This is a genomic window from Ruegeria sp. BB5, from assembly GCF_056539405.1.
In genome coordinates, this window is record NZ_JBQFUX010000009.1 from 115,343 (window position 1) to 173,013 (window position 57,671).

Annotated in this window: 52 protein-coding genes and 1 pseudogene (2 of these 53 running past the window's edge); 26 read left to right on the plus strand and 27 right to left on the minus strand. The window is 54.2% G+C overall.

Features of this window, described 5'->3' with window-relative positions; genetic code table 11:
- A protein-coding gene (locus tag ACR0DL_RS17765; RefSeq protein WP_480648347.1) for a LysR substrate-binding domain-containing protein crosses the window boundary here: on the minus strand, positions 1 to 676 show its 5' portion. 233 nt of this gene lie to the left of the window's left edge; the window shows 676 of its 909 coding nt (coding positions 1–676); it begins with the start codon at positions 674 to 676; its stop codon lies off the left edge, out of view.
- Positions 677 to 771: 95 nt separating this feature from the next.
- On the opposite strand from ACR0DL_RS17765, the gene ACR0DL_RS17770 reads away from it, so the two are divergent.
- Positions 772 to 2,292 (plus strand): trimethylamine methyltransferase family protein, encoded by a 1,521-nt coding sequence (locus ACR0DL_RS17770; RefSeq protein WP_480648345.1) that lies wholly within the window; start codon positions 772 to 774, stop codon positions 2,290 to 2,292.
- Positions 2,293 to 2,337: 45 nt separating this feature from the next.
- A complete protein-coding gene (locus ACR0DL_RS17775; RefSeq protein ID WP_480690549.1) occupies positions 2,338 to 4,806 on the plus strand; it encodes a GcvT family protein in 2,469 nt (822 codons plus the stop codon).
- 76 nt (positions 4,807 to 4,882) lie between these two features.
- Here the strand turns inward: ACR0DL_RS17775 and ACR0DL_RS17780 are convergent, their stop codons facing one another.
- Entirely contained in the window at positions 4,883 to 5,131 is a 249-nt protein-coding gene (locus tag ACR0DL_RS17780; protein ID WP_480690551.1) for a hypothetical protein, read from the minus strand.
- A 291-nt stretch (positions 5,132 to 5,422) separates the two neighbouring features.
- Here ACR0DL_RS17780 and ACR0DL_RS17785 point away from each other — a divergent pair, with 291 nt between their 5' ends.
- Positions 5,423 to 7,480, plus strand: coding sequence for an adenylate/guanylate cyclase domain-containing protein (locus tag ACR0DL_RS17785; RefSeq protein WP_480690553.1), 2,058 nt, complete (start codon positions 5,423 to 5,425; stop codon positions 7,478 to 7,480).
- Positions 7,481 to 7,651: 171 nt separating this feature from the next.
- On the plus strand, positions 7,652 to 9,535 hold the full coding sequence (locus tag ACR0DL_RS17790; protein ID WP_437436691.1) for an SLC13 family permease: 1,884 nt from the start codon (positions 7,652 to 7,654) through the stop codon (positions 9,533 to 9,535).
- Positions 9,536 to 9,734: 199 nt separating this feature from the next.
- Here the strand turns inward: ACR0DL_RS17790 and ACR0DL_RS17795 are convergent, their stop codons facing one another.
- Together ACR0DL_RS17795 and ACR0DL_RS17800 are read right to left on the minus strand one after the other, a co-directional pair.
- Positions 9,735 to 10,283 carry an isochorismatase family protein gene (locus ACR0DL_RS17795; protein ID WP_480690555.1) on the minus strand — a complete coding sequence of 183 codons (549 nt, stop codon included), beginning with the start codon at positions 10,281 to 10,283 and terminating at the stop codon, positions 9,735 to 9,737.
- Positions 10,284 to 10,295: 12 nt separating this feature from the next.
- Positions 10,296 to 11,156, minus strand: a complete 861-nt coding sequence (locus tag ACR0DL_RS17800; RefSeq protein WP_170351231.1) for a HalD/BesD family halogenase — start codon at positions 11,154 to 11,156, stop codon at positions 10,296 to 10,298.
- 129 nt (positions 11,157 to 11,285) lie between these two features.
- Between ACR0DL_RS17800 and ACR0DL_RS17805 the strand changes: the two genes are divergently transcribed.
- The 8 genes from ACR0DL_RS17805 (at position 11,286) to ACR0DL_RS17840 (ending at position 21,148) form a co-directional block, all read left to right on the plus strand.
- The gene (locus tag ACR0DL_RS17805; protein ID WP_480690557.1) at positions 11,286 to 12,155 is read left to right on the plus strand and encodes a LysR family transcriptional regulator; all 870 of its coding nucleotides are present in this window, start codon (positions 11,286 to 11,288) and stop codon (positions 12,153 to 12,155) included.
- A gap of 497 nt (positions 12,156 to 12,652) precedes the next feature.
- Entirely contained in the window at positions 12,653 to 14,230 is a 1,578-nt protein-coding gene (gene pdxR, locus ACR0DL_RS17810; RefSeq protein WP_170414779.1) for a MocR-like pyridoxine biosynthesis transcription factor PdxR, read from the plus strand.
- A gap of 179 nt (positions 14,231 to 14,409) precedes the next feature.
- Complete coding sequence (locus tag ACR0DL_RS17815; RefSeq protein WP_480690559.1) at positions 14,410 to 15,912, plus strand: CoA-acylating methylmalonate-semialdehyde dehydrogenase; 1,503 nt, start codon at positions 14,410 to 14,412, stop codon at positions 15,910 to 15,912.
- A 643-nt stretch (positions 15,913 to 16,555) separates the two neighbouring features.
- Positions 16,556 to 16,984 (plus strand): TRAP transporter small permease subunit, encoded by a 429-nt coding sequence (locus ACR0DL_RS17820; protein WP_170379671.1) that lies wholly within the window; start codon positions 16,556 to 16,558, stop codon positions 16,982 to 16,984.
- Positions 16,985 to 17,060: 76 nt separating this feature from the next.
- Positions 17,061 to 18,110, plus strand: a complete 1,050-nt coding sequence (locus tag ACR0DL_RS17825; protein ID WP_170351236.1) for a TRAP transporter substrate-binding protein — start codon at positions 17,061 to 17,063, stop codon at positions 18,108 to 18,110.
- A gap of 154 nt (positions 18,111 to 18,264) precedes the next feature.
- A complete protein-coding gene (locus ACR0DL_RS17830; protein ID WP_170351237.1) occupies positions 18,265 to 19,572 on the plus strand; it encodes a TRAP transporter large permease in 1,308 nt (435 codons plus the stop codon).
- A 10-nt stretch (positions 19,573 to 19,582) separates the two neighbouring features.
- The gene (locus ACR0DL_RS17835; protein WP_170351238.1) at positions 19,583 to 19,987 is read left to right on the plus strand and encodes a universal stress protein; all 405 of its coding nucleotides are present in this window, start codon (positions 19,583 to 19,585) and stop codon (positions 19,985 to 19,987) included.
- An 894-nt stretch (positions 19,988 to 20,881) separates the two neighbouring features.
- On the plus strand, positions 20,882 to 21,148 hold the full coding sequence (locus ACR0DL_RS17840; protein ID WP_480690561.1) for a hypothetical protein: 267 nt from the start codon (positions 20,882 to 20,884) through the stop codon (positions 21,146 to 21,148).
- A gap of 303 nt (positions 21,149 to 21,451) precedes the next feature.
- Here the strand turns inward: ACR0DL_RS17840 and ACR0DL_RS17845 are convergent, their stop codons facing one another.
- Positions 21,452 to 22,480, minus strand: coding sequence for a LacI family DNA-binding transcriptional regulator (locus tag ACR0DL_RS17845; protein ID WP_170379679.1), 1,029 nt, complete (start codon positions 22,478 to 22,480; stop codon positions 21,452 to 21,454).
- A 113-nt stretch (positions 22,481 to 22,593) separates the two neighbouring features.
- Here ACR0DL_RS17845 and ACR0DL_RS17850 point away from each other — a divergent pair, with 113 nt between their 5' ends.
- From ACR0DL_RS17850 to ACR0DL_RS17880, 7 genes are all read left to right on the plus strand, one after another.
- The gene (locus ACR0DL_RS17850; RefSeq protein WP_170379681.1) at positions 22,594 to 24,105 is read left to right on the plus strand and encodes a tripartite tricarboxylate transporter permease; all 1,512 of its coding nucleotides are present in this window, start codon (positions 22,594 to 22,596) and stop codon (positions 24,103 to 24,105) included.
- Positions 24,102 to 24,557 (plus strand): tripartite tricarboxylate transporter TctB family protein, encoded by a 456-nt coding sequence (locus ACR0DL_RS17855; RefSeq protein WP_170351242.1) that lies wholly within the window; start codon positions 24,102 to 24,104, stop codon positions 24,555 to 24,557. The genes ACR0DL_RS17850 and ACR0DL_RS17855 overlap by 4 nt, the downstream gene beginning before the upstream one ends.
- Before the next feature lie 44 nt (positions 24,558 to 24,601).
- The gene (locus tag ACR0DL_RS17860; protein ID WP_480690563.1) at positions 24,602 to 25,561 is read left to right on the plus strand and encodes a Bug family tripartite tricarboxylate transporter substrate binding protein; all 960 of its coding nucleotides are present in this window, start codon (positions 24,602 to 24,604) and stop codon (positions 25,559 to 25,561) included.
- A gap of 58 nt (positions 25,562 to 25,619) precedes the next feature.
- Positions 25,620 to 27,041 (plus strand): acylating sulfoacetaldehyde dehydrogenase, encoded by a 1,422-nt coding sequence (gene sauS, locus ACR0DL_RS17865; RefSeq protein ID WP_170362686.1) that lies wholly within the window; start codon positions 25,620 to 25,622, stop codon positions 27,039 to 27,041.
- Positions 27,038 to 28,549, plus strand: a complete 1,512-nt coding sequence (locus ACR0DL_RS17870) for an AMP-binding protein (RefSeq protein WP_480690566.1) — start codon at positions 27,038 to 27,040, stop codon at positions 28,547 to 28,549. The genes sauS and ACR0DL_RS17870 overlap by 4 nt, the downstream gene beginning before the upstream one ends.
- 1,077 nt (positions 28,550 to 29,626) lie before the next feature.
- Positions 29,627 to 30,304 (plus strand): M48 family metalloprotease, encoded by a 678-nt coding sequence (locus tag ACR0DL_RS17875; RefSeq protein WP_480690605.1) that lies wholly within the window; start codon positions 29,627 to 29,629, stop codon positions 30,302 to 30,304.
- Positions 30,305 to 30,580: 276 nt separating this feature from the next.
- The gene (locus ACR0DL_RS17880; protein ID WP_480690607.1) at positions 30,581 to 31,291 is read left to right on the plus strand and encodes a glutathione S-transferase N-terminal domain-containing protein; all 711 of its coding nucleotides are present in this window, start codon (positions 30,581 to 30,583) and stop codon (positions 31,289 to 31,291) included.
- Here the strand turns inward: ACR0DL_RS17880 and ACR0DL_RS17885 are convergent.
- From ACR0DL_RS17885 to ACR0DL_RS17895, 3 genes are all read right to left on the minus strand, one after another.
- On the minus strand, positions 31,288 to 32,865 hold the full coding sequence (locus ACR0DL_RS17885) for a GMC oxidoreductase (protein ID WP_480690568.1): 1,578 nt from the start codon (positions 32,863 to 32,865) through the stop codon (positions 31,288 to 31,290). The two genes, ACR0DL_RS17880 and ACR0DL_RS17885, sit on opposite strands and share 4 nt — an antisense overlap.
- A gap of 42 nt (positions 32,866 to 32,907) precedes the next feature.
- Positions 32,908 to 33,459: a gluconate 2-dehydrogenase subunit 3 family protein gene (locus ACR0DL_RS17890; protein ID WP_480690570.1), complete on the minus strand. Its 552-nt coding sequence runs from the start codon at positions 33,457 to 33,459 to the stop codon at positions 32,908 to 32,910.
- 92 nt (positions 33,460 to 33,551) lie between these two features.
- A complete protein-coding gene (locus ACR0DL_RS17895; protein ID WP_480690572.1) occupies positions 33,552 to 34,073 on the minus strand; it encodes an antibiotic biosynthesis monooxygenase in 522 nt (173 codons plus the stop codon).
- Here ACR0DL_RS17895 and ACR0DL_RS17900 point away from each other — a divergent pair.
- Positions 34,050 to 34,478, plus strand: a complete 429-nt coding sequence (locus ACR0DL_RS17900; protein ID WP_480690574.1) for a PaaI family thioesterase — start codon at positions 34,050 to 34,052, stop codon at positions 34,476 to 34,478. The genes ACR0DL_RS17895 and ACR0DL_RS17900 overlap by 24 nt on opposite strands.
- Positions 34,479 to 34,783: 305 nt before the next feature.
- Here ACR0DL_RS17900 and ACR0DL_RS17905 read toward each other — a convergent pair whose 3' ends face one another.
- Complete coding sequence (locus ACR0DL_RS17905; RefSeq protein WP_480690576.1) at positions 34,784 to 35,572, minus strand: class I SAM-dependent methyltransferase; 789 nt, start codon at positions 35,570 to 35,572, stop codon at positions 34,784 to 34,786.
- Between the two features lie 141 nt (positions 35,573 to 35,713).
- On the opposite strand from ACR0DL_RS17905, the gene ACR0DL_RS17910 reads away from it, so the two are divergent.
- Positions 35,714 to 36,604 (plus strand): DMT family transporter, encoded by an 891-nt coding sequence (locus ACR0DL_RS17910; protein WP_170351253.1) that lies wholly within the window; start codon positions 35,714 to 35,716, stop codon positions 36,602 to 36,604.
- 29 nt (positions 36,605 to 36,633) lie between these two features.
- On the opposite strand, the gene ACR0DL_RS17915 is transcribed toward ACR0DL_RS17910, so the two are convergent.
- The 6 genes from ACR0DL_RS17915 to ACR0DL_RS17940 all read right to left on the minus strand — a co-directional run bounded on the left by ACR0DL_RS17915 (position 36,634) and on the right by ACR0DL_RS17940 (position 42,572).
- A complete protein-coding gene (locus tag ACR0DL_RS17915; RefSeq protein WP_480690578.1) occupies positions 36,634 to 37,803 on the minus strand; it encodes a cupin domain-containing protein in 1,170 nt (389 codons plus the stop codon).
- Positions 37,804 to 38,207: 404 nt separating this feature from the next.
- Entirely contained in the window at positions 38,208 to 38,861 is a 654-nt protein-coding gene (fsa, locus tag ACR0DL_RS17920; protein WP_480690580.1) for a fructose-6-phosphate aldolase, read from the minus strand.
- A 97-nt stretch (positions 38,862 to 38,958) separates the two neighbouring features.
- Positions 38,959 to 39,447: a nucleoside/nucleotide kinase family protein gene (locus ACR0DL_RS17925; RefSeq protein WP_480639096.1), complete on the minus strand. Its 489-nt coding sequence runs from the start codon at positions 39,445 to 39,447 to the stop codon at positions 38,959 to 38,961.
- Positions 39,448 to 39,626: 179 nt separating this feature from the next.
- Positions 39,627 to 40,409 (minus strand): ATP-binding cassette domain-containing protein, encoded by a 783-nt coding sequence (locus ACR0DL_RS17930; RefSeq protein ID WP_170351257.1) that lies wholly within the window; start codon positions 40,407 to 40,409, stop codon positions 39,627 to 39,629.
- Positions 40,409 to 41,479, minus strand: a complete 1,071-nt coding sequence (locus tag ACR0DL_RS17935; protein WP_170351258.1) for an ABC transporter permease — start codon at positions 41,477 to 41,479, stop codon at positions 40,409 to 40,411. The genes ACR0DL_RS17930 and ACR0DL_RS17935 overlap by 1 nt, the downstream gene beginning before the upstream one ends.
- 118 nt (positions 41,480 to 41,597) lie before the next feature.
- The gene (locus tag ACR0DL_RS17940; protein WP_254428641.1) at positions 41,598 to 42,572 is read right to left on the minus strand and encodes a sugar ABC transporter substrate-binding protein; all 975 of its coding nucleotides are present in this window, start codon (positions 42,570 to 42,572) and stop codon (positions 41,598 to 41,600) included.
- 252 nt (positions 42,573 to 42,824) lie between these two features.
- On the opposite strand from ACR0DL_RS17940, the pseudogene ACR0DL_RS17945 reads away from it, so the two are divergent.
- Positions 42,825 to 42,986, plus strand: a pseudogene (locus tag ACR0DL_RS17945) (winged helix-turn-helix domain-containing protein); the annotation flags it as partial.
- Positions 42,987 to 43,046: 60 nt separating this feature from the next.
- Complete coding sequence (locus ACR0DL_RS17950; protein ID WP_480567371.1) at positions 43,047 to 44,003, plus strand: ROK family protein; 957 nt, start codon at positions 43,047 to 43,049, stop codon at positions 44,001 to 44,003.
- A gap of 316 nt (positions 44,004 to 44,319) precedes the next feature.
- Here ACR0DL_RS17950 and ACR0DL_RS17955 read toward each other — a convergent pair whose 3' ends face one another.
- The 6 genes from ACR0DL_RS17955 to ACR0DL_RS17980 form a co-directional block, all read right to left on the minus strand.
- Positions 44,320 to 45,465 carry an ABC transporter permease gene (locus tag ACR0DL_RS17955; protein ID WP_170351261.1) on the minus strand — a complete coding sequence of 382 codons (1,146 nt, stop codon included), beginning with the start codon at positions 45,463 to 45,465 and terminating at the stop codon, positions 44,320 to 44,322.
- Positions 45,462 to 46,388, minus strand: a complete 927-nt coding sequence (locus ACR0DL_RS17960; protein ID WP_170351262.1) for an ABC transporter ATP-binding protein — start codon at positions 46,386 to 46,388, stop codon at positions 45,462 to 45,464. The genes ACR0DL_RS17955 and ACR0DL_RS17960 overlap by 4 nt, the downstream gene beginning before the upstream one ends.
- Positions 46,385 to 47,347 (minus strand): HlyD family secretion protein, encoded by a 963-nt coding sequence (locus ACR0DL_RS17965; RefSeq protein ID WP_302477203.1) that lies wholly within the window; start codon positions 47,345 to 47,347, stop codon positions 46,385 to 46,387. Before ACR0DL_RS17965 ends, ACR0DL_RS17960 begins: the two co-directional genes overlap by 4 nt.
- Before the next feature lie 348 nt (positions 47,348 to 47,695).
- A complete protein-coding gene (locus tag ACR0DL_RS17970) occupies positions 47,696 to 48,166 on the minus strand; it encodes an NAD(P)H-dependent flavin oxidoreductase (protein WP_480690609.1) in 471 nt (156 codons plus the stop codon).
- Between the two features lie 202 nt (positions 48,167 to 48,368).
- Positions 48,369 to 48,995 (minus strand): dioxygenase family protein, encoded by a 627-nt coding sequence (locus ACR0DL_RS17975; protein WP_480690582.1) that lies wholly within the window; start codon positions 48,993 to 48,995, stop codon positions 48,369 to 48,371.
- Between the two features lie 49 nt (positions 48,996 to 49,044).
- A complete protein-coding gene (locus ACR0DL_RS17980; protein WP_480690584.1) occupies positions 49,045 to 49,878 on the minus strand; it encodes a nuclear transport factor 2 family protein in 834 nt (277 codons plus the stop codon).
- Positions 49,879 to 50,094: 216 nt separating this feature from the next.
- Here ACR0DL_RS17980 and ACR0DL_RS17985 point away from each other — a divergent pair, with 216 nt between their 5' ends.
- Positions 50,095 to 50,988 (plus strand): LysR family transcriptional regulator, encoded by an 894-nt coding sequence (locus ACR0DL_RS17985; RefSeq protein WP_480690611.1) that lies wholly within the window; start codon positions 50,095 to 50,097, stop codon positions 50,986 to 50,988.
- Between the two features lie 185 nt (positions 50,989 to 51,173).
- Here the strand turns inward: ACR0DL_RS17985 and ACR0DL_RS17990 are convergent, their stop codons facing one another.
- Together ACR0DL_RS17990 and ACR0DL_RS17995 are read right to left on the minus strand one after the other, a co-directional pair.
- Complete coding sequence (locus ACR0DL_RS17990; RefSeq protein WP_480690586.1) at positions 51,174 to 52,049, minus strand: aminotransferase class IV; 876 nt, start codon at positions 52,047 to 52,049, stop codon at positions 51,174 to 51,176.
- 11 nt (positions 52,050 to 52,060) lie between these two features.
- A complete protein-coding gene (locus ACR0DL_RS17995) occupies positions 52,061 to 53,536 on the minus strand; it encodes an N-acyl-D-amino-acid deacylase family protein (protein ID WP_480690588.1) in 1,476 nt (491 codons plus the stop codon).
- 482 nt (positions 53,537 to 54,018) lie between these two features.
- Here ACR0DL_RS17995 and ACR0DL_RS18000 point away from each other — a divergent pair, with 482 nt between their 5' ends.
- Entirely contained in the window at positions 54,019 to 54,288 is a 270-nt protein-coding gene (locus tag ACR0DL_RS18000; protein WP_480690590.1) for a methyltransferase family protein, read from the plus strand.
- Between the two features lie 135 nt (positions 54,289 to 54,423).
- Here ACR0DL_RS18000 and ACR0DL_RS18005 read toward each other — a convergent pair whose 3' ends face one another.
- The 3 genes from ACR0DL_RS18005 to ACR0DL_RS18015 form a co-directional block, all read right to left on the minus strand.
- Positions 54,424 to 55,332, minus strand: a complete 909-nt coding sequence (locus ACR0DL_RS18005; RefSeq protein ID WP_170351266.1) for a sigma-70 family RNA polymerase sigma factor — start codon at positions 55,330 to 55,332, stop codon at positions 54,424 to 54,426.
- Positions 55,329 to 55,790: a carboxymuconolactone decarboxylase family protein gene (locus ACR0DL_RS18010; RefSeq protein ID WP_170351267.1), complete on the minus strand. Its 462-nt coding sequence runs from the start codon at positions 55,788 to 55,790 to the stop codon at positions 55,329 to 55,331. Before ACR0DL_RS18010 ends, ACR0DL_RS18005 begins: the two co-directional genes overlap by 4 nt.
- Before the next feature lie 297 nt (positions 55,791 to 56,087).
- Positions 56,088 to 56,873 carry a helix-turn-helix domain-containing protein gene (locus ACR0DL_RS18015; RefSeq protein WP_480690592.1) on the minus strand — a complete coding sequence of 262 codons (786 nt, stop codon included), beginning with the start codon at positions 56,871 to 56,873 and terminating at the stop codon, positions 56,088 to 56,090.
- Positions 56,874 to 56,978: 105 nt separating this feature from the next.
- On the opposite strand from ACR0DL_RS18015, the gene ACR0DL_RS18020 reads away from it, so the two are divergent.
- Positions 56,979 to 57,386, plus strand: a complete 408-nt coding sequence (locus tag ACR0DL_RS18020; RefSeq protein WP_170362711.1) for a hypothetical protein — start codon at positions 56,979 to 56,981, stop codon at positions 57,384 to 57,386.
- Positions 57,387 to 57,464: 78 nt separating this feature from the next.
- On the opposite strand, the gene ACR0DL_RS18025 is transcribed toward ACR0DL_RS18020, so the two are convergent.
- Positions 57,465 to 57,671, minus strand: partial view of a nuclear transport factor 2 family protein gene (locus tag ACR0DL_RS18025; protein ID WP_480690594.1) — the 3' portion only. 171 nt of this gene lie beyond the right edge of the window; the window shows 207 of its 378 coding nt (coding positions 172–378); the start codon falls outside the window, past its right edge — the gene reads right to left on this strand; it ends in the stop codon at positions 57,465 to 57,467.

Here is a 57,671-nt window from a genome sequence, read left to right on the forward strand (position 1 = left end):
GCAGACCGGTACGAGGGGTGACCTCGGCGATGCCAAAGGTGCGAAACCACTGTTCCCATGTGGGGCGTTCACGGACCGGCTCCTCTAGGTGAATAAGCCGTTGATTCAGAAGGCCGGGCACATTCTTGAGCGTGACGGCGGCGGCCATGACGCGAGGTGAAGCGACGGGATAGATCACCTCATCCGATATCAAATGCGCGTCGCAATCGGGCCAATTGCCATCGCCCAACCGCACGGCAAGGCTGATAGTTTCCACATTCAGGTCCGGCTCGCGATCGCTGGATTGCAGGCGCAGCTCAATATCGGGATGATTTTGCTGAAACGATGCTATTCGAGGCATAAGCCAGTAGTTGTTGAATGCCGAGGAAGCGCTGAGTGTCACGTGATCATTGCTGGCAAATTGCCGGATCGAAGCTGCAGAATGCGACAGCAGCTCGAACGCGCGGGTGACATCTGAAAACAGACGGTTTCCTGCATTGGTCAAAGTGATCCTGCGATGGCTGCGCCGAAACAATACGACGCCAAGTGAGGTTTCCAATTGCTTGATCGAGGCACTGACGGCGGGTTGCTGCACATTCAACTCCTCTGCCGCTTTGGTGAACGATCCCGTGCGTGCGGCAGCTTCGAAGACGACCAGATGGCGAGGAGAGGAGAGGAGGGACCAGGGTTTTTGCATAACTTCAGATTATGCTAAACATCAATATTTTCAACCGTCACAGAGATGTGGTTGAGCGCTATGGTTCTTGAAGAAACATGGCGATGAGGGTTTCAATGGCACGGCGCGCTCGGACATCCAGAAAACGGCAGGACACACATATCGCTGTGCCCGCCTCACCCTTTATTCAGCGCCAGGCCCCGTTTTACGATCTGCTTGACGAGGAGCAGGTCGTTCGTCTGGAACGTCAGGTGGATTGGTTTTTGCAGGACGTCGGCATCGCCTTTCGTGACGACCCCGAGGCGCTTGCGCTATGGAAGTGCGAAGGGGCACAGGTCGACGGTGATATCGTGCGCGCCCCTGCAGATTGGATTCGCGCCCTTTGTGCCAAGGCACCGCGTGAGTTTACTCAGTTGGCCCGCAATCGGGATCGATCGGTTGTCATCGGCGGTCGAAATCAGGTTTTCGCTCCGGTCTATGGCGCCCCTTTTGTGCGTGATCTGAAAGGTGGGCGGCGTTATGGCGATCTGAACTCCTTTGAAGACCTGGTGCGCCTTACCTACCTGCACCCAAACTTGCATCACGGGGGTTTTGTGACCTGCGAGCCGTGTGATGTTCCAGTCAGCAAGCGGCATCTGGATATGTTGCTGGCCCACATGACGCTAAGCGACAAACCGCATCTGGGCGCAATTACCGAGATGAGCCGCGCTCAGGACAGTGTCGACATGGCCGAGATCGTATTTGGCGCGGATGTGATGGCGGAAAACTGTGTCATCATGGGCAACGTGAACACCAATTCACCGCTGCTGGTGGATCGGGTGGTGACGGAATCCGCGCGGGTCTACAGCAGCCGGGGGCAAGGTATGATGGTGGTGCCGTTCATCCTGTCCGGGGCGATGGGGCCGGTGTCGACCGCCGCCTCGGTGGCCCAGGCATTGGCCGAGGCGATGATGGTCTGTGCATATATTCAGCTTATCCGTCCCGGTGCGCCTTTTGTACTGGGGAACTTCCTGTCTTCGATGTCGCTGAAATCCGGCGCGCCGACTTTTGGCATGCCCGAGCCGGTGATCTCGAATTATGCGATCGGGCAACTCGCGCGACGCGTGGGCCTGCCTCTGCGCTGTGGCGGATCGCTGACAGCGTCCAAGATCGAAGATGCGCAAGCCGCGTATGAAAGCGCGGATACGATGCATTCGACCATGTTGGCCGGGGCGAATTTCGTGCTGCAATCGGCGGGCTGGCTGGAAGGTGGACTGTGCGCCGGCTTCGAAAAGCTGATCATGGATGCGGACCGGCTTGGGTCTTATCAAAAGGTTCTGGACCTGGGGCTGGACACATCAGACGAAGCGCTGGCCAGTGACGCCTATGAGGAGGTTGGTCCCGGCGGTCATTTCCTGGGCTGCGGTCACACCATTCGTAATTATCAGGATGCGTTTTATGAACCCGCGCTCAGCCACAGTGAAAACGTCGAAAGCTGGGAGGATGAAGGTGCCAAGGACATGCGCACGCGGGCTTATGAACGCTGGAACCAGATGCTGAAAGATTATGAGGCACCTCCCATCGACGTGGCGTTGAAAGAAGAATTGGAGGCATTCGTTGCCAAACGCAAAGAAAGCTTGCCCGACGCCTGGTACTAAGTCCCCCGACCTTTCACCTATGCCGGTCAACCAAGGAAAACACGTATGCCCGAGATTCAAAAAGATGAGACAGCCACCGGCAAACCGCTGCCGTCCCACGCCAAGGTCGTTGTCATTGGTGGCGGTGTCGTTGGCTGCTCGATCCTGTTTCATCTGGCCAAATTCGGTTGGAAGGACGTGGTGCTTCTGGAACGAGATGAGCTGACCTCGGGTTCAAGCTGGCACGCGGCGGGGCAGATTCACACGATCAGCTCAGACCCGAATATCAGCCGTCTGCAAAGCTATACCATTGATCTGTATAAAGAGATCGAGGAGACCTCGGGCCATTCGGTTGGATTGCATATCACTGGAGGGTTCTACGCGGCCTCGACCAAGGAGTGGTACGACTATCTGAAACGCGAGCGGTCCAAGGCGCGCTATATGGGCCTGCATCAGGAGTTCATTTCTCCGTCCGAGTTGGCCGAACGGCACCCGCTGGTCGATCCGAAACATTACTATGCAGCGCTGTGGGATGATCAAGACGGCGATCTGGACCCGTCGGGAGCGACCTATGCATTTGCCAAATCTGCGCGCGTTTATGGTGCGCAGTATTTCACCCATTGCGGTGTCACCTCGATGTCGCAGCGACCCGACGGCTCGTGGGATTTGACCACGCCCAAAGGTCAGATCAATGCCGAACACGTGGTGAATTGTGGAGGGCTGTGGGCGCGCGAGGTCGGGCATATGTCTGGCATTCACCTGCCGGTTCAGCCAATGGAACACCATTATCTGATCACCGAAAAAATCCCTCAGATTGCTGAGCGGATGGAGATCATGGGGGAGGCAGGGCGTCTGCCCGCCGGGATCGACTATGAGGCCAACATCTATTTCCGGCAGGAACGGCAGGGGATGCTGCTGGGCACGTATGAACCGAAATCGACCCCTTGGAAGGTGAACGGCACGCCGTGGGATTTTGGGCATGAGCTGCTGCAACCTGACCTTGACCGCATTGCCGATCGGCTGGAGATGTCGTTTGAACGCATTCCTACCATTGGTGAGGCTGGGATCAAGGACATGATCAATGGTCCCTTCACCTTTGGTCCTGATGGCAACCCGATGATCGGCCCGGTGCCGGGGATGAAGAACTATTGGGTCGCAGTGGGCGTCATGGCGGGCTTTTGCCAGGGTGGCGGCGTCGGCCTGACCATGGCTGAATGGATGATCGACGGAGAGCCTTCGATCGACGTCTGGGCCATGGATGTGGCGCGGTTTGGCGAGTTCGCAACGCCAGACTGGGGCACGATCAAATCCTCGGAAAACTACGAACGCCGTTTCGTGATGACGTTTCCGAACGAAACGCTACCCAAGGGACGGATGCAGAAAACCACCGCGCTTTATGATCGTTTGGTCGCAAAAGGCGCGCGGATGGGGCAGGGCTTTGGGTTGGAAAACGCGCTGTGGTTCGCCGATGGTCCTGAGGACGCGCATGAAGACCCGACTTTTGAGCGCAATCGCAGTCACGACTATGTCGCGCGTGAGGTGAAAGCGGTGCAAGAGGCTGTTGGTGGGATCGAGATTGCCAATTTCACCAAACATGAATTCAAAGGCGCGGGTGCGCGGGCCTTTCTGGATTACGTGCTGGCCGGGTATGTGCCCAAACCGGGGCGCCTGACGCTGACACCGATGTTGACGCCCAAGGGTAAGCTATATGGAGATTTGACCGTGGCCTGCTTGGCCGACGATCACTTTATCCTGTTTGGTTCAGGCGCCATGCAAGAGGCGCATCGCCGCTGGTTCGAAAAGGACCTGCCGGATGATGTGAGCTATGCCAACGTGTCGGACGATTGGCACGGAATCGCATTGTCTGGCCCCAAATCCCGCGAGTTGTTGGCGCGGCTGACGCGAGAGGATGTCTCGGCCGAGGCCTTCAAGTTCCGCGATCTTCGCCAGACCTTTGTGGCCGGTGTACCGGTGATCCTGAATCGCATCTCGTTCAGCGGCGAACTGGGCTATGAGATTTATTGCAAGCCGCAATACCTGTTGCGCTTGGCCGAAGCGATTGAAGAGGCCGGGGCCGATCTGGGCTATCGCTGGTATGGGGCCCGCGCGTTGATGTCGATGCGGCTGGAGAAAGGGTGGGGTGTCTGGACGCTTGAATTCCGTCCGGATTTCAATGCAGTCGAAAGCGGAATGGAAGCCTTCATCAATTGGAACAAAGAGTTTGTCGGCAAGACGGCGACCGAGGCGGCCCGCGCCGAAGGCGTCAAACAGAAGCTAGTGACCATGACAATCGACGTCGACGGAATTGATGTGTCGAATGATGAGGCGATCGTGAAAGACGGCATTGCCGTCGGTTATGTCTCGTCCGGTGGCTATGCGCATCGGGTCGGGGAGTCGATGGCCATGGGGTATGTTGCCGCGGACCATGCCGCGCCGGGAACGATCCTACAGGTGGAAATCCTTGGCGCGTTCTATGACGCCACGGTTCTGGGTGCACCAATTTACGATGCCAATGGAGCCAATATGCGCACCTGAGTAGTTGGTTGAAAAGCCATCCGCGCACAGGTTGCAAGACCGTCATCATTTTGTTGGCTTGTAACCTGGCCTGCCATCAGCGTTCGTCAAAAGCGTTGTTCACGGTCTGATGCACCGGCTTCAGCATATAGGCGAGCAGAGTATTCTCGCCTGTGGTCATCTCTGCCACCACGGTCATTCCGGCCTGAAGAGGACGTTCATACGCGCCGCTGCCAATAGATTTTTCGGCCAACTGTATCGAAGCCCGGAAATAGGTTTCGCCTGTCATCTTATCGACAAGCGACACCGAATCCAGCCCGCCTGAGCAGATTACGATCGTTTTCATATTTTGAACCCTTGTTTTGTTGCCCGGGTAGGCTGCGACCGGGATGCACCCTGTTACACACGGGGGCTAGGCGTGCCAACCCTCCATTCCCGCAATCACGCGCTTGTGGTAAATGACCCGTGGGTCGTACGGCGTGACCAGATATTCACTTGCTGTGTTCAACACCGGGTAAACTAATCGGCATGATCCTTGAAACTATCTGGAAACAAGAAATTGCACCCTCTAATCTTCCACTGACATTTGGCCGATCAACCCCAGATTTAAGCCACCAACAGCCGTTTTGGACCACAAGTGCGAGTCAGCGTAGGAATTGCCGTATCAATACTTGTCGCGCTTTCAATCGGCGCGTCGACTTTTGTGGTGCATTCGCTGTGGTGGACGACCGCGAGGGAAAACAGTCGGATGTTGGCGGCCGAGATCAACAGTCAAATCGCCAACACGGTGCGGATTGAAGTTGGATTGACCCTAAGATCCGCCGAAGCGGCTTGGGCCGCGGTCCGGACAATCTTTGTCCAGAATGTGATTCAGACACAGCAAGCCGACAAGCGAGAGTTTGTGTTTCTGTCGCAATTGCAGGCGCAGCCCAACATATCGTGGATTACCTTCGGCTGGCCTGACGGGGACTTTTTCGCCGCCCACCGTTTAGGCGACAGTGGGCTGGAGATGATCGAAATCAACGACGAGATCCGGGATCGGAGCCTGCGCAAGGACCGTTACATCTTTATTCCGGGGGACATCCAATTCGAAGACCGCTCGTTTTCGCCAACCCAATATGATCCGCGCGATCACGCCTGGTACGGTAATTTCATTGATCGCGATACGCCGGACTGGATCGAGGTGCGCGACCTGCCGGGTAGCAACAAAACGGTCTATGCCTTTGCCGGGGCAATCGACGTGAACCGCAGACGCCAAGGCGTGTTGACGGTGGCCATTGAAACGGATCGCCTGTCGCGCTTTCTGGGATCATTGCGGCCGGGTGAGTTTGGCGCGGCCTATATTCTGAGCGCGGATGGCAAGGTGATCGCCGTACCGGACCCGGATGCAGATGAGGTCACCCCGGCGCGGATGGGTGAAGGTGAGCTGTACGAAGTTGCCAAGATGTCTGGGGAAACCCTTTTGGCGACCTCTGGTCCGAATGTCGCCGGCAGTTTGACGACCCGTGTGGTGTATGACGACGTGCCCTATGCCGTGGCACTGACCCCGCTTGGATTTTACGGGTGGCGCGTGGCCACGGTCATCCCCGAAGCCGCCTTCCTGTCAGGTATCGACCGGACGCTTGTCAATCTGATTTATGCGCTGCTTGGGGTGGTTGTTGTAGCGACCGGTCTTGCCATTTGGTTAATGCGCAAGGTTGTGGCAAACCCTTTGTCGCGCGTTGCCGAAGACCTCAGCCGAATTGAACGTTTCGATGTCGAGCAGGTCTCGCGGCGTCCCTCGCGCCTGAAAGAGCTAAATAACCTGTCCGCAGCGACGGCCAACATGGCGGCGGGTCTGTCGGCGTTTCGAAAGTATGTGCCGACCGATCTTGTGCGAATGCTGGTGGCGGCAGGTATCAAGACGCAGCCCGGAGGGGAAACAAAAACGATATCTGTGCTGTTTTGTGATGTGTCGGGTTTCACCGGCCTGACCGAAAAGCATGGCCCGAAGATTGTCGAGTTGATGGCACCATTCTTCAGCGCTGCGTCATCGACCATTGAACGGCATCATGGAACAATCGATAAGTTCATCGGGGATGCGGTGATGGCGTTCTGGGGTGCCCCGCGAGAAAATCTCAACCACGCTGAAGATGCCTGTCGTGCTGCGCTGGAACTCGTGGACGTGGTCGAAAGTGCTGGCCTGCGAAGTGACTCTGACGATTCCCTGCGCGTCAGGGTCGGTCTGAACAGTGGTGAAGCTCTGGTTGGGAATATCGGATCGGAACAGCGGCTGAACTACACTGCAATTGGGGACGTCGTAAACGTAGCAAGCCGCCTAGAAGTGGCCAACAAGGCCTATGGCAGCGCGATCCTCATTGGACCCGAAACACGGCGAGAAGCAGGTGATGCGATCATCGTCCGGGAACTGGATACGCTTGAAATTGCCGGCCGGTCCGGAGAACTGGTCGTTTTCGAACTGCTTGCCATGGCTGACAGTGTCGCTGAGACCCCACCGTGGATCGAGGCATATGAAACAGGTCTTGCCCATTACCGGGCCAGGCGCATGTCCGAGGCGGTCGCGTCCTTTGAGACCGCAGATAATTTGCGCGGGGGCGATCCTGCGTCCGTTTTTATGATCAAGCGAGCAAAAGCGTTGCTGGCGGACCCTCCGCCAGGCGATTGGACGGGCGTTGCATTCATGGATGATAAGTAGTGTTTCCTTAGGATGTTTGAGGCGTGAGGCGCTCGTCACTCTGTTTTCTGGCGTCATCGCCTTGAAATTTTGTTTCGTTTTGCCGGTAAATACTGAAACATCATGACAGCGCGAGCTTGATAGTTTAGTTGTTCAATTTAAAGCAAAATTGACAATGTCTCGGTGAATATAGTGGAACACGTAACCTTCACGTTCGAGATGGGAGTGGTGTGCGCTTTGTTGGCCTTCACCGTTTTCCTTTTCGTATCGGAAATTGTCAGAATAGACCTTTCTGCGATACTGGTTTTGGTTCTGGTCGGCCTTCTTAGCTACGCTCCGGGGCTTGAGAACCTTGCCAATGTTTCGCAACTGTTCGACGGATTTGCGTCCAACGCGGTGATATCCATCATCGCGGTTATGATCGTGGGGGCGGGTCTGGATAAAACCGGCATTATGAACAAAGTTGCGGCGGTCATATTGAAATATGGCGGCACCGCCGAGAACCGGGTGCTGCCAATTGTTTCGGGCACGGTCGGCGTTATTTCATCCTTTATGCAGAACGTCGGCGCGGCCGCATTGTTCTTGCCCGTGGTCAGCCGAATTTCCTCTAGGTCCGGAATTCCGCTGTCCCGCTTGCTGATGCCCATGGGGTTTTGCGCCATTTTGGGCGGCACGATGACAATGGTGGGCTCATCACCGCTGATTTTGCTTAACGATCTCGTCATCACTGCAAACAAGGGTCTGCCCGCTGATCAGCAGATTGAACCATTTGGTCTTTTTTCGGTTACACCAATCGGAGCGGTCCTGATCTTAACTGGGATCGCGTATTTTCTGCTGCTTGGGCGGTGGGTATTACCGGGCGATACCGGATCTGACAGTACCGGCACAGGGCAGGGTACGCAGGAATATTTGCAACGGGTGTACGGGCTGCAGGCAGATGTTTTCGAGGTGATCGTGCCCGAAGATAGCCCGCTGGTGGGGCGCATTCTGGCTGATATCAACCACGAAGAACACCTATACATAATCTCTACGTTTTATCGTGGCAAAACGTCGATGGTTCAGGTCCTGACCGCCGAGATTGCAGCACCTTGCAGATTGGCCATCATCGGAAACCGCTGGGATGTAGAACAATTTGCACTGAAATTTGGTCTAACGGTTCTGCCGGATTTGGATATCTTCGTTGAAGAATTTGCGCCGACCAATGCCGGCATAGCTGAAGTCGTTGTGACGCCCGATAGCAAACTGATCGGAAAATGCCCGCGCGAGCTTTTGTTTCGCAAGACCTATGGCATGTCGTTGCTTGCAATTCACCGCGGTGAAGAAACGCTTAGCCATGTTGAAACCGACACGCACGAATCCACTCAGATCGGGCTCGAGGAATTTCACGCAGGGGACATGCTTGTTGCACATACCCGATGGGACAACCTGATGCGCATTAAGCGTGATCCTGATTTTGTCGTCGTGACAACGGATTTTCCGCAGGATGAATTGCGGCCGCAGAAGGTCGGTTGGGCCTTGGCCTTTTTCGCAATTTCCCTGTCGCTGATTTTGTTCACCGACGTTCGTTTGTCGCTGTGCCTGCTGACCGGAGCTGCGGGAATGATGCTCACACGTGTACTGAGTGTGGATGAGGCCTATCGCGCAGTCGGATGGAACACCGTATTCCTGCTGGCCTGTCTCATACCGCTTGGGCAGGCGGTGCAAAACACCGGGACGGCGGCATGGATTGCCCAGCAAATCATGATCATTCTAAACGGTTGGCCGATTTGGGCGCTGCAGGCTGGTGTCGCGATATTGGCCACAGCCTTTTCTTTGGTCATGTCGAATGTCGGGGCCACTGTCTTGCTTGTGCCGCTTGCCATTTCGATTGCGGTGGCGGCAGGAGGCAACCCAGCTGTCTTTGCACTGACCGTAGCAATCTCGACCTCGAACAGCTTTATTATTCCAACCCATCAGGTCAACGCGCTGATTATGGGCCCTGCAGGTTACAAGGTTATGGATTTTGTGCGCTCGGGTGGGGTTATGACAATTCTGTTCCTGGTTGTTTCCTTGTTGATGCTTAACGTCATCTACTGAACTGCCTGGGCGCGCAGCCCGATCAGAGGTGCTTGTTTCTGAAAAAGGCGCTAGTTGACTAGGTAACTTGTCGGCGGACGTTTCGGTTCAGTCTGCTATTTCTTTCACGACGGAAAAAACGAAAAAAGTGTTGAGAAATCATGCTTTTGAATTCTGACTTATCATTAATCAACGCAGCGCTTCTTTTTGATCGCCAGTGTTATTGGGCCAGAATGTCGTTTGTGGATTTCACATCCGCGATTTCACCGTCAAGCGTTGCCATGCTAACCGAATGAACTTGAGCGGCATTGTGGGATTTTCCGTCCGGGCCGGTAAGCCCATAAGTCCAAACAGCATCGGCTGCATAGATTGGCTGAAAGCCAAGATCAGCTGCACTGCGCGTGGTCGATTCTACACAATGATTGGCGGTCGCACCGCACAGGATAACACGCTCGACGCCAGCGTCTTGCAGAATTGCCTGCAAAGGTGTTCCCACAAAACCGCTGCTGCCAGTCTTGACGACGATAGGCTCATTGGTCGCCGGGGCCGCGAATGGTTGAACTGCACACCCCGGGGCGTCGGGGTGAAACGGGTCCTCGGGATCCGTACCATGGTGGTGAATATGGACGACCGTGCTGCCGTCGCGGCGGAATTTTTCCAGCAGCTGGGTAATATTGCTTTCTGCCTCGGGACAAGACCGTTCCGTGCCCAAAGCATCCTCGTGCGCCAGGGCCATTTGAACATCAATCACCAAAAGTGCGGTTTTCATTCATTTCCGTCCTTAGCCCGTGGTTTCAGCCTTGCGGCTGGCCAGTATGTTTTCCACCCGCTTGCCGTAAATGCGAATGTTGATCTCATCCCCGATTTCGCGGTCGGGCTGTTCGTCATAAGTCATCGTGGCCGTAATTCGGGGGCGGTCTCCTTCAACCTTGGTCACGCCATGTAACGAGTACCCGCCACGGAACAACGTCAGCGTTCCCGCCCCGCGCGCGAAGGTCTGGGCATGAGACAAGTCCCCATCCAACAAGCGGTCCACCGCCTCTCGGTCTTCATCCGAGTCTGTCCGGGAATTTGGAATAAAGGTGAACTCGCCACCTTTTTCGGCAGCCTGCAATAACAGCGTGACAGTGCATTCGGTCGTATCATAGTGCCAGGCATGTCCGCTTCCGGGTTGCAGGGCGACGACGTTGAGCGCCTGAAACTCATCCGCGCATCGATACAGTTGGTCTTTCATCTGCACCCGCCGCACAAACTCGGTCAAAATTTCTGACTGGTACAGCTGCTTGAGGCCGGACTCTGCCGGTATTTGATCATCTGCAAGCTGCACGGCGCTATGGATGAATTCTTTTCGGCGTGGATCATCGTCAGGCAGCGAAGGGTCAATCGCCCCCTGATAGATGTTTCGCTTCACGTGCAAAATCTCCGCCGTCGGAAGCAGGGCGTTTGCCTCTGAATTCACCTGTTTCAAAGCCTTGGAATGCAGAAAGCCATCCAGATTGCACCAGCCGTTGGTGTCGATGCTGAGCTGACATTGGGCTAATAATTCTGCACCCGGGCCATTGTCCAGATCGGCAATCGGGTAGCGGTCGAGGTCTACAAAATCCAGAGCGACATCCCGTTTGGATTGGCTGGTGTCAGTCATGATGATCTCCTTCAGGAAAACTCAACCGGTCAGTGCGCTGTCGCACACCCCGATACTATGCAGAGCAGTCTTGATCAGATAAAACGAAACAAAACGGGCCCATGAACAAAAAATTTTTATGGAAAGCTGATGCGCCACAATCTGAACCTCAACTGGTTGCGGAGTTTCGAAGCCGCAGCGCGATTGCTGAGCTTCACATCTGCGAGTCAAGAAATCGGCCTGACACAGACTGCCGTAAGCCAGCATATCAAAGCCCTTGAGGCGCAGCTCGGCGATAAGCTGTTCGTGCGCCGCCCCAAAAGTCTGCAATTGACCGATGTGGGCAAAGCTTACTTACTGCCTGTCCGCGAAGCACTGGGCACGATTGAGATGTCGACGACCGGCCTATTTGGTCCCCGCGGGGCAGCAACGATCACTATACGTGCCTCGATGGCCTTCATCATGTGGTTGTCTCCAAGGTTGGATGGCTTTCTGCGCGACCATCCCGACACCAGCGTCAAACTTTTAACCTCGATCTGGAAGGATTCCTCGGAACAACACCCGGTCGATGTTGATATCGTCTTAGCGTCCAAAGACTATGCAGGCCCTAATTTGGAGCCGCTTTCGGACGAGGCGATTGTCCCGATTGTCAGTGCCGTGTCCCATGAAATGACAAAAGGGCCCAAGGACTTACTGCAGCACCCCTCAATTCATATCTTGGGTTTTGACGATCATTGGGCGCGCTACCTTTCCGCCTTTTCGCTGGAATCAACGCACCCTGGCGCGCGGCTGGTGACCGACACCTCAACCGCCGCGATCGAAATGGTTGGTGCTGGTTTGGGGTGTGCCGTGGTCATTGAACGTTTTGTGGCACGGGCGATGGCGGCCGGACAGAACATTCGTATCGCTGGCGAAGCGGTAGCATTGGAGCAATCTCATTACCTCATTAGAACAGATCACCGCGCTGCTGTTCGCCCACAAATCGAAGCGTTCAATTCTTGGCTTCGGCAGCAGTTCTGAGTTCAGCACCCTGATGTTGCCAGATGAGGTGAACTAAGCCACAGCTGACGAAGAATGAGGCCCCGCACCTTTTTTCTTAAGAAACATGGGGAAAACCCCCATGTTAACCCGCGAATCTTCACGTGAACGAATCTTGCGTAGTCAGTGATAGGGTGAGACCATCGCAGTACAGTCCGAGCAAACATGCGATAAAAGGGGTGTTTATGGAACCAGGCAATCTCAGGCTATTGCCAGTCTACAACGGGAATACACTGGCCGACCTGTTTCAGGCTTGTTCAAGCCCTTCTTTATTGTCGGCGATTTGCGGTTTGTGGGGCAATTCTGACTTCAAGCTGGGCAATCACATCATTGATCAGCCTGAACAGAGCTCGATTGACCTTTCACAATGCTTTGGCAAGGCGCTACCCTTTGTCGGATGTCGGTTTTGAGAATGGGAAGCCCAGAGGCTTTCTATATTCCGGGATACGTACACAATTCGCGTAGCCCCCAAAACTCGGATGCAGGATCACAATAATCATGCGTCTTGTGTTTTATCAAATGGCCAGTTCACGATGAGCAAAAATCTCTCTTGCAAAAATCAACCAGAGGCATCCGATGCACAGCGTTCGGCGTCAAATCTGGTCAATGTGATGAACATCGACCGCGATGACGCATTAGGTATACGCGATCAGATACGCGCAGAGTTGGCTTATTTGATTTCAAGCGGCGTACTGCAAAATGGAGCGAAATTGCCCTCCTGCAGAGCACTTGCGCGCGATCTCAAGGTGTCTGTGAACTCGGTGTTGGGTGCATATTCCAGGCTTGTTGACGAAGGTACGATCATTTCGAAGCCAAAATCTGGCTACTATGTCTCTCTCAATCTGAACCGGACGCAGGCCAAGGCAGATCAAGAGATCAACGCGAATTTCCCGAACATCGTCGAAAGAATAACCAGAAGGCGTTTGCCATCCAAAGCAGGCTGTATCACGCGGCCTGCGGATTGGCCGGACTATCAGTTCCCGTTCGTGTGCAACCAGGCGGCCTCGAACAGGTTTCCTTTGGCTGAATGGCGTGAATGTTCCCGACTGGCGTTGAACATGCGCGACCTCAGCAATTGGACAGGTGACAACCAGTATCGTGATTCCGACACCTTTGTTGAACAAATCTGTAGCCGGTTGTTGCCGCATAGAGGCATCGTCGCCAAGCCTGAAAACGTGCTGATTACCATGGGTGCGCAGCAGGCCATCTATATAGTGGCGGCTTTGCTGCGTGGCTTTGGCCGCGTCGTTGCAATTGAGGATCCAGGATATGCCGACGCGCGTAACATATTCGAGCAGACCTTTGATGAGGTCCGGTTCATCCCCGTCGACAGTGAGGGTCTTGTTGTCGATGAAAGACTGGCCGGATGCGATCTGGTCTATGTGACGCCAAACCGTCAGATGCCAACAGTTCTGTCTATGTCGCAGACCCGAAAACGTCAGCTACTGGACATGGCAAAGAAGGAAGATTTCCTGATTATCGAAGACGATTATGAAGGTGACATGGACTTTGATGAGAACAGTCTGCTTCCTTTGTATAGTGGGCATTCTCAGGGGCGGGTGATCTATACTGGCAGCCTTTCAAAAAGCTTGGCTCCGGGTCTGCGGCTGGGCTATCTGGTCGCCCAGGAATCTCTGGTGCAAGAAGCGCGCGCCCTACGCGGAATGATGATCCGCCATCCACCGCACGTCATTCAACACACCGCATCTCTGTTCCTGCGTTTTGGTCATCATGAGACGCACCGGGCAAAGATGCACCGGATTTTCAACGAACGCTGGCACGTCGCATCGCAGGTCATCCAAGAGCTGTTTCCCGATTTCGAGTTGCAATACGAATATGGCAGCACGAACTTTTTCTTCCGCAGCACCCAAGGGCACAGCGCCTATCAAATCGCGGAAGCTGCACGTCAAAGGGGCGTGATTATCGAGCCGTCAAGCGTCTGTTTTTCTGATGAAAAGAAGGGTGAAATAACCTTCAGGCTTGGCATTTCCGCTGTTCCTGCAGGCAATATCGAACAGGGTCTTCGCACCTTGCGCAGCGCCATTGATGCGCTCTAGCTGTGCCCACACTTAAACTCATCTGTGTCTATCCAACAGGCCAACAAACTTACCTTTATTGATGGGCAAGGCCAATCGGGCTGGTCTGATCGAGTCACTTGCCCACGCGAAAGCAAGTTATTTTTTTGTTGATTTACCGCGCCCATAGGTCCGTCAGGTCGAATGTAGCGAGGTGAGAGATGAATATTCTGGGGCACTTTGTATCCAACGAATTCTGGCCAGGTGCGAGCAACAGGATTTCTGAAATTGTAAACCCGGCCACCGGGGCGGTGACCGGAAAGGCAACGCTGGCCTCTGTCGAAGACGTAGACACCATCGTTAGAACAGCGGCTGAGGCGGCGCCGGGCTGGGCGGCAACACCGCCTGCCAAACGCGCGATGGTTATGTTCGAGTTTCGCGATCTTCTCAGAAAACACACCAATGAACTGGCTGAACTGCTGTCGTCAGAACATGGAAAAACTCTGCCGGACGCAAAAGGCGAGATTGCGCGCGGTATCGAGGTTGTCGAATTCGCGTGTGGGATTCCTCAGCTTCTTAAAGGCGAGTATTCAGAGGCCGTTGCAGCAAACGTAGATTGTTTTTCTGTCAGACAGCCTTTGGGCGTTGTTACAGGTGTAACACCCTTCAATTTTCCCGCCATGGTCCCGCTTTGGATGTATCCGGTGGCCATTGCCTGTGGAAACACCTTCGTGCTGAAGCCTTCCGAAAAAGACCCCTCGGTCGTGATGCGCATCGCGGAATTACTGGCGCAGGCCGGGTTGCCACCGGGCGTTTTCAACGTCGTGAATGGGGATAAAGTGGCCGTGGATGCGCTTTTGGATGATCCATTGGTTGAAGCGGTCAGCTTTGTCGGCTCAACGGCAATTGGGCGTTACATATACTCGCGTGGCTCGGCGAACGGGAAACGCGTGCAGGCGTTGTGCGGCGCAAAAAATCATCTGGTCGTTATGCCGGATGCGGATTTGGAACAGGTTTCGGACGCGCTCATTGGGTCGGCCTATGGCTCTGCGGGTGAGCGATGTATGGCCATTTCCGTTGCCGTACCCGTTGGTGAAGACACAGCAGATCGGCTGATCGACGTACTGGCACCCAGGGTGCGGGCTTTGAAAGTTGCGCCATTTACCGACCCGTCCTCAGAACTTGGTCCCGTGATCAGCAAGCAAAGCTACGACCGCATCTATTCCTATATTGAACAGGGCCTTGAAAAGGGTGCCGAGCTTGTTGTCGACGGGCGCGAAATCTCGTTACAGGGGTACGAAGACGGCTATTTCATCGGCGGGTGCCTGTTTGACCGAGTGACGCCTGATATGCCCATCTACAAGGATGAAATCTTTGGTCCGGTCCTTTCCGTGGTGCGAGCTGCCAGTTACGAAGACGCAGTTGGTCTGATAAACGATCATGAATATGGAAACGGGACGGCGATCTTCACCCGCGACGGTGACGCTGCGCGTGATTTCTGGGCGCGCGTGCGCATAGGTATGGTCGGAGTAAATGTGCCAATCCCGGTTCCGGTCGCTTATCACTCTTTCGGAGGGTGGAAGCGGTCCTTGTTCGGCGACCATCACATCCACGGCATGGAAGGGGTGCGATTCTATACCCGACTCAAAACCATGACAACCAGATGGCCATCCGGAATTCGCACGGGGGCTGAATTCAATATCAACGGTGGAAAAGTTGTCTGAGCCTAGGCTGGGAGTGAGCAGCCATTCTTAAAATTCTCGCATTGAGACATTGAGGCGCCACATCATATCCCGGCGAGGTTCTATTATTTGAAGTTGATCCCAAAGGCCTCGTGAAAACACTAACACGTGCCTACGCAAAATCTGTGTAGCATCCTAGTGCTTTTCTGAATCTCATCTTTGTAATGCATCAGGACGACGAAGAACCACCGTCTGATCGATCCATTGAAGCAATGTGCGTTGGACGGGCGCTAACTGTTCCCATCGACATTGAAATTATCCGCTTAATTTCAAGTCAATATCGAATAATATTGTTGTTTTACAATGCGATAAGCATTGGATTGATCTGTGCCCATATTTTCATCGATCTGTGCCTTTCGCTCATTAGCCTGCATAATCTTAACTTGACCCGAGGAGGACGATGCAAGCCTTCTGCGAAATGAGGGGTTGCGCCTGCTCGCGTATGGAACGCATCATATTCTTCTAGGGAAGACAGAGCTGGGTCTGCAAAGTCATTGCAACGCCTTGTTCAAAATAGGCATTTTCACGGGGAGGACAAAGCGTGCTGATGCGAGGACTTGAAGCTCTTACAGGGGCCATATCCGAATTCGCAGGTTGGATCGGATGGTTTCTGATTTTGTACTGCATGGCGTTTGGTGTTTCCGACGTTTTCATGCGTTACCTGCTCAACAACCCATCGCAATGGATCGGCACCACCTTGCAGGCCGCAATGGTGCTTTTGGCATGTGTGGGTGGTATCTATTCGCTGCAGCATGATAGCTTTGTGAAGCTTGATCTTTTCTACGCGAATGCGACAACGCGAAAGAAGGCGATCCTAGATGTGTTGACCGCGCCCATCGCGATCCTCTTTCTGGTTACTCTGATCTGGAAAGGATACGAAGCGGGTTCGCTTTCACTGATGCTCAACCAGTGGACGCCGACATCGGTGCCGATTCCGATCTACCCAATCAAATTTGCAATCCCACTCGCCGGGTTCTTTGTTCTGCTGATCGTCATCAAGAAGCTTCTTGTGGATTTGCAAACAATCTTCGGCGGCGAACCTGATGAGGCGTAAGCCGAAACCCGGCGACGTCCTTATCTGAACAAGATCAAAACGAAAAAAATCATCTCTACAAACAAGGAGGATACAAATGAAACTTGAAAAATCCATAAAGACAGCCTTTTGGGCCGGTGCTCTTGCCACCAGCGCAAGCGTTGCTTTCGCTGCAGACGGACCGCCGGATGAGGTAACAGAATGGGTTTTCCAGCCGGCATTTGACCAAACTGACGCTGGTTGGGACAACGGCCTGATCCCTTGGGTTGAAGCCGTTGAGGAAGCAACACAAGGTACCGTTAAAATCCGTGTCGAGCCTGCTGGCGCACTGGTAAGCGGCGCCGAGGCCTTCTCTGCAGCCGCAGCCGGTCAAACAGACGGCTATGCCGGCTGGGGATCCGTCTATGGTGGTGATATGCCGGAAGGCATGCTGGCTTTCGGTATGGCAATGGGCGCAAACAACACCGAAGAAGCATGGGAAGTGATGTGGGGAAATCCTGACTATCGCGTCGGCGATATCGTTCAGGAAGCTGCACACGCGCGTAACCTGCACTGGGCTGGTTGGACCAACCAGGGTCCAAACGCGATGTTCACCAAATTCCGGGTCGAAAAAATGGAAGATCTGGAAGGGCATAAAATGCGCGCAGGTGGTCCTCAGGCGATCTTCCACTCGACCATGGGTGGCGCGCCGGTTTCCATGAACGGTGGCGAAATCTATACTGCCATCAAGCTGGGCACGATCGAAGGCACCTACTGGGATACCGGTGGGATCGACGACATGTCCTTCCAGGAAGTGATCGATTACGCGATCATGCCGGGTTGGAACCCCGCACAGCACCAGGAAATCTTCATCAACCTGCAAAGCTGGAATGCCCTGACGGACTGGCAGCGTGAGCAAATCGACGGTATTTTCGAAGAAACCTACTTTGAAACCAGCCGTATGCACGCGGAAGGCGTTGAAGAAGCGCTGCAAATCCTGCGCGATGCCGGTGGCGAAGTGATCATGCTGAGCGACGAAGAAGTGGCAAGAATGCGTGAAAAATCCATCGCAGAAGTTTGGCCCCAAGTTGCTGCAGCATCTAAAGGAAACGCCAAAGGCGTCGAAATCTACAAAAAGTTCCTCGAAGATAAAGCTGCAGGGAACTAATCCACCGAAAATTCGTCATACGTGACGCACAAAATGACCGCTGGCTTGTTAGATGAGCCAGCGGTGCCCCGGAAAATGCCGCCAACAATACGGCATTTGGAACCGCGCATTAGCCGACGTTCCTAGGCTGCCACGTGCTAAGGAAAGACAAAAAATGAGCCTTGAACTTATCACAGCGCTGTACTTCATAGTGCTATTCGCCATTCTTTTCATGGGTTTGCCGGTCTCATTTGGCCTTGGCGGTACAGCCGTACTGTTCGCGATGATCATAGAACCGCGAGCGCTCTTGTCGGTGCCAAGTGCCTTTTATTCGACTCCGTGGAGTTCCATTCTGGTGACCGTGCCGCTCTTCCTGTTCATGGGATCCTTGATACGATTTTCCGGAATAGCCGAGGCCGCCTATGACGCTGTCTATAAGCTGATTGGACATGTTCATGGCGGACTGGCGATGGGAACGGTTCAGGTCTGTACCGTTTTCGCAGCTATCACTGGCATCACGCCACCTGCGACGACAACCATGGGGCAGATCGCATACCCCTCGATGATGCGATACAATTATGACCGTAGGATCGCCATCGGGTGTATCGCGGCAGGTGGCGCTCTGGGCGCGCTGATCCCACCGAGCGTTCCGTTCATCTTCTATGGTCTTTTGGCAAAAGTATCCATCGGTGACCTGTTCATGGCCGGTCTGATGCCGGGTCTGATGCTTGCCATGTTCTATACCATCTACATCGGTGTCCGTTGCCGCATTCAGCCGGAACTTGGGCCCGCTCTACCGGCAGATCAGAAATTCACGGTGAGTGAAAAACTCACCGCCGTGCTCAGCATCTGGCCCTTTGCCCTTTTGATCGTGATCGTTTTGGGCGTTATCTGGGGCGGCATCGCAACGCCTGCCGAGGCTGCTGCGTTTGGTGCTGCGGGCGCATTCGTCATCAACTTCATCTATGGCAAACTGACCAAGGAAGTTCTGGTTGAATCGCTGGTGTCGACAGTAAAGCTTAGCGGTATGGGCCTGTGGATCCTGATTGGCGCAACTGTCTATCTCAACGTGTTCAATACCTTGGGCAGCCAGGACCTTCTGACCAATCTGGTTCTATCCATGCCAGGCGGAAGCACAGGCATCCTGTTGATGATGATGCTGATCATCTTGATCCTGGGTATGGTCATGGATGACTGGGCCATCATTCTGCTTTGTACCCCACTGTTCATCCCGATCATTGATGAACTGGGGATCGACAAACTGTGGTTCGGCGCTTTGTTCATCGTAAACATTCAGATCGCCTATCTGACCCCTCCATTCGGCTTCGTTCTGTTCTGGATCAAGGGCGTTTTGCCCAAGGACGTAAGTATGGGCGATGTTTACAACTCGGTTGGACCCTTTGTTGTACTTCAATTCGTTGGCCTCACGTTGATTTTCATCTTCCCGGAAATCGCCACCTGGCTGCCCAACGCGCTGAAATAGAGGATATCAGATGTTCAAACATATACTTGTCCCCGTAGCTCCCGGACATGAGAAAGAGTATTCGGCATCCATAGAAGCAGCGAAAAAACTGTTGGCGGACGGTGGTCGGATTTCGGTCTTGTCCATTATGGAAGAGCTGCCATCCTACATGGCGTCATACTTTCCGAAGGATCAGCTTAAGAAAGCAATTGAGGAGCTTGCGGATACTTTGACGGCAGAGCTGGGATCGGACGTGATCGATGTTCATGTTGTGTCAGGACATTCGACCAATGCAATCCTCAGTTGGCAGGAAAAGCACAAGGCAGATTGTGTCGTCGTGTCCTCACACCGACCCGGTCTTTCTGACCTACTACTGGGATCTACGGCCGCCAGGGTTGTACGGCATTCCAATTGCAGCGTGGTGGTCCTTAGATAAGGTCAAGCAAAATCAATTGGTTGCAAAAAGATGGGGTTTCCGGTTCCTCTTGGGGAGGGGCCGGAAACTTTTTTCATTCAAAGTACTGTATTGAAAAATGTAAAACTCTCAGGCGCTTGGTTTCATTTTATTGAAAGCCAACAATTCTTGTCGGATCGCTTAATTACTGAGACTGCGCATGCAACAGATTCAGTTACTTAGGTTTTCGAGTCTTTGTGACTCGGAAACGGGCCAAAATTTCCAAAACTTAAGAACGCGACTTTCGGTTGACAGGTAGGGAATGCTTGGAAAGAGACCAAGAGAGCCTCCTTTGCGCCACTAAGACCCACTCAACTGGCCAGCCAGTAGTTTCTGCCAATTGTCCTGCCAGTGGCGTCAATACACCTGGCGCAGTCGGAACCGTTGTACACACCGCCACCAGTGATCCGATGGCGGCCAGAGAGGCAAATATTGCCGTATTGCTGGAAAGGTTTGCTTCATGAACATGGTCACCAGATACACTCCGGCCCAGGCATTTATTCCGGAGTGAAAAACCACGGCTCCGAAGCCAATGACCCCGGACACAAAGAAGATTGGCGCAATGTTTACTTTCTGAGGAAGATCACTGAAGGGGATGACACCGACTACAGGTAATGCACAGATCAGAGCGGCCCCAAGTGCGACCCACGCAGGTGCGATTCCATGCCAGCTGTCTGTAACCCAAAGTAAAATGTTAACTCCGAGTATGCCGGATATGGCAACTGGGCCGAACGCGACATCCGCCATCTGGGGCGTCAATTTGCCGAAATCGTTTGCCATCCAAGCCTGGCCAACTCGCTCAGTCGCAACCTGTGCCTGGAAAAACTGGCCGAACGGGCTGTCCAGATCATCGGCTCAGAGGCGGACTGGGCTCAGATGGCGGGGAATGCTGGCATAGGGTTGCCGGACCACACTGCCATGAAGGTGGGTTCTTCACTGATTGCCTTGCAGATCGTTTCCCGCAGCCAAGGTGCGGCGACTATCTCGGAGGATTTTTTGCGCAGCTACATCAAAAAAGGACTGCTGGTCTCTCCACTCGATGATCGGTTGCCTACGCCCCGCAGTTTTTTTGGTCGTTCAGGGCACCTCGGAAAAACGAAACGTGGTGAACCAGTTCTGCAGCTGGCTTCAAGACTACTATAAAGCAGCGCAAAGTTGAGGACTAAGGCTAACAGTTGGAGCGTAACCCCGCCGCTTGACGTCCAAGAGGTGCAACTACTCGCCTAATGAATTGCTACAGTCTGTGTGAATCATAACTTTTCTACTGCGCGGAAGCGAACTATCCGGCGCTCATGCAGCAGTTTTCACACCGCAAGCACTTAAAGCGAGAAAATTGCCAATCTGCTATCAGTTCATCGCAACCAGCAGGGGCGTTCACACCTTCACACCCGTAAACGCTCAATACGAGAATTTTCCGGGGTCAAAAAATATTGCCTTGTATAGCCGCTAAATCGTCACTGGACCCGTTGTTCCTCTGACGATGCACTCCAATTCGCAGCAGACTCTGAATGGCTCCGGATCGTCTGAGGTAATGTAGTCGGTGAACTTTTCCCCCGCCAGCGTTCCGATGGTTTCTGCCGGAATACGAATGGTCGTTAGACCCGGCTCGACGTCTGACGACCCTTTGAAATCGCCGATGCCGATAATCGACAGGTCTTCGGGCACGGTCAGGCCCAGTCTCTGCGCGGCAAACAAGGCACCCTGTGCAATAACATCGTTTCCGCACAACAATGCCGTAGGGCGCGGATGTTCCGTCAAAAGGTAAATGGCAGCCTGCTTTGCCTGCGAGACACTGTAGGGCGCTTCGGAAACTCGCTTATCCGGAAGGCAAATATCCCTTTCCGCGAGCGTATCATGTACGGCTGTGAACCGGTGCTGCGCTCGATCATTGCCATTGGTTTTGGGAAAAATCAGTCCGATGTCCCGATGCCCCAAGGCCAGAAGATGCTCGGTCGCAAGTCGCCCGGCCAGAAGATTGTCTGCCCCGACACAGGGCAAGTCTGAATCTTCGGAGTAGTTCCATATCGCCAGCCCCGGAATTTTCTGCTGTTCGATCAGGCGGGCGGTTGCCTCGGCGTGTTCCAACCCGACTAGCGCGACCCCGTCCACACGATGCTCGAGCAACTTGCGAACCATCGCGTATTCCCGGTCAAGATCGTATCCGTGCGACGCCAGCAAAAGGCTGAAGCCGGCCTTGTCGATCGAATCCGAGAATGCCTGAATGACCTCAGCAAAAATGGCATGGTTGATTGTGGGCACAACTAGGCCGATGGTCCCGGACCGTTTGCCATGCATCGTCTGTGCAGCACGGTTGCGGATATACCCCAGTCTCTGAACCGCTCGGTTGATCTTTTTGCGAGTCGCTGGGTTCACCAAATTCGGGTGATTAAAGGTACGTGACACCGTGGACGGAGAGACTTTTGCAGCCTTTGCAACTGCCACAATATCCACCTTACCCTTCTGAAAAATTGACATAATTTTCTTCCATTTGGTCGATTTTATGAAAACATTTGCAAAACTATTTTCATTGCCTAACCTGATTTGTCAACAAAAGTAAAAACATGAACCGACGGGTTGGGAGGCCCTGAATGGAATTCATTTATTACTTCGGAGACGTGTTTACCCCGCTGTCATTCATGCTGCTGCTCGGCGGTACAATTGGGGGCCTGATTCTGGGTGCCACGCCCGGGCTTTCACCGACCATGGCTGTCGCGCTGTTGATCCCGTTTACCTTCCAGCTTGAGGCAGCGCAGGGTCTGATCTTGCTGGGAGCCGCCTATACATCGACCGTGGCCGGAGGGGCAGTCAGCGCAATTCTCCTCAAGATCCCCGGCGCGCCTGCTAATATCGCCACAACACTGGACGGGCATACGATGGCCAAACAAGGCCAAGGTGCGCGCGCTTTGCAGCTTTCGTTTCTGGCTTCGGCGGTGGGCGGAATATTCGGGGTTCTGCTTTTGATCTTCCTAACCCCCGTTTTGGCCAAATGGGCTCTGGCGTTCGGCCCTTCGCATTTGTTCTGGCTGGCCATTCTGGGCGTGACGGTGATCGGGACTCTGGACTCCGCGTCGGTGGTAAAGGGGCTACTGTCAGGCTGCATCGGCTTGTGGCTGGCCACTATCGGTTTTGATGACATCATGGGGGCGCAGCGTTTCATCTTTCACCCCGCTTTGGGTGGTGGAATCAACATCATTGCCGCGCTGATCGGCCTGTTCGCAATCCCACAGGTGCTGACGATGTTCGCCAAGGGTCGCCATAACGCAGGGGCCGAGGTCATTGAAGTGCAGCGCCATTCGATCGTCGCGGCATTCCGAGAGTTGTTCAGCCGCACCCGCGCGCTGGGTATCGGCACGATGACAGGCTCGATCATCGGCCTGATCCCGGGTGTCGGCGGACAAATCGCGGGTCTTGTTGCCTATGATCAGACCAAAAAGTTCTCGGCTGAAAAAGACAAGTTCGGCACGGGTCATTCCGAAGGCGTGATCGCTGCGGAATCCGCCAACAATGCCATGGTCGGCCCATCTCTGGTACCTTTGCTGACGCTGTCCATTCCCGGCAGCCCCACCGCCGCTGTTCTGTTGGGCGGCTTGCTGATTCACGGTATTTTTCCCGGCTCAGACCTGTTCGACAATCACCCCGATGTCGCCTGGACCTTCATCAACTCGATGCTGATCGGGCAGATACTGATGTGCATCTTTGGCCTTTATGTCGCAGGGCTAGCAGCCCGCGTGGCGCAGGTGCCGCAATCGGTCATGGCCGCCATCGTGCTGGCACTGTCGGTCTTTGGGGCCTATTCGGTGCAGGGATCGATGGGCGACGTCTATGTCATGGCCTGTCTTGGCATCGGCATGTTCTTTCTGGAACGTTTCGGATTCTCTGCCGCACCCCTGGTGCTGGGGCTGATCCTTGGACCCATCGCCGAGGCCAACTTCATTCAGGGCGGAATGATCGCCGACGCCACCGTTGGCAAGGCTTCGTATTTCCTGACCGGCGGTTTGAACCTGTTGCTGATCGTCATTGTGCTGGCCTCGATCGCCTATTCGGTCTGGATGGAGCTGCGCAGCCGTCGCTACACCACCAAAGAGGAGGCGCAGGCATGAACCGCTCGCAGCACATATTCGGGTCGGGTCTGGTTTTTGCAGTTGGTCTCTGGGTGACGTGGGTCAGCTATACCCAGCAACCGGCCGAAGCCTTTCTGTTCCCGCGCCTTATCGCGTCTGTTTTCGTGGTTCTGGCCGGCTGGACATTTGGCAAAGCCCTGATGGGCTTGTCCAAGGTCGGAAACGGCGTGACGCGCGCCATGTTCATCAACATGCTGCCCGGCCTGATCATCACGCTGATCTACGTGTTCTGGGCGGCAAAAACGCTTGGGTTCTACACCGCTACGACCATCGCCTTTTTTGTCCTGCTGTCGATCTACGATCCCGCGCCTCATGCCGAAGCAAAAAGCTGGATCAAACGCGGGGTCATCACAGTGGTGTTTGTGACGGTGATGTACGGGCTCTTCGCCATGCTTCTGAACGTCTACACCCCAAGGGAAATTCTGTTCTGACCGCACCAATTTGCGGGTGAACCAAATCAGGGAGGAAACGCAAAATGAAACGATTGATCGCAGGGGCCGCACTGGTTCTGGCTGGCCTGACAGGCCAGGCAATGGCCGAGGAATACCCGGAACGACCACTGATGATGATGGTCAGCTATGGGGCCGGAGGTGCAACCGACTTTCAGGCGCGGATCGTCACAATGACGGCCGGGAACGAGGATGCGCTGGGAATGCCCATTGCCATCATCAACAAACCCGGCGCAGGTGGTCGCGTTGGCTGGAACTGGTTTGCCACGCAGGCCGACCCGGACGGTTATACTTTGGCCGCCTACAACGTTCCCCACTTCATCGCCCAATCGATCAAGGGCGGCGTCGAATACTCGACCGACAGCTTTGAGCCCATCGCCAATTGGGGGGCCGATCCTGCTGTGTTCGTGGTTGGTGCGGACAGTGAATTCAATTCAATGCAGGATGTTGTCGCCTTTGCGAAGGAAAACCCCGGCAAACTGACCGTTTCGGGTGCAGGATTGTTTGTAGGCCACCACATTGCTGCACTGCAACTCGACAAGGCCGCCGGGACCAAAATGGCCTATATCCCGACCAAAGGTGGCGGGGCCGCAGCAATGAAAGCGGTGATCGCGGGCGAAGTCATGGGCGGCATCAACAACCTGTCTGACGCGTTCCGCGCCCAAGAGGCGGGTAACGTCAAAATCCTGGGCGTCGCCGATCTGGAACGCAACGCCTTCCTGCCGGATGTTCCGACGATGATGGAACAGGGGCTCGAGGTCGACAATTCGTCGGTCAACTTCCGGGGTGTGATGGTGCCCAAAGGAACTCCGCCGGAGGTTATCGAGAAACTGGCTGCCACCGTGCCCGAGATGTTCGCCAATTCCCGCGTCGCCAAAAAGATGGAGGCAGGCGGTTCGCCAATGCACATCATGACACGGGACGAAGTGATCCAAATGTGGGCTCAACGCCAACAGACACTGAACGAATTGCTGGCCGGCCTCTGATCCGGCGATCATAGCGGGGCGGAACGGGTCCGCCCCGAACAACCATTCGAGGACCGAGATGAACGCTCAGGACGGGATTTCCCCCGAAATTGCTGAAATAGATCGTATTGTCGCACGCGCGCGAAAAGCTCAGGCGGCTTTTGAAGCCGGTGCTAGCCAGTCGCTTTACGACAAAGCGGCACTGGCGGCGGGCTGGGCCATCATGGAACCGACGCGCAATCGGGCGCTTGCCGAGGTAGCCGTCGAAACCACCGGACTGGGCAATGTGCCCGACAAGATCACAAAGAACCACCGCAAGACACTTGGCCTGTTGCGGGATATCGCGAGCGTTAAAACCCAGGGCATTATCAGCGATGATCCGGCCACCGGAATTACCGAGATTGCCCGGCCGATCGGGGTCATTGGCGCGGTCGTCCCTTCGACCAACCCTGCCGCCACACCCGCGAACAACATCATCAATGCTCTCAAGGGTGGCAATTCCATCGTGGTGGCACCGTCGCCCAAGGGCGTGGCCTCTTGTGAGCTGCTGGTGGGTTACATCCACGCTGAGTTTGACAAACTGGGGCTGGATTGTGATCTGGTCCAGATGATCGCAGCGCCTGGGTCAAAGGCTAAAACCCAGCGGCTGATGGAGACCGTTGATCGGGTGATCTGCACTGGCAGTCAAAACAACGTCCAGCGCGCGCAGTCCTGCGGCACGCCTGCAGTGGCGGTTGGCGCTGGCAACGTAACTGTGATTGTCGACGAAACCGCCGACCTGCAAGATGCCGCAGCCAAGATCGCGGCGTCTAAATGTTTCGACAATGCAACGTCCTGCTCTTCCGAGAATGCTTTGGTCGTGGTGGATGCGGTTTATGACGCCTTCGTCGCCGCGATGGCGACCGAAGGCGGCGTTCTGGTACCGTCTTCGGAAACAGACGGTATCATCGCGCGGCTCTGGCCTGACGGTCACCTCAACCGGTCCGTTATCGCGCAGGACGCCGACAAGATGCTAGACGCCTTGGGGATGGCAGGCAAAGTCCCTGAAGGAACCAAGTTTCTTGCGGTTGAGACCGACGGTATCGGCGCGGATCATCCTTTGTCGGGCGAAAAACTCAGCCGGGTTCTGGCACTCTATCGCGCAGCGGATTTCGACGACGCTAGGGAAATTGCAACCCGAATTCTGGCGCATCAAGGGGCGGGGCATTCGGTTGGCATTCATACGAATGACGATGCGCGTGCCATCGGTATGGGGCGTGATCTGCCCACCTGCCGGGTGATCGTTAATCAAGCACATACCTTTGCCACTGGCGGCAGCTTTACCAACGGGATGCCTTTTTCGCTGTCGATGGGCTGCGGCAGCTGGGGCGAGAACTCAATCGACACCAATCTGCACTGGCGTCACTTCGTCCAGACCACGAAAATTGTGCGTGAGACGCCGCCGCGCGAACCCGGGCTTGATGAGATTTTCGGCGCCTACTGGTCGGAGGTCGGACAATGACCAACCCGCCCGAAGGCACCATCCGTGATTGGCTGGACTACCGTGCGATCCAAGGTGGGACCGGCTTCGTCTTCCCGGACGGCGCGGCGGACCTGACTTGGAGCGAGTTGCGCGAAACCGCGCGTCGTGTTGCCGTCATGTTGACCGATCTCGGCGTGGAGAAAGGCGAAAGTGTCGCCATCCTCTACCCAAATTGTCGCGAAGCGTTGGAGGTTCTGTTCGGCGTTCTCTATGGCGGATTTCGGGCAACGATGATCAACCTCGTCGCCGGAGACAGCGCCGTTACCTATGCTCTGGAGCACAGCGATGCACGTTATGGGTTCGTGCATTCCGACCAAACGGACCTGTTTGCCCGAACAGCCGATCAGGCAGCAATTACAGCGCTGCATGTATCAAACGCCAAAGACACCGGCAGCAACCTGCATGGCATCTCATCAAGCAGTCATGCGCTGTTGATGTACACTTCGGGGACGACCGGGCGTCCTAAGGGTGTGGTTCACACTCACGCCAGCTTGTTGGCGGGCGGTTGGACAACTGCGGTCGCGCACCAATTGACTGACGCTGACCGTGGGTTTTGCGTCTTACCGATCTACCACATAAACGGGCTGTGCGTGACGGTCATGGGAACATTGGTATCGGGCGGTTCGCTGGCCATGTGCGAAAAGTTTTCGGCCAGCAGATTCTGGGACAATCTTGGCAAGGTCGGCGCAACTTGGTTCTCGGTGGTACCAACCATCATTTCTCATCTGCTGCACTCGGACACCAGTCCGGATGCCAATACCCGACAGCGCGTACGCTTCGGACGATCCGCATCTTCAGCATTGGCGCCGGACGTTCAGCGCAGTTTTGAAAACCGCTTCGAAATTCCGATCATAGAAACGATGGGCCTGACTGAGACGGCGGCGCAGATTCTGTCGAACCCGCTGCCTCCGGGTGTTCGTAAGATCGGGTCGCCCGGGGTTGCCTTTGGAAACGAAGCGGCAATCCTGGACGCCAGTCTTCAACCTGTGCCGCGCGGAACCGAAGGCGAATTGGTCATTCGTGGTCCCAATGTGATGCTGGAATACCTCAAGGACTCCCGCGCGACGTCGGGAACGTTTACGGTTGATGGCTGGTTGCGCACCGGCGACCTCGCGCGCATGGACAAGGACGGATATGTTTTTGTAACAGGACGCTTGAAAGAGTTGATCATCAAAGGCGGTGAGAACATCGCGCCGCGTGAGATCGATGAAGCGCTTTATTCCCACCCAGACGTTGTCGAAGCGGCAGCTTTCGCACGCCCCTGCGCCAGCTATGGTGAAACCGTAGAAGCCGCTGTTGCAATTCGCGAGGGGTCTCAAGTGACCTCTATGGATCTATCGAAAATTTGCGAAGCGCAGGTCGGCCGGTTCAAATCGCCCGATCGCGTTCATTTTCTGCTGGAACTGCCAAAAGGGCCATCTGGGAAAATCCAACGAAACCGCATACTTGAGATCGTTAACGAGAGAGCTGGTGACCCAACTACCTGAACATCCGCGACATCGTTAATTAGATTATCCAGTGTTCGCGCTGGCGAAGCCGCGCTGCAGCATCAACAGAGTTGTCACTTGATCACATTGAACCTCAGTCCCAGCTTGTAATCAGTGACTTCGTTTCGATTGGCTGATACCGAAGATGGCAACTCTTTTTTATTTTTCGCGTAAGAATGTGTAAATTGTTTCTGTGGCTTCGAAAGTGGACCTGATCCAGAAGCTTCTCAAGGGCATCGAAACCGGTGATGCGGCAGCTGCGGCTGTCGCAAGCGAGGTACGCAATATGACCCGAGGCTGCGGCCGACAAGTCGCTGTCGAAACATTCAAAAAGCGCAAAATTCTTAAGGTGTTGAATTCAATGGGAGGCGAGTCTCAATAATTCGGTTCCATTATTTACGTACTCCAAAAATTCTTGTCGGACCACCTGATTGGTGAGACAATCTCTTCCGGCTTCGGTCGCTTGTTCGCCATGTGGTTCCTCCATTTTCTTTACCATAGCGGCGGACCACTTCAGAGGGGGAGGATCAACACTAAGTCAGCTTGATATCGGCGGTAGGAGATACTGTTGAGCAGCCCCATCTGACTGGTCCAAGTTTCCCAGACGTTGATTTTCCGGATTTAAACTGCATCCCAAAAGCGTTACGACACAAACCTGATATTCAATAGCGCTTAGTGTTGCCAATTGAGTTAACCTTATAGGAGTAGTTGTTTTTCTTAGTCTGAGATCATTCGATCTCTCCGAAAAACGCCGCAAAACAGATAGGTTTCAAGCCGTGGTGCCGCGGGAATGGCGGCTGTTTATGTGTCGATCAACAAGGTTTAGGTCGTTAGCGAGGAGGCCGTGGGCTAGTTGGCTGTTCGTTTCAACGCCATTTACGGCGCTCACCATTCTGGCGACAGCTGAATCGGCCTGCGACTACAGACAATCTCCGCTGTTATTGAATAACAATTCACACAAGCTCTATTATCGGATTTGGATGTTGGCTTATCGAAGACTATGGCCTCTTTTTCTGTGTTTTGAATTGCTAGAAAGATGCTTTTATGAAGCGAGCTGTATTGGCAATATCTATTTTGATGTTGGCGGGATGCGTATCAACCAACCCTCCTCCATCTGCACCTATCCCAAACCCCGGTCGCGCAAGCGCCCCCGTCAGTTCACAGCAGGCACAAGTAAGGTTTCGGCAGGTCGCCGCACGGATAGAACCCGTGGCAGAGCGAGAATGCCGCCGCCGTACTCGGGGAGTGAATTGCGATTTCTTGATCCGCATTGATCCAAACAAAAAAGCACCCTCAAACGCATATCAGAGCTTAAGTAAGTCGGGGCGCCCGGTGATCACAATGACCCAAGCGCTGACACGAAGTGTGAACAATACCGATGAACTTGCATTTGTAATGGCGCATGAAGCCGCTCACCACATTCAAGGGCATTTGGCGCGTCGCGCTCAAAATGCGGCGGCTGGTGCAGTAATTTTGGCTGGTCTGGCAACAATTGCCGGGACCGGGCCGAATGATATTGCCGCTGCACAAGATCTTGGAGCGTTTGTCGGCGGGCGCAGCTATTCAAAGAGCTTTGAATTGGAAGCTGATCAACTAGGCACGGTAATAGCCCATAAAGCGGGCTATGATCCACTCAAAGGTGCGCTGTACTTCGCGCGAGTTCCTGATCCTGGTGATCGTTTTCTGGGCACACATCCTCCCAACGCACAAAGGTATCATGCGGTTCAAGCTACGATGACTCAGATTGGCGGCTGATTCATTAGGTCAATAGGTAGTCGCAGAGTCACAATGCTAAAGTTCGTGCAAGCCTTGATACCGCAGTTTCAGTGAATGGCCGCTTCGACAGTGTGCGCCGCGGCACCAGTGGGCAAAGCTAATGTCGGCTCAGAGCCGAATGATGGCGTGGCGGCTGCTCAACTGCGGTTGCGGACAGCCATTAACCAGGACTCCCTTGCGCGAACATAACGCAAAAGCAGCCTCAGTCGTTTCTGGCAATGTGATAGACTGCCGTGAGACAGAATGGGCCCCAACATGATATTGCACGAGAACAAGCGCAGGCTCTTTGAAGTTGTTGGTGAAAATCCAAAAGCCCATTTGAGTCCGTACTGCTGGCGCAGTCGCATGTCGCTGGCGCATAAACAACTAAGTTTTGACTCAGAGCCATGGCACATAACCGAAAAGCAACGGATCGCAAGATCCGGGGGTGTGACGGCGCCGGTTCTGGTGGATGGCAATCAGTGGGTCCGGGACAGTTGGTGCATTGCGTCTTATCTGGATGACACCTATCCGGGCCATCCACTGTTTGCCAGCCCATCCGACAAGGCAAAGTCGCTATTCGTCAATCACTGGGCAGACAACACGCTGCACCCTCTGATCTTTCGTGCTGTCATAGCGGAGCAATTTCCCCTGACGGCGAAGTGCGACAAGGATTACTATCGTGAACGAACCCTGCGCAAATTCGGCCAGACCGTCGAAGAAATCGGAGCTGACCCTGAATCCGCACGTCACGCGATCAAACAAGCACTGATCCCGCTTGAGGTAACTCTCGCCGAAACGCCGTTCCTGGGCGGCGTAGCACCAGATTATTCGGACTATATATTGTTCGGTACATTCCAGTGGCCCCGGGTTGTCAGTCTGACGACATTCTGGCCACCAGAGAGTGCTCTGCACCGTTGGTTCGAAGAACTGCTCGGCGCATTCGATGGAATGGGGCGGGCACAACTCCCGCGCAGCGCTCTTTAGGGCAGTAACTCTGATCGATGGGTGCGAATATAATCTGCCGTGCGAAACACCAACGCAGCCAGCGTAGCCGTCGGGTTGATGGCGCCGGGCGTTGGAAACAGGCTTGCGCCGGCGACAAACAGATTGTCGATCTCATGCACCTGCCCATATGAATTCGTGACCGATGCCGATGCATCGTCGCCCATGATTGTTCCGCCCATCATATGCATAGGATTTCGCGGGCCAGCCCAGGCATCAGTAACCCCCGCCGCATTGAAGATACGGAGACCCTCGGCCCTGGCCAAATCTGATCTGGAGGCATTTGCCTGTGAAAGAGAGTTTTGCACATGGGCTTGCGGTAACCCATATCGATCTTTTTTTGATGCATCGAGCGTGACACGGTTTTCCGCAATACTATCTTCCTCGCACAACACTGTCATATTACCATAGTGCAAACTGGCTTGACGCAAATATGCGTCCAGAGCCTCGCCGTACAATTCGGGTTTGGCCAGAGCAGTTCCCAACAGATCGTTGGGTTTTGCAGCCTGCCCGACAAGCCAGGCGCGGCTGCCAAAGGAACCCTTTGCCGGTTGCTTGTCCTCATAGCCATCCAGGCAGAGCGTATTTGCACCGGACACACCCGAATGCGGTTCCGTTTCCTGCGAGAAAAGCCCGTGGATGGTCGTGAGGGCATGGGACGTGAAATAGCGCCCCAATGCCCCGCTGCCATTGCCCAGCCCATCGGGATGTTTGTCGCTGGACGACAACAGCAGCAGCCGTGCATTCCAGATCGTGTGACACGCCGAGATGATAATGCCTGCGGGTTGCAGGTTTTCCCGACCCTGCTCATCGACATATAAGACTGCGGTTGCCTTAGATCCCGCAGGGTCAGTTTCAATTCGTGCAACATAGGCGTTGTGGCGTAGATCAACCCCAGCTTTTCGGGCCCGTGGCCATTGCAGGACTAGTGGATTTGCCAACGCCCCGATTGGGCAGCCCGCGTCGCACCAGCCGTCAAGCAGGCATCCTGACCGGCCATCATAGGGAACGGAGTTTACTGCCAATGTGTTTGTCGTGAGTTTCAGCCCTTCGGCTTCAAACCCGGGCTTGATGGCCTGTGACTGTTTGGAGATTGAAATGGCAGGCATGGGATAGGCCTCGCCGGGCGGCGCATTAGTATCTTCATCGCCAGAAACGCCAAAATAAGACTGCGCACGGTCATACCATGGCCGCAGGTCTTCATAATCAATGGGCCAGTCCAGACTGCGCCCGTACAAGGATTTGACGTGAAAGTCGTCCGGATGCAGCCGGTACCAATTTGCGTACCAATGCAAACCGGCCCCGCCGGTCCCCCAACCCATGGCGAAGTTTGCGGCCCCCACAAGATCGCCTGACTCCCGGACCTCCGGCCCTGCCCATCTGAGCCGCCGGGACCAGATCTGCGAGCTGATCATATCCGAAAGCTGGCGCTCCGGCCCGGCTTCCAGGACCAGCACGGTGAACCCCGCCTCACCCAGCTCCGCCGCCATCGTGCTGCCGGCGATGCCAGAGCCGATGATCACGACTTCGACCTTATCATGTGAGATTCTGGTCATTGGTTCTCTGTGTTTTGGGTTTCTCCTAGGTTAGCAGAATTGCTACCAAGGCCGGGGTGGCGGAATATGCGCGAGATAAGGAATATTCAGATCCGCAAATCCCGCCTGCGTGCCATAAACAACATCCACCGCGTCGCTGCGTGAAATGAAATAAAAGAAATTCGGATCTGGATCGGTCCAGACTTGCATCTTCGAGGCTATCGCAGCCTCAACCAATTCCAGTCGGTTACCGGCATCCGCCCGTGCAAAGGACAAACCAAACCGGTGCAGGCATTCTTTTTCAATGCCCAAGATCCCATTGCGGTAAAATCCTGCCATGTCGCTGGCATCAAGGTATCTGAGAAGTAACAAGGACGCGCCCTGATCTCCTGCGAGGTTTTCGTCGACAAACCTAGCGACCCCGGCCTGGTCTGCGCCGGACACGATCGCCGCGCACCAGGCTGCCAGAGTCTCTACTTCGGCTGCCGTGAGTACCTTGTAGCTTGTGTTTTCGACGGTCTTTGCCTCCGCGTTTATGGAAAGGCTACGCATTACGATGTTTGCCCAGAACGTGGTCGGGATCACACGAGTCAAAAAGCGTCGTCTTCCCATCATTCGACCTGTCTCCACCTATTGCAAACAGATGCCCTGATCACCGGGCTGGGCCCACCTTATCAGTTTCCGTTCAATCCGTCATACACGTCTAACTACCGGCGAAATCCAAACTCGGTGTCAAAGATTGCGGGAGACATCCCATTGAACAGATCGCCCAGCTTTTCAAGCTCAGCTTGAGGGCCATGTAATTCGACCCCGGTGATCTCGACCAGCTGTTGCGTGAGCTCAAAGATGTGGTTGCCCAATTCCATATGGCGGATCACTGCATCGGCGTTGTCATAGTCTTCGCGGGATACAACTTTTCCACCGGCACCGAAACTGTAGGCTGACGCCAAATGGCCGGGTTCTAGCCTACGCAGTTCAATCATTTTGGAACAATTTTCTCTAAATGCCGCTGCATGTGATTCTAGGATCGTCATATAGCCAACGACAGTTACAATCTGCGGGACGGACACGGTAACTTCTCCTACAATCCGATTTTGAGTACACCACAAGAATAAGTGTATTCCGCCCGCAGGTAAAATGGTGGTGAGTACCCTAGTTCGGACACCAAGGAACACAGATGTATTCGTCCATGAGTAAAATCGTACATGCCTAACAAAAACATCCAGCACTGGTTACCACCTTACTCCCAATCTCTGGGTCTCGAACTGGTGTCCGTTTCAGTGGAGGAGGTGGTGGCGAAACTGCTCGTCCGAGAAGACATGGGCAACCGAAACGGGGTGATGCATGGTGGTGCGATCATGGGGGCGGCAGACTCCATAGGAGGAGTAGCTGCGGCAGTGAACCTTGACAAAGATGCCAGTACAACAACCCTGGAGAGCAAGACTAACTTCATCCGATCTGTGCGAATTGGCGACGAGATCACTTTGACCTGTATTCCCCTGCATCGCGGTCGAAAAACAATGGTTTGGCAGACCACGATTACCCGACCCGATGGCCGTACTGCGGCGATCTTGACCCAAACGCAACTCACTCTGGATTGGAAAGGTCAAACCGCCAGGTTCATAGCTGGCTGAGCTTGCAATCGGAAACCATAACTAGGATTTGTCCGTGATCTGTGAGTTCGGTGCTTTCATAATTCGCACGTGCAGTGAAAGTCAGCAAAGCGGGCTGCGCGCGCAGCAACTATGCACCTCACTGAGTGACCGCATTGGGCCGTACGTAAGGCCTGTGTGATGTGGGGCAGGGGGCAATGCTGCACTGGCTCTGATGGCCGCCTTGAGCCCTAAGTACCACATTCTGCATATTGCACGGATGGCGCTTGCTTCAAAATAGCAGACATCCACAAGTGTTTTTTACTGAGGATAAGTTGCCCCTCGGGTTAGGTCATCGGTCGCCGCGCACTGGTGACCATGAAGCCTGGTCCGGCCGTCCAAGCTTCGGGGTTACGGATGATCGAAAGTGCTTCGGTCAGCATGCCTTCGGTCATAAAACCGCCACCGATCAATTTAGGCGCCAATGTTGCCAATGTTAGTGACCAGGTCTGCGCTTCAGCCGCTCCTGCGGTATTTCCGGAGAGATTTAAAATGGGCTGGATGTGCCGTGCATCAATTTCCGTAAAGCCCGTATTGGCAAGAAAGCCCGGCAACGTTGCACCAAATTCTAAATTCCACCCTTGAGATGCGGTGAATTCGAGATACGCGGTCCAGAACGTAGCCCAAAAACGGCTCGGACCGGAAGCAACTCGCCTGAAGTCCATTTCAGTAACAACAAATGCGCCGCCGGGTTTGAGCGACTTCAGGATCGCTGACAAAACCTCTGTTCGGGTCGGTAAAAAGCACAACACCGCGCGACAGTGAACCAGATCATACAATTCTGAACCAAGCTCATCGGCTCGCAGATCGATCTCCTCTAGGGCTATGTTGGGTAAGGTGTTTTCTTTCACGGACGACACGTCCAGATCGCTGGCGATGACTTTTGCGTGGGGCAATGTCTCGGCCAGCCAGATCGCGACGCTTCCGCGCCCGGCACCTATATCCAGACAATGCGCATTCTCTGGAAGGGTCAGTCTTTCAATTGTTGCAAAGGTATCGGGGTCGTGCGCATGTGACATGCGATCAAGCCGCTCGGCCTCAGTCGGCAATGTGTGAGGTAATAGATCTTCGTACATCTGGTGCCTCCCATTTCTATCCAGAAAATACACTGTATTCACGCATGTTAATACCCGGGCGCACGGTCTCCCTGCTTGTGGTAGGATTGGTTGACTTGATGTTCTTGTGGTGAATCACGTGTTCGAAAAAGCGCATTCGTCATGAACAGGCCTGTTGCCCTCGACTATCTGTTATTAGTCGGGATCAGCCTGATTTGGGGGTCTCAGTTTGTTCTGAACGAACTGGCCATTCAGAGTTTTTCGCCGTTGGTCGTGGCGACCGGGCGGGTGCTGATCGGATTTGTCACCCTGACGATCATCGCCGCTGTGATGTACGGACGTTCAGCGGGATCTTCGATAAAAGTCGGCAGACAGCCTTGGTCGCTTTACTGTGCAATCGCGGTAGCTGAAGCAATCTTGCCGTGCTTTCTGATCCCCTGGGGGCAGCAACACGTCGACAGCAGTATTGCTGCCATCCTCCTTGCCACAGTGCCAATCTTTACCCTGATACTGGCCCCGTTTTTCGTGAAAGACGAGCATTGGAGTTTGATCGCAGCGCTGAGTGTCGCTGTCGGCTTTGTAGGGATTCTGGTTCTGATCGTTCCAAGTATCAAAGGGAGCTGGCTGGCGGACATAATCGGCGAACTGGCGATCCTGGGCGGCGCACTGAGTTTCTCGGCAAGCCTGATCATGATGAAACATCTGTCAAACGTGCCACCTGTTCTTGCGATGCGAAACGTCTTTATGATCGCGTCCGCAGTACTGGTGGTTTTGACGTTGATCCTCAGTTCCGCGTGGAAGCCGGACCCGTCGTGGCAAAGCGTAACAGCGCTGGCAGGCCTAGGCGTCTTTTGTGGCGGCATAGCCTATGTTCTGTTCATCTATATGGTTGGTCGAACCGGCCCGACCTTTACTGCCCTTTCCGGTTATCTGATCACGCTGGTAGGCGTTTTCATCGGCATTGCGTTTCTTGGAGAGCGACTACAGGCGAATGACATCCTTGCGCTTATTCTGATCGTCGCGGCGCTGATCATTGGCAAGTTCAAGTCTTAGTATGCCGCCATTGTACGTTTGCCTTGTACCTACCTTGGAGCGATGAAGACGTCCTGCTTCGGGAGTTTTTCGACAACATCCAGTTTCTGATCAAAATGCGCGGCAAGCAGGTAGTTGGGATTACCTGCAATCCATTCTGAAAGGTCGATTGCCTGATACTCACCGGTGTTAAACGCGATCAGTATTCGGGCTTTTTCCTCACCAGCATTTTCAATCGAATGCCCATAGCCCTGAGGAATATATCCCACATCCCCCTTGTTTAGAGATTCTGTGGCGAAGCGGCCGTTTGCACCAAATATGGTAATTCCGATGCTACCGCTCATTACGTATTGCCATTCATCCGCGTTCGGGTGCCAGTGGAACTCCCTCATCCCCTTGGGCTCAAGTTCCAAAACCACGCCCGTTACCGTGGTTGAGATGGGAAATTCCGATTGGCTGACCAGCCATTCTCGACCGCCTGCGAAAGAAGAATCCGGCTCCTGGTCGAGCAGCCTGTATTTATGCGTATTCCGAGGTGTTGCCAGATGCCCCTGATGAGGCAAAGCAGGTTCTTCCGGCGGCGGGTCGCCGTGAACGAAATAAACTTCGTTCTTGGGAAAAGAGTCAAACGCTGCTGCGGGCAAGCCAAGGGATTTTGACAACAGGTCTTTCGGCGCGTGGCCAATCCAGTCCGTGATGCTGAATGTACCGAATTCAGAGAAATACCCATTGTCGAATATCAGAATGAAGTGGCAGGGCTGGTTGCCCAGACACTGTATGGAATGCCCGTAACCACGCGGGAAATACCATACGTCACCTGGTTCAAAATCGTTCGTTTCGGATTTTCCAGCCGGGTTGATGACTGTTGTTCGGCATCGCCCCTCCATGACAAATGCCCATTCCGCAGCAGTGGCGTGCCAGTGCAATTCACGGGCGACACCGGGTTCCAGTTTCATTGAGACACCGGCGATTCCCGTTGAAACCGGAAGTTGGCGCACGGTGGCTTCTTTTCCGAAACTGCCACCGTCTTCACGCCCTTTGGATTTTTCCAGTTCAAACTTGAAGTTTGGAAGCTCTTGCTTGGAAAGTTCTGGATCAGGAACATTGTTCCAAAATGGGCCCGATGGAAACTCTGCGGCTGAAACTTGCATCGCAGCAGTTCCCCCGAGACCCGTTGCTGCGGCTGCTTTAAAGAATTCTCGCCTGGATGAACTAACCATATTGGCCTCCTAATTCTCGGGGAGTAGTCTCAAAAGTGTGACACAGGATATTTGGCTCTCTAAACTTGCCACAAATTGTTTGGCACGGTCGAATAGCGAGACACCCGTGCCATCTCATCTTCTATGTGTAATCACCAGCGTAGCTATGCTTTAGATGACGCAAAGCACGGGAAGTGGACCTTTGCTGCGGCCGCACCAAAATCTCCCGTCACTTCAGAAAGCGGACGTTGAAGATTTAGATCGTTGCCGTTGTGTTTATGCCACCACTGAAGCGTAGTGCCGGCAATTTTCCGAACAACTCGACTTTCTAATCACTTAAGGTAACCTGTAATTGAGGTTTTAATTCCCCGACACACAGCCGTTCAGTGTTCGGTGCCTTCTGTCTCAGGCAAAATGACCCTCCATTACAGAATCGATTGCCCGGTCGACTTCCAATCATTGAGAAACTGCTCAATGCCGGTGTCGGTTAGCGGATGCCTGACTAATTTGCGGATAACGGACGGGGGGATCGTGGCTATGTCTGATCCGGCCAAGGCCGCCTCTGTAATATGATTGGGGCTTCTGATGGATGCTGCAATGATTTCAGTTTCAAAACAATAGGTGTCGAAGATGCTTCGGATATCACGGATGAGATCGGCTCCGTCTAGATTGATGTCATCCAATCTGCCAACGAAAGGTGATACATAGGTCGCGCCCGCCTTTGCCGCCAAAAGAGCCTGATTGGGTGTGAAGCAAAGCGTGACGTTTGTTCTAATACCCTGCCTCTTGAAATGAGCACTGGCTCTCAGGCCATCCAAGGTCAGCGGCAGTTTGATAACCACGTTGTCTGCGATCGCCGAGAGGTACTCTCCCTCCGCAATCATTCCTGCGGCATCTAAAGCTGCGACTTCTGCCGATACGGGCGTATCTGTCAGAGTGCAAATTTCAGCAATGACTTCTTTGAAATCGCGGCCAGACTTGGCGACCAGGCTTGGATTCGTGGTAACACCGTCCAGCAGTCCAAAGTCTATCAGGTCTTTGATGTCGTTTACTTCTGCGGTGTCCACGAAGAACTTCATAAGCTTCCCTCATCGTGTATGGGATGATGTTAATTGCACTGAAAAACGCCAGGACGAGTTAGTATCAACGGATCGCTTCTGCGTCGGTTGAGCCGGATCAAAACGCGTAACGCATACCGAATTCGGTGTAATTCTGGTTTAATGTCAGATCGGCCTTCCTGCTCTCTCTGATGACAAGTTCAGCATTGGGCAGATCATTCGTTGTGGCGCGTTGCAGCGCGGATTTTGGGTCAAAGCCATGCATAATCCAGCGGCGTTGCAGCCTGCTTTTAAGCTCCTCTAAAGTTGGGCTGACAAATACTGTTGCGGCATAGACATCTGCCAATGTTCTCCACGGGTCGCTATCCATCAGAAGGTAGTTTCCCTCAACGACGATAGTCGGAGTTTCTGGGTGAACAGCAATCGCGCCTGCAATGGCCAGATCCATTTGGCGGTCGAATTTGGGGTGAAAGGACTCATGTCGGGCCGACTGCAGTCCTCTGATTGCCTTGCAAAACCCAACTCCGTCGAAGGTTTCTGGTGTCCCTTTTTTTTCCAACAAACTACGCGTCTCAAGTACCCGATTGTCCAGATGATAGCCGTCCATGGGTACCAGCGTGGCTAACGGAACCGCAGAACTCTGATGTGCGTTCAGTGATTGCACAACGTTATCTGCCAGCGTCGACTTACCGGATGCAGGGGGGCCGGCGATTGCGACAATCGTCCGAACCCCAACTTGCCTCCGGGACGAGATCAGGTCGCAAACGCGCATTATGTCCTGCCCGATCACGCGGCGTCCTCTTTCGGGGGCTCTTTGGCACCAGTCATGAAGGCCACGGCATCGGACATTGTGTAGTCCTTGGGATCGATTGTGCAGAGCCTTTTGCCCAGCCGGTGCACATGGATGCGATCGGCGACTTCGAAGACATGCGGCATGTTGTGGCTGATAAGTATGATCGGAATGCCACGCGCGCGCACGTCCTGGATGAGTTCGAGAACTTTGCGACTCTCTTTCACCCCCAGTGCAGCCGTTGGTTCGTCCATGATGATGAACTTGGTCGCAAAAGCTGCGGCGCGCGCAACGGCAACACCTTGGCGCTGACCGCCCGACAGTGTCTCAACCGCTTGATTGATCGACTGAACGGTCATGAGGCCAAGCTCGGTCAGTTTTTCACGGGCGAACTTTTCCATGGCGGGTCGGTCAAGTTGACGCAGATATTGCCCCATGAAGCCCTGTTTGCGGATCTCACGACCCATGAACATATTGTCCGCGATTGACAGAGCGGGCGACATGGCAAGTTGTTGATAGACGATCTCGATCCCCATGTTCCGGGCGTCGATCGGAGAGGTAAAGTTAACCTTCTTGCCTTCGATGAGGATTTCGCCCTCATCCGGGATCGTGGCTCCGCAGATCGCTTTGACGATGGATGATTTTCCGGCGCCGTTGTCCCCAATGACCGCAAGGATTTCTCCCTGACGCAATTCAAAATCGGAATGGTCGATGGCGGTGACGTGGCCATAGCGCTTCACGATTCCGCGGCCTTGGACGATTGGTGTTGTGTCTGACATTAGCCCGAAACCTTTCTAATCCACTGGTCGACTGCGACCGCTGCGATGATGAGGAGACCGATGAGCAGGAAGGTCCACTGCGCATCTGCGCCCAAGAGCCTCAGCCCAAGAGTAAACACGCCAACGATCAGTGCTCCGAACAACGATCCCAGAATGGATCCCCGCCCGCCGAACAGTGAGATGCCACCGATCACAACCGCGGTGATACTTTCGATGTTGGCCAGTTGGCCAGAAGTTGGAGAGACTGAGCCGATGCGGCCGATCAGAGCCCAGCCGGCGAAGGCGCAGATCAGCCCGGAGAGCATATAAACTGACATCAAGGTCTTGTGGACGTTGACACCGGACAGTTCGGCCGCTTCTGGATCGTCGCCCACCGCATAGACATGACGGCCCCAAGCTGTGTGTTTGAGTGCATAGGCCAGCACAAAAATCAAGACGAGCATGAATATGACGCCAACTGTAAAAGTCGCCCCACCGATGCTAAATTTTGTGCCGAAAAACTGAAGGAAGGGGGCGTTTGCCTCTATGTCCTGACTACGAATGGTCTCGTTTGCGGAATACAGGAAGTTGGTTGCCAGAACGATCTGCCACATTCCAAGTGTGACAATAAAAGGGGGGAGTTTAACGCGGCTGACAAGCCAACCGTTGAGGGCTCCGATCATCGTTCCGACAGCCAGACCGCACATGACGGCTAATGGCACAGGAATGCCATATCGGAAGGTGAACTGACCCATGATAACTGAAGAAAAAACCATGATCGCACCGACACTCAGATCGATGCCAGCGGTCAGAATAACAAGGCTCTGCGCTGCTGCCACGATGCCGACGATCTGAACCTGTTGAAGGATCAAGGTCATAGCGAAGGGCGAGAAAAATTTTGAACCCAATAGCAGCCCAAAAACCAACATCGCTCCGACTAAGACAATAAGTGGCACAAAGGACGGATTGACATGGAGAAGGTGCTGCAACTTCCCCAGTGCGCCGCGCCGGTGATCCTCAAACTCCGCGACGGTTTCCGCCCTGCTTGCTGCGGCTTCAAATTCCGGGGTGCCTTGGTTTGTTTCAGACATATCTCACCCTTTCGTGGCTTGCATTGGGTTCACGAGATCAGTTTACAGGAAGTATCGGATTGCTGGTTAAAGCAATGGTGAGGCGCTCATAGGAGCGCCTCACCAAATGGGCTTGTACTTAGCCCCAGCAGAGTTCCAGGCCCTCTGCGACTGAAATCGATTCAACACCATCGGCGGGTTGATCAGTAATCAGCGCCACACCGGTATCATAGAAGTCTTTTCCAGGTGTGTTTTCAGGCTTCACGCCTTCGTCTGCCCATTTCTTTACGGCTTCAACACCAAGCGAAGCCATCAGCAAGGGGTATTGCTGGCTTGTGGCGCCGATTACACCGGCCTGAACGTTTTGTACGCCGGGACACCCGCCATCGACTGAAACGATCAGAACATCGTTTTCACGTCCAATGGATTTCAGGGCCTCGTAAGCGCCCGCCGCTGCCGGTTCATTGATCGTATGCACAACGTTGATCGTCGAGTCCTTGGCCAGAAGGTTTTCCATGGCGCGGCGCCCGCCTTCTTCGTTGCCGTCGGTCACGTCACTACCAACCAGCCGCGCGTCCGTTTCGTCGCCAATGACATTGGGATCAGCCAAGTCCACTCCGAATCCGTCAAGGAAGCCCTGATTGCGCAGAACGTCTACTGTTGGCTGGCTGACATTCAGATCAAGCGTCGCGATTTTTGCGTCCGCTGCAGCGTCACCCATTTTGGCCTTTGCCCATTGCCCGATCAACAGTCCGGCCTTGTAGTTATCCGTTGCGAAAGTTGCATCAGCTGAATCGATCGGGCTGAGCGGTGTGTCCAGCGCAATAACCAAAAGTCCTGCATCCCGCGCTTGTTGGACCGCTGGAACAATCGAGCTCGTGTCCGATGCCGTTAGTAGAATTCCCTTTGCACCGTCGAGGATGCAAGTTTCAATGGCCTGAACCTGAGTTTCGTGGTCGCCGTCAATTTTACCAGCAAAGGCTTTCAACGTCATGCCAAGCTCTTCAGCCTTGGCCGTCGCGCCTTCTTTCATTTTTACAAAGAAGGGATTGGTGTCAGTCTTCGTGATCAGGCAGACGGTTTCTCCGGCTGCCTGAGCAGAGGCCGCTGCCATCGTGAGCACAGTCGCAGATGCGGCAATCTTGAATAGATTTCTCATATTTGTCCTCCCAGAAATATTTGTTGCCCCGAGCGGCGTACCAACGAGGCCTACCTCCATCCTCTAATGAAGGTCTCATTCAAGAAACTGTGATTCTGGTCTCTCTGTCAATAAATAAATAAAGTTTATTTATTAATTTGATCGACCGCCTTTCCATAGTAAAACAAGGTGGTTATGTTTTGAGTTATGGAGAAAGACGCGCTGAGAATGCTGACAGGAGGCGTAAGTCAAAGCGGTGTTCGAGACCACAACGAACGTCTGATTTTGACAGTTTTACAACGGCATGGGCCTACGGCGGGTGCTGACGTTGCGCGGTTGACAGGTCTGTCTCCACAGACCGTTTCAATCATTTTGCGCAAGCTCGAAAAAGACCAGATTCTCAAACGCGGAGCCCCGTTGCGTGGAAAAGTTGGGAAGCCCTCGATCCCAATGGAGTTAAACCCGGAAGGCATCTTGTCAGTCGGGATGAAGATAGGGCGACGCAGTGCCGATCTGCTTTTGATCGACTTTACAGGCAGGCCGCGCCGCCAACTTTCCACAACCTATGATTATCCGTTGCCAGAGGCCGTTTTCGGGTTTTTGGATTCTGGCTTGGAAACGCTACTGGCTCACGAACCGCAAAGGCTTCGTGATCGCGTATGCGGGATTGGAATCGGCACACCGTTCGAACTTTGGAAATGGCACGACCTGTCTGGGCTTGCCGCCAAGAAGTTTAGTTCCTGGAAAAACGTTAACTTCTTCTCGGAGGTCGCCAAGTTCAGCGACTTGCCGGTTTTTGTAGTCAACGACGCGACCGCTGCGTGTCACGCGGAGCATCTATATGGTCGTGGGGCTGAGTATCGCGATTATTTTTATTTCTTCATTGGGTCAATGATCGGCGGCGGAGTCGCGTTGAACGGCACCGTGTTTGAGGGCAACCAAGGCAATGCTGGTGCCTTGGGCGCGATGCGCACGACGGGCCCATTGGGTGAAAGCCAGCAACTGATCGACACCGCCTCACTGTTTCTGCTTGAGGACAGGCTGATCGAAGGGGGCGTCGATCCCGCGATTCTCTGGAAGAAGCCGCAGGACTGGACCAGCATCACACGGTATGTCGAGCCGTGGATTGGAGCGACTGCGCAGGAGTTGGCCAAGGCTTCTCTTTCAATTTGTGCCGTCATCGACTTCGAGGCCATTTTCATCGACGGGGCGTTTCCGCCGGACGTAAGAGAAGAGTTGGTGGCAAGGGTTCGGCGCTATCTGGTCAACCAGGACAAACGCGGTCTTATCCCTCCGGTCGTGGAAGCCGCAGCAGTCGGAGAAAACGCCCGTGGCATTGGGGCGGCAAGCAGCCCAATTTTTCGCCAGTTCCTACTAAACACCAATGCAGGCCTTTCTGGGATGTAGCAGCAGTTCGTCGTCAAATTTCCTAATCAGGAAAGAGTCGCGGATTTCGGAGGGAGCGGGGGACTCGCCTTTCTGGCCGGGGCCAGCCATAGGTTTTCCTTTCTGGGTTTTGATTTGGCGGTAGCGATTGCCTTTGCGCCTTTTCCCATGATTTTTATCTTCCTTGGCTAACCGTCGTGTGCCCGAATGGGTGCGCTGCGTTTTTCTGCTGAGCCGATAGGCCTCTTTCAATACCTTCGGCGTGTGCACCTTCCGCTATCGGGAGGCTGCAATGCTGTAACGTCAAAATCGACGAACGTTCGGAACGGGCCGCAATTCAATCCAACTGTTTCTTGAATCTCAGAGTTGCCGCCAACAATCCGAATACTGCAAACCCGATCATCCAGAGAATCCCCCATCGCAACTCATAGAGCGAAGCATCTCGCAGGACCACGCCGCGGATCATGTCCATAAAATGCGTGGCCGGCAGGACTTGTGCGATGGTTTGGACAGGTCGCGGCATGCCGTCGAAGGGGAACATGAACCCGGACATCAGGATCGAGGGCAGCAGGACAAAAATGGTCATCTGCATCGATTGAAGCTGGTTCTGTGCAAGTGTTGAAATGACCAACCCTAGCGACAGGCTGGCAATGATAAAAAGCAGTGTCACCACAAGAAGAACGCCCAACCCACCATTGATCGGGACATCGAACAACACGTGCCCGATGCCAAGGATGATTGCGACCTGCAGCAGTCCCAGGAAGATATAGGGTATGATCTTGCCAATCATCAGCTCGATGGACTTGATCGGTGTGTTGATCAACATCTCCATATTTCCCCGCTCGCGTTCACGGACGATAGCGGCCGAGGTGAACAGGATCATTGTCATGGTCAGGATAACCCCAACCAAACCGGGTACGATGTTCACCGCCGACCGCTGTTCGGGGTTGAAGTAGAGCGTGACTTCAAACGTAGGCACCTGTCGGTTGGGCGGTTGCTTGAGCAACTCGGTCAGTGGCATCGTGCGCAGGGACTTTATCGCGCTGGCGACCATCGTGTCCGAGCCGTCCACGATCCAATGGGCAACAGGCCGACTGCTGGTCTGGTTGGTTGCGTCGGGCAATCCCAATCCGACGGAAGGGCTTCGGGCAAGGCGGTGGCTCACATCCTGAGGAATAATTAGAGCGGCGCGTACGCGAGATTCGGTGATCGCGCGTTCGGCCTCTTGCGGGCTGGTCAACTCCTCGGTGATTGTTACGACCTGCGTGGCCTGAACAATCTGCGCCAACGTGCGCGACAGTTCAGTTCGGGATTGATCCACCAGTGCGACGGGTACGTGACGCAGATTTGTGTTTATCGCATAGCCGAACAGCAGCAGTTGGATCAGTGGTATCATGACAACCATGGCAAAGGTCATTCGATCTCGCCTCAGCTGAAGCAGCTCTTTTTTCAAAACGGCTGTGATACGACGCGGCGAGATCATTGTTCCGGCCCCCGCGTTGCGCTGACAAAGACGTCTTCAAGGTTTGGACGTTGAGACGTCAGGGACAGGTCCGCAAACGCATCAAGCCGGGCGCGTAGCATATCAACTGGCCGAGGTTCGGACTTGTCGACCAGCACGCGCAGCCGCGAGCCGACCTGAGCCGTTGATAGTATTTTGGATTTGCCATCCAGCTCGTGCTTGACTTTTCTCAGGTCCGGCCCTTCCACCTCTACAACATCGGCGTCCAGATCATCCATCAATTGACGGGGTGACCCATCCGCCTTTTTTACGCCGTGCTGCAGTATCGCCAGCCTGTGGCAACGCTCTGCTTCGTCCATGAAATGGGTCGACACAATCATCGTCGCACCCTGATCGACCAGATCGAACAGCTGCTCCCAGAACGTGCGGCGGGTTTCGGGATCAACGGCCGACGTTGGTTCGTCGAGAAACAGAAGTTTTGGCTGATGCATGACGGTTGCTGCCAGCGCCAGTTTCTGTCGTTGTCCGCCGCTCATGCTGCCGCTTAGCTGATGCACATTCGTTGTCAGGTCATAGGTGTGCAGCAACTCGTCAATCCGGTCCGCGGCTGATTTAGCCGGAACGCCGTAAATTTCCGCCGCGAACCGTAGATTCTCAAGAACGGTCAAATCGCGATAGTACGAGAAGATCTGGGTCATATACCCAATCTCGTTCTTCAACGGTTCCGCCGCTTCGGGCATGGACTGCCCCAAAACCGAGATCGTTCCACTGCTGGGGGTTAGCAAGCCGGTCAACATGCGCATGGTAGTGGTCTTGCCACAGCCATTGGGGCCAAGAAACCCGTAGATCTGGCCCGTTCTGATCTCAAGGTCCAGATTGTTGACCGCTGTGTTTTCCCCAAACCGGCGGGTCAGGCCTTTCGTCGAGACAACGATGTCGCTCATGGTAAGGGAACCTGCACAGGCACTCCGGCGGGTAAGTCCGGCGATGCGGTTGGCAGGTCAATTTCGGCGAGATAGACAAGCCGCGTACGGTCATCCTTGTTCAGCCCGTAATATGGCGTGAACGACGCATCGTCGCTGATCCAGCGGATCACGCCGTCCAATGGATCGGAGAGTCCGTCAATGCGCACTCTCAGTTTATCGCCGGGCTTTAGTTTGACGCGATGCGGTTCGGGCACATAGACACGCGCATAGGGTGTTTGACCGGTGACCATAACCGCAACCGGGCTGCCGGATGTTACCCGCTCGCCCAGATTCCAAGGCAGTGAATCCAGTACACCATCGCGGGTCGCAACAACTGTCAGGTCATCCAACACGGTCTGCTCGGCAGCAACCGTGGCTTCTGCTGCACGTACGTTGGCCTCGGCGACAGCAAGATCTTCGGGACGGGTGCCGTTTTGCAGCTCTTTCAAAGATTCCTGAGCGCTGGCCAACTCGGCACGCGCAGAATCGCGTAAGGCCAGATCATTTGCCACCTGTGCTTCGGTGACGACCGAGTTTTCGACCAGTTTGGCGTTTCTTTCATAGATGGCTTCGGCGTCAACCAGTCGCGCAACAGCACCTGCGACCTTGGCTTCGGCAATTGCAATCTCTTCTTCCCGCGGTCCGACTTGTAGCTTCAACAGCGTGGCCTGCGCCTTTTGAAGCTCGGCCTGTGCCAGGCTGAGCTTGGCAGTCTGTAATGTTGGATCGAGTTGAACCAGAATATCTCCTGCTTTGACGACAGTTCCTTCGGCGATCGGTAAGTCGACAACGATTTCACTGGCCGTCGCAGTCAAAGCCACCCGGTCGCGGGCCAGTACGCCCAGGGCCACGCTCGTGTCTGAACCAGAGCACCGATCCAGAACGGCGGGCAAAACGGCGACCAATATCAAGGGTATGGGAATCGTCAAATTCAGCAAGGCTACCTTCCGGTTTCTGGCCGCTATTCAGGTGGGCCGGTTATTGAATCATACAATCAGGAAATTCGATTTGTATATATCGTCCTGCAGCAGCGTCACTCAAGCAGGCACCCCAGCCAATCTTCGAGGTTTTGGATGTTCTGGCGGCAGCATTCGACTTCATTCGGGCCAATGACACCGCTGGGCGTGGCGTGAGCAACGTATCTAAAGCTCACTTTGTCCCGCGTACTGTGTGTTTATACGCATCGATATATTGCGCACGCAGCGAACGGCGGGTTTTATGGCTGCGACTGCAACACCACGGCATTAGGTTGAATGTCGACTCTGGGCCGAACCCAGTCCCTTTTATCAATTGATTTGAGCAGCGCCTTTCAAGGCCTCAACAACCTGGGTCGGAGGGCACCCGAAGTGAAAGCTAACCATGGCAGGCGTTTCGGAAACGAGGAGCGCAAGCTTGTCGGTGACAAAGGTTTCTGCCTCTGTATCTGAAGTGTTTGTGGGCATCTCCAAACCGAGCCGCTGATAAAACGGCAAAACGAGTGAACGCGCCTGTTCGTCGAGCACAGGATCAAAGGTTGGAGCCTCATGTAGAAAGAAATTGAGGTTGAACGGTTTATCGGTTGCCGCCTTCATCTCAGATATTCTTTGCTCCAGTTCGTTGATCGACATTTCGGCACACCCCAGCGAACCCAGCCCGCCAGCATTGCTTACGGCCGACGCCAGAGGAACCAGCGGTTTTTGAAGGATCATCGGGGCCTGAACGATTGGATATTCGATACCAAGAAGTTCGGTGAATCTCGACTCAGTCTGTATACGGATCTCCTCTGTTTACAGATGAGTATCATGGAGTGGACTTCATCGAAGCGCTTTTCAGTGGCACTATGATTTCGAGAAATCCTTTTTTCTCCCGCCAGTTGAATATGTTGCGCCGCTTTTGACGTCGACTTCCAGCCCAGTTAAATGAGCCGAGTGTGCCTTATGCCATAGGCGCGCAAATATCTGCCGCTTCTAGCCGGAACCTTCAAACCTGCAGGTTGATTTCAGTTTCGATTCCGGAGTCCGTTTCAACAAAAAACATCGAAACGCATTCAGCTTGTTCGTCTGAAAGGCGTCGGTAAAGGCTGTCGCGTTTGTTTTCGGGCTCATCGGCCACATAGAATTGGGTTGTGAGCAGTTCGGTATCGCCATCAAGGACTTTTACGTGGATATGGGGCGTACGGCCCGGATACTTACCGGGCTTGATCGTGCGGAAACTGTAGCGGCCATCCTCGTCGGTGATGTCATGACCAAAACCCTGAAAGCCCCGATCATAGACCACATTGCGGCCGTCTCCTGGATGGAGGTATTTTCCGTTGAGATCGCATTGCCAGATTTCAATCCTGTGTCCTGACCGAGGCGCGCCATTTCTGTCTGTGATGCGACCCTTCAGTGTGATCACTTCTCCGCCGGCTTCTTCCACGAGCCCCATGACCTTGACCAGATCGTTGTCCACATCCGGCATCCGCATGGAAGGCGTTGGATAGAATGGCCCTTCGGCGGCGCGAGGCGTCATTTCTGCTGCGTCAGCCCGGCGCAAAAAGAAGACCCCTCCGGCTACAGCGGCAAATCCGGTCAAAAGGTTGCGACGCGTGGATTTACTGGCTTTCATGTCTGGCTCCTCTCGGACTAATTCAGTCAGTATTCGGCCACCTGCCTTATCAGAACATACTGTTCCCGTGGGCGAAGTCCTCGGCAGCCGGAATCTCTTGTGCGATATCCCAATGCTCCACGATCTTGCCTTCGTCATCGTGACGCACAATCTCGATCACCGCATTGCCCCAATCGGCATATTCTACCAGCGCCATGGTCAGATCACCGTCAGAGATTGTCTGATGCACAGTAACATTGCCAAGTGTGCCGTCACTATCCTGGAAAAAGCCAAAGATGGGTTCGGTTCCATTCGGGACCCTCGGGTTATGCTGCATATACTCCGCACCGAAGAGCCGCTTCAGAGTTTCGATGTCCCCGGCGATCCCGCGGTCAAAGAACTCGACCGCGTTCATCGTGTTGCGCGCTAGATCCATGTTTGAGACGTATTTGTCTACATCTCCGCCACCGTCGATCATGGAATTACCGTTGGCAGTTTCGAATTGGGGAACTTCGGTTTGAGACGTATCCCAATGTTCGATGATCTGGCCGTCCTCAAAACGGAAGATGTCTCCAACGATGGCGGTCTCATCGCCAATAATTACTCGTGCCTGAACGCCGACGAGATCTCCCTGCGCCAGAACACGCGCAATTTCACGCTGCGGTTTCTTGCCGTTTTCTTTCATCCAGATCACGCTTGCCCGGATACCTTCACGCCCATCGGCGATGGACGGTGAATGCTGAATGTAGCGCGGATGATAAAGCTCATCGATCAATTCAACGTTCTGAGCATCAAACATCTCTGTCAGAGCCCGCAGGGCAACCGCCTTGTTCTCTTCCTCGCCCGCAAAGGCAGGAACGCTCACCACAAGCAACGTTGCTGATATTGCAATTAGATTTTTCATGAGTTTCCTCCTAAGCAGCCAGATGGGGGACAACCGTCGGCGTTTTGTAGAAATCCGACAGACCGATGATTTCAGTTGTTTCGGCATGGAGAAACACGGTCAGCTCGCCTTACGTTAAAACCTTCAATTGTTGCAGAAAACCTAGTGACCACATAACGTCACCTAAAGAGACAGTTTGTGGAATGACTGTCAGTTAAAAGGTGACAATTGAAAAACGTGAATTTCAACAGGATTGGCTACTTTGTCGCCGTGGTAGACGCGGGTACGATCACCGGCGCAGCAAAAGCGTTGAGTATAAGTAAAGCCGTTGTCAGCAAGCAAATTCTGACCCTGGAAGAAGAACTGGGCACGGCCCTTTTGCATCGCAACACGCGCCACATGCACCCAACAGATGCGGGACTGCGGTTTTACGAGCAAGCCAAGGCAGCGCTAAACCAAGCCGAAGAAGCTTATGCAGAGGTCCAGTCTGGTAAAGCGATCCCGGAGGGGCATTTTCGAATAACAGCGCCAGTTGATTACGGCACGCTGCATCTCGCTCCGCTATTGGCGCAGTTTGTTCAGGATAACTCAGGTGTCACGATTGATCTTCACCTCAGCGATGATCGACTTGACCCGGTTGAACACCACTTTGACCTAGGCTTCCGTGTCGGATGGCCGAGTGACTCGTCAAATCAAATGCGCAAAGTCGGGACGTTTGAGGAATGGGTGGTTGCGTCACCCGGATTGGCTCAAAGTGCCGCAGAGCCAAATGACCTTGCTGGACTTTCTTTCGTTGCTAACGCCGCGCTCAAAAATGCGACCAAGTGGCGGTTTTCGAAAGGTAGCAAGGTTCAGGACATTACCGTCACCTCGTCTTTCAAACTCAACACATCCCCAGCGATAAGCAGAGCCATCGCCGCTGGCGCGTGTTTCTCGATATTGCCGAATTTTCTTGTCTATGACGATGTGGCCGCGGGCCGACTGGTCCGCCTCCTGCCGGATTGGTCGCTCCGCTCAGGCGGCATCTATGCTATGACGCCCCCAACAAAGCACAAGCCACTCGCCATACGGACCATCATTGAAGTGATTGCGACTTATCATCAGGCAGGACTTGGTCAAACCTCCGGATAAGTGTCCTCAGTGGTTGCAGACCTAGAGGTGATTGCCTTTAACAGCAGGTTTAGTTGAGTAATCCGCGTGTTCGCGTGCACATTTTTTTGCAACTGCGGCGAATGCTGGTCTGGAGAGGCCGCACCGCAGCGTTGGAGACAGCGATAAATGTCTCTTATGGGCCGCGAACGCCTAGCTGTTGCTATCTATTGAAGACTGGCGCGGTTGTGTCGGAAGGAGGCGCGCACGGCTTTGAGATATTCGCGGCGCAGCAAGGTTGTAACAGTGCCCGTCTCACCGTCACCTATTTGTCGGCCATCGACTTCGGGCACCGGCTGAACATAGCTGGAAGCGCCAGTGGCAAAAGCTTCATCCGCCCTGAAGACGTCGTCTAGCGTATAGGTGGCATCGACCACTTTCAGCCCCAGGTCGTCGGCAACGCGTAGCATGGTCTGGCGGGTGATCCCTGGCAGAATATCACGGCTGAGGGGGCGGGCGTAGATGCAGCCATTTCTTACGATGAAAAACGACATTGCCCCGCATTCTGTCACTGTGCCATCGGGCGCAATCATAAGCGCCTCATCCGCACCGGCCTTGCGGGCAATTTCTTTCGCCAGAACCTGACCTAACAAGTTGCTGGTCTTGATATCTCGTCGTGCCCAGCGAATATCCGGTGCGCTGGCCAGTCGCAGAGGTTGCGGCGGATCGGCGGCCAGCCCCCCGTGCAGCGGCTGGGTGAAGGCAAAAACGTTGGGTGACAGGCCGCCGGGGTAAAGATAATCGCGATCATGCGCGCCACGGGTGACGTGCAGATAGAGAAACGCTTCCTCCACCCCGTTGCGCGCAATCAGCCCCATCAGCCCGTCATATAACGCACCCTCGCTCATCGGTGGCCGCATTTCCAACTCGGCCAACGACCGGTTCAGACGCTGCATATGGTAATGGAAATCAATGATCTGCCCGTCCAGAATGCCAAAGCCTTCATATACAGCGTCAGCAAACAGCAGGCCCCGATCAAAGATTGGCAATTGCGCTTTTTCCTCGGGCATATATGTCCCGTTCAGCCAGATTGTTCTGCTCATGTTTTTCCCCGTTATTGTTTGTGGTTGTTCAGGAAGCGACCTGCGCGCGTGTGGGTCTGGTGCCCCTGAGAAAGGGTGACCTGCCCGTTTACAAAAACGTAATGAATGCCTTTGGCGGGCTGCTCTGGAGCGTCGAAATCAGCCACATCCGAGATTGTCTCTGCATCAAACAGTACAAGGTCTGCCTTTTTCCCGACTGCAACTTCTCCGCGATCGGTCAGGCCGAACTTTGCTGCGGTCAGGCCGGTCATCTTGTGCACAGCCTGTGCCAGCGAGAACAATTTCAGATCCCGGGTGTAATGCCCTAAGACCCGTGGAAACGTGCCCCAGAGCCGAGGATGCGGTTTTTCGGTGCCAGGCAGCCCATCCGATCCGATCATCGACGCCGGGTGTTGTAGGATCCGCTGTACATCCTCTTCGTCCATGTCGAAATAGATAGCGCCAGCGGGTTTCAACTTTGTACAGGCTTCTTCCCGCGACACGCCCCATTCTGCAGCAATGTCATCAAGCATCCGCCCTCCAACCTCCGGGTGCGGGGCGGACCAGATGACAATCACGTCTTTAGCGGCATCAATGAATCGCTCCATCAGAGCAGAAGACGAAGCGGTATAGGGGTAGACATCCATGGCGACCTCTGCTTTCGCGCGGGCCGCGTCAATCATGGCTAGCGTCGTTTTGCTTTTGCCGAAGTTGCGAGAACCTGCGCATTTGTGGTGCGACAGGATCAGGGGAACATCGGCGCGTTGTCCAGTGGTCAGGGCTTCTTTGATGGCTTCGATCACGCCGTCACCTTCGTCCCGAACATGGGTTGTGTAAACGGTGTTCGGGTGGTGGCGTAGCACCCGTGCCAACATCACAACTTCTTCCCCAGGAGCCGCCATCGCGGCGGGATAGTCCAATCCACTGGAAAGCCCGGCCGCGCCCTCGGACAGCGCCTTATCAAGCAATTCTGCCATTCGATTGATTTCTGCACTGGTCGCGGCACGCTCCAAATCCGACCCCATTACGGTGGCACGTAGTGATGAATGCCCGGCCAGTAGTCGCACATTGACGGCGGGCGCTTCATCCTTGATCGCGCGTCGATACTCGGTGACGGTTTTAAAGCTGATTGACTGCACGTCCGGGGTGACATTGAACGGGTCTGGCAGATCTTCCTGCACCCTAAATGGAGCGGCGCTGATCCCGCAATTCCCGGCAATAACAGTGGTAACACCTTGTGTCACCTTGAACGGCATATCCGGGGTGCGTAGAAGCGCCCAGTCGTCATGTGTATGTGCGTCAATGAAACCGGGGGCGAGACACTGGCCCGCTGCATCAATTTCTGCCTGCGCATGAATACCGTTCAGCTGCCCTACGCCGACAATTTCGTCTCCTGAGATCGCCACGTCTGCTTTGCAGACCGGACCACCGGTACCGTCAATTACCGAGGCATTGCAGATCAGAAGGTCACATTCTTCCAACGTAGTTCCCTGAAAATTTCCTAGCATGGCGACCCGTCCTGGTTTTTCCCAGACTAATGCCAATCTCGCCGTAGCGGTGGTTTCAAATGTACATATTCTGGTCGCAATTGAGCAAATACCTCTGACAATACACCATCCAACCTCGACAATTTTTGAGAGGTTGTAAGTATTTCTGGTTCTGATCCAAGGACTTACTATAGCCAATCCGACGTCGCACTGGGTCTGGTTGCGAAGAATACGATCGACAAGCTGTGGTAAGATCCCTCTATGTTTTTGCGCATGACTAAAGCGGTACTTATCCTTCCGGGTACAGCACTGATTTACATCCCAATTTTGATCCAATGTTTCAGCGACCAATGGCCCTTTGGTGCAAGTGTGGGAACGCGTCTGCATTGAGCTGCGGCAGCGATGTTTGCTGTCCCCGCGCTTGCCTTAGCCGCGAACACGATGAAACTGTTTGTTCTTGAGGGATACGGAACTCCTGACCGTGGGACCCACCTCAAAGATTTGTGGTCAGTGGACCATACCGCTATGTGCGCAACCCCATGCTTTCATATGTTATTCTAATGGTAATGGCGGAAGCAGTGGCAATGAGCAGCCCATTCCTGTTGGGTTGGGCGATAGTGTTCTTTCTCCTCAACACACTTTACTTCAAATTCGTAGAGGAGCCGCGGCTGGAACGACGCTTTGGCGAGGACTACCTGCGGTACAAGGCGAAGGTGCCGCGATGGGTTCCCATGTTTCGGCCGTATGAGCCCTCAGGCGTGAACGACAATTGAATAGCAGGCTTTCCCGCGACGTGTGAGTTTGCTTATGACTTGATTTCGCTGTTGCCGCGAATGACTGCAACGACGAGCCGCACCGCGGCATCACGACACCTGAGCGCGTGACCGCTTTGGGCCGATGTAATCATCCTAGTCTGATAGGCCGCCATTGATGGGAGTGTGTCCGTCGAAAGACAGATGACGAGTCTTTTCTGGATTACGCACGACGTAGATCGCTGTGATCATCCCACTTTCTATCTCCAACGACGTGGTTTGCAAAATGTCGCCCGTTTCGTGGCTGAGGATCGAAGGCAGATTGTTCAGGTGGCAGAATTGCCATTGCTGGGCAGGTTGATCAGTGTATTTACGCGCCAGTCCAGACAATAACCGCATCACTTTGTCTCTGCCCAAAATCGGATTGAGTGTCGCCAATACTTTGCCGCCGCCATCCGAAACAAATCTTACGTCTTGCGCAAGTAATTTGGCGAGAACGTCGGTGTCGCCGCTTTTGGCGGCCATGAAAAATGCCTTCGCGATGGCTTCGCCTTGTTGCGGCTCAACCTGCGTTCGAGGTTTGTTGCGCTGCACATGTTTCCGAGCTCGGCTAACAAGCTGGCGGCAGGATTCAGGTGTGCGTTCCAATGCCTGTGCCAATTCGTCATATGATTGCTCGAATACATCGTGGAGCAGAAAGGCTGCCCGCTCGAGAGGTGTCAGCCGCTCCAGCGCCAGAAGGAGTGCCACCGAGACGTCACGATCCAGTCGCTCGGTGGCATCATCTGTGATCAGTGGTTCCGGCAACCATTCACCGGGATATGTTTCGCGTCGAGTATGCGCGGCCCGCATGTGATCCAAACATAACCGCGTGACCGCTCGGATCAGAAACCCAGTCGCGTCCCGCACGCTAGCATGATCAACCTTCTGCCAACGCAAAAATGCATCCTGTACTACATCCTCTGCGTCACTAACGGTGCCCAGCATTCGATAGGCGACCGCGAACAAGCGCGGTCGCAGATCGACAAATGTTTGGTCGTTGTCGAGTGAAGTTATATGACTCATTCGGCCGTGGCCTCCTTGGCGGCAGGATGTGGCGTTGCAAACCCAATAGCAATGCGGTTCCAGGCGTTGATCGTTGTCACTACCAGCGTCAGGGCGATCTTTTCCTGATCTGAAAACTGAGCGGCCATCTCATCATAGGTGTGATCCGGTGCACCATTCTGCTCGATGCGGGTCAGCGTTTCGGCCCAGGCAAGAGCGGCGCGTTCACGCTCGGAATAAAGAGACGACTCTCGCCACGCATTCAGCAAGTGAAGCCTGTCTTCACTCTCGTCCTGCGCACGCGCGTCATGGGTGTGCATATGAATGCAGAAAGCGCAGCCATTGATCTGCGACACGCGCAATTTTACTAATTCGATGAGACTGTGCTCAAGGCCCGCTGTTTTGAGGCATTCCTCCATGTCGAGCATTGGTTGCATCAGTTGCGGGGCAACGGCGAAATGGTTGAGACGGGATTGCATGAGGTGCTCCTGTATTCGGGTGTATAGAAACAGGACGCGGCAGGCGTGGAGTTTGTGACATGGGTGCTCAACAAATCAGTTTGCATTGCGTGGCAAGGACAGCTGAATCTCAATCGAGTTGCGCAATTTTCACCGGCATTTCGCGAAAGTTTTTCTCGAGAGGTTGCGCAGGCCGACGAGATCAACCAACAAAACCGGCAAATGCAGAGGTAACCGCATGGAAGAGGTAGCAAGTATCGAGACAACTTCAAACTGTTAGGCCAACTAGGCAAATTCCGACCGTTTGGAGACACAAAGTCAGCTTGATATCGGCAGTTGGAGATCCTGTGGCTGACTGGTGAGCGCCGTCAGCAAGACAGCGCTCTGTTCATCAGACGGGAAGAACAATTCAATTTTTAGATCGTCGAGCGTTTCGTCGGCTACAGTGCTGAACTGCGCTATCGTTCCGAACATCGAAAGGCGATGTCCTGCAAATCGATAGACCGTGGGAATGGATGGTCCCACTATTGCGTCACTTGGTGCATGCGCGTGCGCCGCCAGTTCTCTTATCGCAACCTCCAAATCAGGTATGCCACCTGCCGCTGCACTTTCCGCGCGAAGGCGAAGCATAGTGTAATGCGCCACTTCAGGCCAGTTTTCAACAACCTGTGCCATCGTAGGGCCAGTCAGCAATTCGAGGAGGCTATTTCCTGCAGCCATTCCGAGAGGTGCAAACAGCACCGCAGCGGGACCGTTTAATTCTACAACCCGCCAAAGACGATCAAGCACCAGACCCGGGTAGGGGGCATGTCTTTCCAACGTCCATGTGACAGCGTTCCGAATGGGTTCCATCGCCGCATTGTCAAGCGGCGTCGCCGCATATCTCGGCGCGAAACCGACGGCCTGCATCATCTGATTCCTGGCGTCAACGGGTACTTCCATAACCTCTGAAAGATGAACGATCATCTCAGGGCTGGGTCGGGAACGTCCGGTCTCTAGAAACGATATGTGTCGCGCACTGACGTCGGCTTCAACAGCTAGATCGAGCTGGCTCATCCGACGGCGCTTGCGCCATTCCTTCAATAGAACTGAGTAAGAAGTCATAAGGTAAACTTACACAATCAATTGTCAGAGATCACTTACCTCTGAGGTAATTGCTTTGAATACTCCTGACCGCGCATGACAGATCAAGTGAATTAGGAGGAAAACATGACATCACAACAATCTGCCATGCGTCGTTCAGGATGGATCCTGATTGGAGCGGGAGCGCTTTTTGCTTTGGCAGGGTTATCGATACTGCATCCCGTCGCCCACCTTTTCCTTAAGGTTGCCTATTGGCCGATGCAGGAGGTTGCGCCCGACATGGCGATACCGTCGCCATTGCTATTGGCCATCACCGGTGGGCTGACCGTCGGGCTCGGCGGAATGTCATGGGCATTAGGTACATATGTTGCGCCAATTTCCCCGGATGCGGCTCAAAGAGTAACCTGGGTTGCAACATGGTCCTGGTTTTGCACCGATAGCACTTTCTCAATCCTGGTTGGTGCGCCGTTCAATGCGGTGCTTAACCTGACATTTCTGGTCCTACTTCTGGCTTCTTGTCGAAATCGTCGTTGATTGAACTGAATACGGTATGGTGGTTTGTAGCGGCTTTGAGGGAGTCGAAGCCGCTTATCTGTACCACCATCAATCCCTCTAGAGTCCTGAAATATCCACGTAGACTACGTAATCAGCCACTTTTCCCTGTTGTAGGCCAAGTCGTGTGGCGAAGGGGACTTCATGCTCGCTGCTGTCCTTGCGTGTATAGTGGACCGTGCCGTCGCAAAACACAGTGCTCCCACTGGACCAGATGCCGGTTATCGTATGACGCATGGCGGCGATGGTCTGAAAGAAACTTTCGTT

Coding starts and splice junctions, on each gene's coding strand:
- ACR0DL_RS17950 (WP_480567371.1), top strand. CDS start 43,047: ATGGAGTTAAACCCGGAAGGCATCTTGTCAGTCGGGATGAAGATAGGG.
- ACR0DL_RS17780 (WP_480690551.1), bottom strand. CDS start 5,131: ATGAAAACGATCGTAATCTGCTCAGGCGGGCTGGATTCGGTGTCGCTT.
- ACR0DL_RS17980 (WP_480690584.1), bottom strand. CDS start 49,878: ATGAAAAATCTAATTGCAATATCAGCAACGTTGCTTGTGGTGAGCGTT.
- ACR0DL_RS17995 (WP_480690588.1), bottom strand. CDS start 53,536: ATGCTAGGAAATTTTCAGGGAACTACGTTGGAAGAATGTGACCTTCTG.
- fsa (WP_480690580.1), bottom strand. CDS start 38,861: ATGAAGTTCTTCGTGGACACCGCAGAAGTAAACGACATCAAAGACCTG.
- ACR0DL_RS18020 (WP_170362711.1), top strand. CDS start 56,979: ATGACATCACAACAATCTGCCATGCGTCGTTCAGGATGGATCCTGATT.
- ACR0DL_RS17880 (WP_480690607.1), top strand. CDS start 30,581: ATGATATTGCACGAGAACAAGCGCAGGCTCTTTGAAGTTGTTGGTGAA.
- ACR0DL_RS17930 (WP_170351257.1), bottom strand. CDS start 40,409: ATGTCAGACACAACACCAATCGTCCAAGGCCGCGGAATCGTGAAGCGC.
- ACR0DL_RS17955 (WP_170351261.1), bottom strand. CDS start 45,465: ATGATCTCGCCGCGTCGTATCACAGCCGTTTTGAAAAAAGAGCTGCTT.
- ACR0DL_RS17805 (WP_480690557.1), top strand. CDS start 11,286: ATGCGCCACAATCTGAACCTCAACTGGTTGCGGAGTTTCGAAGCCGCA.
- ACR0DL_RS17770 (WP_480648345.1), top strand. CDS start 772: ATGGCACGGCGCGCTCGGACATCCAGAAAACGGCAGGACACACATATC.
- ACR0DL_RS17885 (WP_480690568.1), bottom strand. CDS start 32,865: ATGACCAGAATCTCACATGATAAGGTCGAAGTCGTGATCATCGGCTCT.
- ACR0DL_RS17820 (WP_170379671.1), top strand. CDS start 16,556: ATGGCGTTTGGTGTTTCCGACGTTTTCATGCGTTACCTGCTCAACAAC.
- ACR0DL_RS17960 (WP_170351262.1), bottom strand. CDS start 46,388: ATGAGCGACATCGTTGTCTCGACGAAAGGCCTGACCCGCCGGTTTGGG.
- ACR0DL_RS17840 (WP_480690561.1), top strand. CDS start 20,882: ATGGCGGGGAATGCTGGCATAGGGTTGCCGGACCACACTGCCATGAAG.
- ACR0DL_RS17905 (WP_480690576.1), bottom strand. CDS start 35,572: ATGTACGAAGATCTATTACCTCACACATTGCCGACTGAGGCCGAGCGG.
- ACR0DL_RS18005 (WP_170351266.1), bottom strand. CDS start 55,332: ATGAGTCATATAACTTCACTCGACAACGACCAAACATTTGTCGATCTG.
- ACR0DL_RS17775 (WP_480690549.1), top strand. CDS start 2,338: ATGCCCGAGATTCAAAAAGATGAGACAGCCACCGGCAAACCGCTGCCG.
- ACR0DL_RS17875 (WP_480690605.1), top strand. CDS start 29,627: ATGTTGGCGGGATGCGTATCAACCAACCCTCCTCCATCTGCACCTATC.
- ACR0DL_RS17925 (WP_480639096.1), bottom strand. CDS start 39,447: ATGGACGGCTATCATCTGGACAATCGGGTACTTGAGACGCGTAGTTTG.
- ACR0DL_RS17830 (WP_170351237.1), top strand. CDS start 18,265: ATGAGCCTTGAACTTATCACAGCGCTGTACTTCATAGTGCTATTCGCC.
- ACR0DL_RS17910 (WP_170351253.1), top strand. CDS start 35,714: ATGAACAGGCCTGTTGCCCTCGACTATCTGTTATTAGTCGGGATCAGC.
- ACR0DL_RS17915 (WP_480690578.1), bottom strand. CDS start 37,803: ATGGTTAGTTCATCCAGGCGAGAATTCTTTAAAGCAGCCGCAGCAACG.
- sauS (WP_170362686.1), top strand. CDS start 25,620: ATGAACGCTCAGGACGGGATTTCCCCCGAAATTGCTGAAATAGATCGT.
- ACR0DL_RS18015 (WP_480690592.1), bottom strand. CDS start 56,873: ATGACTTCTTACTCAGTTCTATTGAAGGAATGGCGCAAGCGCCGTCGG.
- ACR0DL_RS17935 (WP_170351258.1), bottom strand. CDS start 41,479: ATGTCTGAAACAAACCAAGGCACCCCGGAATTTGAAGCCGCAGCAAGC.
- ACR0DL_RS17845 (WP_170379679.1), bottom strand. CDS start 22,480: ATGTCAATTTTTCAGAAGGGTAAGGTGGATATTGTGGCAGTTGCAAAG.
- ACR0DL_RS17815 (WP_480690559.1), top strand. CDS start 14,410: ATGAATATTCTGGGGCACTTTGTATCCAACGAATTCTGGCCAGGTGCG.
- pdxR (WP_170414779.1), top strand. CDS start 12,653: ATGCAGGATCACAATAATCATGCGTCTTGTGTTTTATCAAATGGCCAG.
- ACR0DL_RS17860 (WP_480690563.1), top strand. CDS start 24,602: ATGAAACGATTGATCGCAGGGGCCGCACTGGTTCTGGCTGGCCTGACA.
- ACR0DL_RS17990 (WP_480690586.1), bottom strand. CDS start 52,049: ATGAGCAGAACAATCTGGCTGAACGGGACATATATGCCCGAGGAAAAA.
- ACR0DL_RS17900 (WP_480690574.1), top strand. CDS start 34,050: ATGCCTAACAAAAACATCCAGCACTGGTTACCACCTTACTCCCAATCT.
- ACR0DL_RS17800 (WP_170351231.1), bottom strand. CDS start 11,156: ATGACTGACACCAGCCAATCCAAACGGGATGTCGCTCTGGATTTTGTA.
- ACR0DL_RS17870 (WP_480690566.1), top strand. CDS start 27,038: ATGACCAACCCGCCCGAAGGCACCATCCGTGATTGGCTGGACTACCGT.
- ACR0DL_RS17795 (WP_480690555.1), bottom strand. CDS start 10,283: ATGAAAACCGCACTTTTGGTGATTGATGTTCAAATGGCCCTGGCGCAC.
- ACR0DL_RS17975 (WP_480690582.1), bottom strand. CDS start 48,995: ATGAAAGCCAGTAAATCCACGCGTCGCAACCTTTTGACCGGATTTGCC.
- ACR0DL_RS18010 (WP_170351267.1), bottom strand. CDS start 55,790: ATGCAATCCCGTCTCAACCATTTCGCCGTTGCCCCGCAACTGATGCAA.
- ACR0DL_RS17835 (WP_170351238.1), top strand. CDS start 19,583: ATGTTCAAACATATACTTGTCCCCGTAGCTCCCGGACATGAGAAAGAG.
- ACR0DL_RS17850 (WP_170379681.1), top strand. CDS start 22,594: ATGGAATTCATTTATTACTTCGGAGACGTGTTTACCCCGCTGTCATTC.
- ACR0DL_RS17825 (WP_170351236.1), top strand. CDS start 17,061: ATGAAACTTGAAAAATCCATAAAGACAGCCTTTTGGGCCGGTGCTCTT.
- ACR0DL_RS17855 (WP_170351242.1), top strand. CDS start 24,102: ATGAACCGCTCGCAGCACATATTCGGGTCGGGTCTGGTTTTTGCAGTT.
- ACR0DL_RS17940 (WP_254428641.1), bottom strand. CDS start 42,572: ATGGCAGCGGCCTCTGCTCAGGCAGCCGGAGAAACCGTCTGCCTGATC.
- ACR0DL_RS17890 (WP_480690570.1), bottom strand. CDS start 33,459: ATGATGGGAAGACGACGCTTTTTGACTCGTGTGATCCCGACCACGTTC.